Genomic DNA, 57,671 nt, shown 5'->3' on the forward strand with positions numbered 1-57,671 from the left:
TCAACCAAAAATATCTTGTCAAAACGTAATCATTACGATAAGATAATACTCATTGTTTAGATGATAATGATTACGATTAAAAACCATATGAAAAAGAATGAGAGAGGGGCATGACCTTGTTTACGAAAAAGAAGCCTTTGCTGGCGCTAATCTCCTTGGCCCTGAGTGCGGCAGTGTTACTCACCGCTTGTGGAGCATCCACATCTAGTCCGGCAGCGCAAGGCGATACCAATACTCAAGGGAATAAGAACGTTCACTTCCTATATAACTTCTCCACCAGCTCACTTGATCCACATATGGATTCAAGTTATGTGCCGCTGCGTGCGGGCATTACGGAAACGCTCTTGCGTCTGGATGAGGACAATCTGACCGTTGCACCGTGGCTCGCCGAGAGCTGGGAGAGTAAAGATGGTCAGCACTGGACGATTAACTTGCGAGACAATGTGACCTTCCAGAACGGCAAACCGATGACAGGCGAAGCGGTTAAGGCATCCCTGGAGCGGTCGCTGAAAGAGAACGTAGCCATCCAAAATACATTGAAGGTGGATACGATCAAAGCCGAGGGGAACAAACTGGAGATCACAACGACTGAGCCGTTCCCGGAATTCGCATCCGAGCTGGTTAACCCGAACACGGCGATCATTGATGTCAGTGAGCCTGATATTGTGAACAAGCCTGTCGGTACAGGCCCGTTCAAACTGACTTCTTTTACGGCAGGCAGCAAGCTGGAGCTGAGCCGCTACGATGCATATTGGGACGGTGCTTCGCCGCTGGATTCCGTAACATTTTCGTTCAATGAAGATGCCAACGCACGTTCGCTTGCACTGAAGTCCGGTCAAGTAGATGTTGTCTACCGCCCGGAAGTGGAAAGTCTGGAATCTCTCAAAGCCATCGACGGGCTAAAAGTTGAGTCCACATCTACGTTCCGCGTGCATCAGTTAACGATGAATATGCAGCGGGAGAGCATGAAGGATGTGAATGTCCGCCGAGCGCTCGATGCGCTGATTGACCGGAAAGGCATTGTCGATACGATCCTGCTTGGCTACGGTGAGCCTGCCATTGGCCCGTTTCTGCCATCACTGCCTTTTGCGCCTAAATATACACATACAACAACAGAAACCGGCCCGGATGTGGCTGTAAAATATCTTGGTGAAGCTGGCTACACCCAGCAAAACGGTGTGATGGCCAAGGACGGTAAACCATTGAAACTGACGCTGCTCACCTATTCGTCACGCGCCGATCTGCCGCTGATTGCACAGGTATTCCAGTCGGATGCGAAAAAGATCGGAATCGATGTACAGATTCGTCAGATTGATGCACCGGAAGAATACATGGCTTCCAACCGGGACTGGGACATCGCTACATACAGTAATCTGACCGCTCCACGCGGGGATGCGGGTTACTATCTGAATGCGACATATCATCCGAAGGGTGCGCTGAACTTCAGCGGATCGGAAGACCCGGCACTGACCAAGATCATCGACGAACTGAACCTTACCGTTGAACCCCAGAAACGCGCGGAGCTGGCAGAGAAAGCAGCGAATTATGTACATGATAACGTGCTGAACTCCTTTGTACTGCATCCAGCAACGATTGTGGCCTACAACGGCAAGAAGGTGAAGAACTGGGTCACCACGCGCAGTGAATATTACATGATTACAAACAAGCTGGATGTGATGTAATGTTTCGCATTTTGCTTCGCAAGTTTCTAGAGGTATTTGTATTCCTGCTCTTCATTATGTTTGTAAGCTTCCTGTTCATCCGGCTTGCTCCCGGCGATCCGGTGCTGACCATCCTGAATGTTGAGGAATTATCGGTGAGCAAGGAGCAAGTCGAAGCACTGCGCGAGGAGATGGGCTTTAATGACTCGCTTCCCGTGCAATTTGGCCGCTGGCTGCTTGATTTTGTACGGATGGACTTTGGTGTGTCCTATTCAACAGGTCAGCCGGTAATGCAGACACTGATGCGCGCACTTCCGGCAACAGCGGAGCTGACGATCGGTTCACTGCTGGTCATGCTGATCGTGGCCATCCCGCTGGGCTCCCTGTCGGCACTCTACCGGGGGAGGTGGATCGACCAGGGCAGCCGCATCTTGTCGATCCTGGGTGCAGCTGTGCCCAGCTTCTGGCTGGGACTGATCCTAATTGACCTTTTCGGCGTGCGATTTGGCAGTCTGCCCACGATGGGACGAGATGGATTCACCTCACTTATTCTGCCTTCGCTGACGCTGGGACTAGCCATCTCCAGCGTTTATGTACGTCTTTTACGTTCTAGCCTACTGGACTCTTTGAGTCAGGAATTTGTGCGCTCTGCCCGGGCCAGAGGGCTTTCGGAGGGGCGTATTTTCTTCCTACATGCTTTCAGACACAGTCTGCCTCCGGTGATCACCGTATTTGGGGTCAGTCTGGGAAGTCTGATTGGCGGCGTTGTGGTGATTGAAGTGCTGTTTGCTTATCCGGGCATCGGCAAGCTGGTGGTTGATGCCATTCGCCAGCGCGATTATCCATTAATTCAAGGATACATCCTGATCATGGCGGTTGTCGTGTTTCTGGTGAATACCGCAGTTGATCTTTCATATCGTTATCTGAACCCCGAAATGAAACTGAAGGAAAGGGAGGCCCACCGATGAAAACAATGCCCCTGCGCATGCCGTCAACTAAAATAAAAAAGCACAGCTGGCAGGCCATCATCGGCATGCTGTTTGCACTACTCGTTATCGCGACCTCCCTCTATACCTTTCTATATCTGAAACATGATCATACCCTCACCGACCTGCGCAGCAGGTTGCAAGGAATGAGTGCACTTCATCCGCTCGGAACCGACCATCTAGGCCGTGATGTGCTGACACGCCTGCTGCTTGGCGGTGGTCAGACCTTGGGTTACAGCCTGCTTGCGCTCGGCGCAGCACTGCTCATCGGCATTCCTTTTGGCCTGATCGCAGGGTACAAACGCGGCTGGATCGACAAGCTGTTCATGCGTATTGCGGATGCGTTTCTGGCTTTTCCGGACACCATCGTGGCGATTGTGCTGAGTGGTCTGCTTGGTGCGGGCATTGGCAATCTGGTGCTGGCCATTGTCATCGTGAAATGGGTGAGTTATGCACGTTTAGTTCGAAGCACAGTCCTGTCTGAGTCGCAAAAGGATTACATCCGTGTAGCTCGCACGAACGGTCTGTCTGATGCACGAATCATGACCAAACATCTGCTGCCGCATATTGCGGGTCATGTGCTGGTACTGGCGAGTCTGGATCTCGGTAAAATCATCCTGCTGATCTCATCCCTGTCCTACATCGGACTTGGCGCACAGCCGCCGACACCTGAATGGGGAGCGATGCTGAATGACTCACGTCCATACTTCCAATCCAGACCTGAGCTAATGATCTTCCCGGGTCTCGCTATTGTATCGGTTGTGCTGCTGGCGAATATGCTGGGTGACTACCTGAGAGACCGGTTCGATGTGAAAAAGGAGGTGCAGTCATGATTCTCTCCACCCAGGAGCTGAGCATCTTCAGCCAAGAGCGGACGATTGTGGACAGCGTGTCCCTTGCCGTCCGCGAAGGGGAATTCATGGCGCTGGTCGGACAGAGCGGCAGTGGCAAAAGCCTGCTCTCGCAGGCCATCGGGCAGCTACTGCCGTCCAACCTGCGTGCATCTGGACGTATCCTGTTCGAAGGCAGCGACCTGCTCGAACGGAAACCGAAGGAGATGCGTGCACTACGTGGACGCGATATCTCCTATATTTTTCAGGATTACCAGGGAGCGTTCACCCCTTTTCGCAGTATTGGCGGACACTTTGATGAATATCAGAAGGTACACGGAGAGAGGTCTGCTGCGATCCGTAAAAAGCGTGCCGCAGAAGCGCTGGAATCTGTCGGACTCAGCCCCGAGCTGCTTCGCCGCTATCCGTTTCAGCTGAGCGGCGGTCAACTACAGCGAGCATCGATTGCTACATCGCTGATGCTCTCCCCACGTCTGCTCATTGCCGATGAAGCAACGACAGCGCTGGATAGCATGTCCGCGCATCGCGTAATGGAACTGCTCGCACGTAAACAAGCCGAGACGGGCTGTGCAATCCTGTTTATTACGCATGATTGGCGGCATGTGCGCCGATATGCGAATCGTCTGGCTGTTATGAAAGAAGGGCAGATCGTGGAATCGGGTGGTAAACACCGGATTCTGGATCATCCCCAGCATGAATATACACGCCAATTAATAGAAGCCGCTCCTATACTGAGCAGCGAGTTGAAGTCTGGTTTGAAGGAGGTGGGTGCGGAGTGAGAAGCACAGTAAATGACAGGGGTGAGCGATTAAGCCCATCAGATCGCCAAGTTGTGTTACATGTGGAAAAGCTCACCCGCACCTATGCTGGTGCGGAACATCCCGCCATCAACGATATTTCTTTCACGCTGAATCATGGCGAATGCCTGGGTCTTGTCGGAGAGAGTGGCTGTGGCAAAAGCACACTGGCCCGCTGTCTGCTACGCATTGAGGATGCGGATCATGGCTCAATCCAGCTCGGCGGGCAGGACATTGCCCGGCTGGATGGACGCCGTTTGCGACCACACCGTCGCAAGATTCAGATTGTTTTCCAGAATCCTTCAGCTGCACTGAATCCGAAACTTACCATTGGAGCATCCTTGATCGACCCTTATGAGCAACTAGGCCGGGATGCCAAGCTGGCACACTTCACCTATACATCGAAGGAAGCCTACATCCGCCAGCTGCTAGAGGCAGTAGAACTTTCGGGTGAACTGGCGAACCGCTACCCACATGAGTTAAGTGGGGGACAGCGGCAGCGTGTTACTATTGCACGAGCCATCGGCATTGAGCCGGATGTTGTTGTGCTGGATGAGCCGACTGCCAGTCTGGACGTCATTTCACAGGGCGCGATTTTGCAATTGCTCACCGATCTGCGCACATCGCTTGGCCTGTCCTACCTGTTCATCTCACATGATCTGGCCGCGGTTCACCGGATGAGCCAGCGGCTTATCGTGATGCAATCTGGGGAGATCGTAGATCGTTTTGGCGCGGATGCGTTGTTTGCTGAGGAACGCCACCCATATACGAAGGAACTAATTTCGATATTCTGAGGACTCAGCGCGTATGAGCATGTGAACTGACTTCTTACTATAATAAGAGCCGTTATGCGAGGGTTATCATGCATACGGCTCTTTATGCACCCTTTTACACAGATCATCATAGGCTGATGAACGGGTTCTTATGCCAACCATCGCGGAGTTCCTTCTTTGCTTTGAACAAATAAATCTTTCAGGCCTATAACCGGGCTAACGAACCGTGACAAACTAGCGTATACTGAGGGAATAGCTAATATCTTGAAATTGCATATTTAAATTGCTCCATATTATTGATACACTAGTTCAAGGTTATATTCATTCAGACAAGGCGTGAACCCTCGAAGAGTGGGCTTGCAGCCAATGCCAAATCGATAACGCTTACATCCTTTTGGCAAATATAGGGTATAAGGACGGTAAACATGAGCCAGGGACAAACGAGTACAGATGTAATCTTGATCGGTGCCGGAATTATGAGTGCAACTTTGGGAACTTTGCTGAAAGAATTGGCACCAGACTGGAATATTAAGGTTTTTGAGAAGCTTGCCACCGCAGGAGAAGAAAGCTCGAACGAGTGGAACAATGCCGGAACCGGGCATGCCGCGCTGTGCGAACTTAACTATACTGTTGAACGACCAGACAAAACCGTAGATATTAGTAAAGCCATTAAGGTGAATGAGCAATTCCAGGTTTCCAAGCAATTTTGGTCCTATCTGGTGAATAGTCGTCTGATTCGTAATCCGAGGGACTTCATTATGCCGATTCCTCACCTCAGTTATGTGCACGGAGAGAGCAATGTGCAGTTTCTGAAAAGACGATATGATACGTTATCGAGCCACCCTCTGTTCGCAGGCATGGATTTCTCGGACAACCGGGAGGAGCTGGCGAAGTGGATGCCGCTGATGATGAAAGACCGTACAAGCAGTGAGCCGGTTGCAGCGACCAAGATTGACTCCGGTACGGACGTTAACTTTGGTGCTTTAACGCGTATGCTGATCACACATCTGCAAGAACAAAAGGTGGAAGTCCACTATAAACATAGCGTGAAGAATATTAAACGCAAGAGCGATAAATCATGGGAACTGACCGTGAAAAATCTGACGAGTGGAGTCGTTGAACGCCATCGGGCGAAGTTCGTCTTCATTGGTGCGGGCGGCGGAAGTCTACACTTGCTCCAGAAGACTGGTATTCCGGAAGGTAAACATATCGGGGGATTCCCGGTAAGTGGTATCTTCATGGTGTGCCAGAATCCGGAGGTGGTAGAACAGCATCATGCCAAAGTATACGGCAAAGCTTCAGTAGGTGCTCCTCCGATGTCAGTGCCGCATCTGGATACACGTTACATCGACAACCAGAAGTCACTGCTGTTTGGTCCATTTGCCGGTTTCTCACCGAAGTTCCTGAAGACCGGATCGAATGCAGACCTCATCGCATCGGTAAAACTGCATAACCTGTTAACGATGCTTGCGGCTGGCGTGAAGGAACTCTCACTCACTAAGTATCTCATTCAACAGCTCATGTTAACGAAGGAACAACGCATGAAGGAACTGCGTGATTTCGTACCAAGTGCCAAGAGTGAGGATTGGGATATGGTGCTGGCAGGTCAACGTGTGCAGGTGATCAAGGACACCGTTCAGGGTGGCAAAGGCACGTTGCAATTCGGGACCGAGGTTGTGACTGCGGCGGATGGTTCCATTGCGGCACTGCTAGGCGCATCTCCTGGTGCTTCAACGGCGGTTCAAGTCATGCTGGAGATTCTGCAGCGCTGCTTCCCTCAGAACATGGAGGCATGGGAGCCAAAGATCAAAGAAATGATTCCGTCTTATGGCATATCACTCGCGGACAATCTCGATCTGTTGCGTGAGGTGAACCTGTCTACGGCAAAATCGCTGGGGTTATCGGATGAGAAGCAAGCATTGCATGTGTAAGGATAAACGGCTTCAGTTCATTTAAACCAGGAGATGAAGCAAGAAAGCAAAGAAGCAACAAAGTTTAATAGTAAATAAAGCTGAGTCCGGATTAGATCCAGGCTCAGCTTTTTATGATTTATTTACCTCAAATTTAGCTTAAAACGAATCCATGTCCATCTGGTCAGGGATAAAAAAGGAAACCTTCGTCCCCTGCCCCGGAGTGCTGACGATCGTCAAACCTTGCCCATAGAGCTGATTCAAGCGCCGATGGGTGTTGGTTAAACCAATGCCTCCAGGCTCTAGCGGACTTGGTTTAGGCCAGGCCAAAGCTCGTTCAATCTGCTCCGGTCGCATGCCTGAGCCATTATCTTCAATCTCAATCAGCGTGCCCGCGTCTTGAGTGATGATGCGAATCCATACCGTGCCTCCCTCGACTTGGCTGAGAACGCCATGACGGACAGCATTTTCAATCAACGGCTGTATGGTTAGCGGAGGCAGTATCACATCGATGTCTTGCGGCATGTTCCAGACCACGTTAAGCCGATCCTCGAATCGTTCCTTCTCAATGTAGAGGTAGGCTTGGGAAAGCTCTATCTCGTGGGTGATCTCCACCATTTTCTCCGAATTCACAAAATGAAAACTCGTTTGCAGGTACTCGATAAAAGCATCCCCCAGACGCTGCATCCGATCCGTATCGATCTCACTGAGCATCATAATGGAATTAAGTGTGTTAAACAGGAAGTGAGGCTGGATCTGAGCTTGCAAATAAGCGGCTTCCATGCGCAGTCTCTCATCGATGGACTGTTTCAACACAATTAATGAACCGATGCGGTGTCTTAACTCCACGGCATCGACGGGCTTCGTCACATAATCGGTAGCACCCGCCATAAACCCGGCATAGACATCAGCCGGCTCGTTGCGGGCGGTTAACAACAGAATGGGAAGCTCGGATACGGAGTAACGTTTACGTACATTTTCTGTCAGTTCATAACCGGACATATGAGGCATCATCACATCCGCGATTAATAAATCCCATGACTGTGTATTTAATAGTTCAAGCGCTTCTAGCGCTGAAGTTGCAGGTTGTATATCATATGGTTCATTGGACAGCATCGAGATCAACACGCGCAAGTTTACCGGATCATCATCGACAGCGAGAATGCGAGCAGTCGTCTTCCCAGGCATGACGGGATGCACAGGAAACTGCTCTTCACTTGCACTCACAGCAGTTTCCTCATCATATGGGGCACCCCATCGCGATTGCTCCGTCTGATCCGTCAGATCGGCGTGGTCCGTTAATGCTGCTGTATCTCCCCGGGGTAGCAAGACTTGAAAAATAGATCCTTGTCCAACTACCGACTTCACGGTGAGTTCACCACCATGAAGCTCTGTGAGCTGCTTGCTAATACTTAGACCGAGTCCGATCCCTCCACTCAAACGTGCCTGAGCAGTCCCCTGTTCATACGCATCAAATATACGGGCTTGTAACTCCTCGCTGATCCCGGTACCTGTATCCGAAACTTGCATGACCACACTGTGTTCATCGGCTCTAACCGATACCGTAATAGTACCCTCATCTGTGAATTTGAGTGCGTTATGCAGCAAATTGTACAGGATCTGAACAAGTCGTCTCTCATCCGCCTGGATAAGCGGTAATCCTTCAGGAGTATCCACGATGATCTGGACTCGCTTGCCTTCAGCCATGAATCGGAACATACCAATGACGCCGGATATGACCGAGGCGAGGGATAGCGGTTTTTTCTGCAGTAGGATGCGTTTTTCCCTCAGACGAATAACATCCAGGAGGTCATCAATCAATTGCGACATCTGTCTTCCGATGTTCACGAGCAGCTTCATGTCTTCCGTATGCTGTCCCCCGGGTTGACGCTGTTCACGCTGTTCGCGCACCGCAATACTTTCGGCAATGTTGATGATTCCATGCAGGGGAGTCCGCAGTTCATGAGCTGTGTTCACCAGAAATTGGTCTTTCTGTCGGTCCTCCTCTTTGAGTTGTTCATACAGTTGTTCGATCTCCGTGGAGTTACGAAAATATTTCCTGAACCAGTAGGCCGCAAAGCCGAATATAGCTGCAATAACATCAATTGGGTAGTACACATTGGTTATTTCGTTGTGTGAATTCACGATACCCCAGAGAACGCTGGACAAGCTGCTCATTGCTGCAAAGAGCAAAAAGCTTGCATCGCTTTGTTTGGTTGCGGCCATTTTGAAGAACAGGAGTACAGACCAGCCAATGGCAAACAAATACAGGAAATCAGGAATCTGAGTATGAAGTGCTTGGTATACAAGCGTTACGGGAGCAATGAGCAAAAATAATAGATATCCTCCTACAACGCTGGCATAAGCAAGAAAGAGTTTTCGCCCATGAATGGGATTCGCAAAGCTTCTGGCTAGCATGAGAAGGAGAAGCGCAAATGAAGCATATGAAATTGCCTTGGCTTTAACCATCCAAGTGAAGTTTAGCGGGAGCCAGTTTAATAACAGACCGTCATGGTCAGATACAACCGTTAAGGCTGTTGCCAGTATTAACAAAGAGAAGGTGAGCAGCGCTCGCTGCTTCCGGATAAACAGAAACATCACAAAGGCATAAAGGCTATGAAGAAGCAGTATGGCAAATGTTATTTTCTGCAAATCAATCGATAAACCTCGTTCACTCCCGATGGCTGCAGGAGAACCCAAGTACAGAGAACGTGTGATTCCTCCGCTGAACGGGTCATCGAAATTGGCAGCCTGTACAAGTAGAGTGAGTTCACTCGACTCGCTTGGGGCATAGGTAGTTACAAATGCAGTCCTTTCCGGTTGATAATTTTCGGCATCATTAGCGGGTTGACCGAACTTGGCGACGACTGTTCCGTTGATCTCGATGAGAGATGAAGTCTGAATTTTCTGAGCCCAGAGAGAGACTTCCTTCACTGAAGGGTTCAGCAGGATACTAAGCTCATATGTCCCATATCCGAAAGACGATGTGGCTTGTGGCAACGCTTTGCGCCAGTCACCGGGGACTTGAACCCATGTGGACGACGTATCCGTATCTGAATATGTATCCTGATCCTCTCCGCCAGAGATCAGTGCATGAGGTTTGAATCTCCACTCTCCATCAAGAGAAATAGGGGAAGCATCGGCAAGGTTCCAGCCTCGAAGATCCAGCACCCCTTGAACGGGTTTGGGATGATCAGGTATAGCAAAAGTGGTAGACCACACCCAGCGGAACCCAAGTAGAATAGTCAAAAATAGAAGTGACAACACGACATATCTAGGTATTTTCACATTAGTTATTGGTTTCATGGCAGATTCTAATTTTCGACAAAATATGCCTAACTCCTGCACCAAAGTCCAAACAGTTGAATTTATGAACAGAAATAATAGACGGTTACGCTAAATTGATAGCGTTCCCAATCTAAAGTTTATGGTAAAATTATAGATTAAAGGATGATCAAGCGAGTCGGAGGAGCGTGCATATGAGAGTGATTTTGGTAGATGATGAAAATCTCGCTCTGAGCAGGTTGAATAAATTGTTGTTAGAGAGAGAAGATTGCGAGGTCATCGGTACTTTTTTGAAGGCAGAAGAAGCGATAGAGCAAATCAAGCATCAACTGCCTGACCTTGTTTTCACGGACATTGAAATGCCCGGGATGAATGGAATCGAAGCAACCAAACGAATCCATGAGGTTTCCCCCAGAACGGAAGTTATTTTCACAACGGCATATAACGAACACGCACTGACAGCCTATGGGCTTGAAGTGCTGGATTATATTATGAAGCCTGTAACGCGGAACCGTTTGGATAAAACGATGAAGATGTATCAACGCAGAGCCGTACCGGCACACTTGGATGTGATCGAAGCTCCGGAAGAGCGCGGAATGTTAATTCGCTGCATGGGAATGCTTCAGGTGCAGCTGCATCCGTATGATCCGCCTAAACATCTCAAGTTCAGAACGACCAAGATCAGAGAGTTATTCGCATATTTGCTTCATCATCGCAATAAACCAATCAAACGTGACACCCTGCTTGAACTGTTATGGCCGGAATTGGATGAGAGAAGAGGTATAACGAATCTGCACAGTGGCATTCATCGCTTACGCGGCATGCTGAACGATTTCATGGGTGAAGACCGGATCTCGGTACGCTATCAACAATTTGGCTATATATTGGAAACTGGCGATTTCAGGCTTGATGCGGAAGAGTGGGAGGGCCGTCTTAACCGCTTGCCTTCATTATCATTGTCTACACTTGCTGAGCATCGGTACGTCTCGGATCAATATGAAGGCAAGTATTTCGGCGAGGATGACTACGTATGGGCGGAGTTGGAACGTCAGCGGTTGCATGCGCTCTGGCAGAATCATGCGATGAAGCTTGCACAATATTATATTGAATCAGGACACCCTAATGAAGCCCTAATGTTGTATCACCAGATGCAGCAATTTGATCCGATGATGGAGGAAGCCAGTCTCTCTTTGATGAAGCTGTATGATCGATTAGGCAATAAAGATCCGGTGGTTGCTCAGTATAATCAGCTGGCAGCCGCATTACAACAAGAGGCAGGCATACGTCCGGGTCTCGAAGTGGAATCATGGTATCAGGAATGGAAGCTCAAAAACATGTGAATGTCTGCTTATCGGGATAGTGAGAGTAAGAAAAAATGAATATGTCCTATCTTCTGACAGCCTCATGGATGAGGCTGTTTTCTATATAAGTAACATGTGTTACTCCTTGTAGGGGTACTACAAATACCACTGTTTAGCCTCATCATTAAAGAACCGGGTCACTTCCGGATACTGGTTTAGATCAATCTGGTGTTGTCGCATCATCTTCTGAAGGAAGATGGTGTCTGTGAACATTTTGCTGATGATGAAACTGCATTCCTCTGGCGTATCCCGGAAAGCGCTCACGAACACACGGATCTCGTTAAAATCAAAGAACAGGATATATGAAGCGTAATTTTGAAGTAGAACGGTAAAACAGTAGTCGCGGTATGATCTGAAATCGTTTGAAGCGTCTCCCGCACTAACACGAAGTGAATCCGTATTGGTGGTGATATCGCCATTATTATGGGCACCGGCACTTGTTTCAATAGTTACATCCCTGGTCGTACCATGGAGCAAATCTCTAATGATCTGGAAAAATGCCGCAGGATCATCCACATATAGCTTGAGCATTTCATCCACGTCGTTGATGAGTTGAATGGCTGTCTCCGCACTTTTTACAGAAGGTATGATTAACTTGTTGGAACGACCCTCGATGACATGTAACAGCTCCATGGTTAACGTTTTGCACACTTGAATTTCTTCTGCCGAGATCGCCAGTTTTTCTGTGTATTGGTCTCGATGTGTGGTGTAATGATCATGATAAGCAGCGAAGTATTCCCCGAGCGGCATTCCATTTTTTGTATGTATTAAACGTTGTTCGTGAAATGAGCAAGCATATAATGTTTCCTCATTGACCGGATGCGCGTAGAGATAAAAAAAGAAGAAAAAGTCGCGCAGCCTCTGCTTCTGTTCATCCTTTAAACGGGATATGTCACGCAGATGGGACAGCTGGAGGAAGCTATATTTTTTCATCACATCATTCATCGCACTGTAGGTATTGTGCGTGTTGATGGACAGTGTGCTATTAATCGTGAACAGCAGATAGTAGAGAATCATCTCATCATACACATCCAGTTGCTCAAACGTTTCAGCTAAAACGGGCTTCCAATCCGGCTTTGGTCCATAGTAGGGGTCTTTCGGACGTATTTCAGCCATCCAGTCTGAGAAGGTTTCTTCCGGGTAATCAGCAAAGAACAATGCTGCACTGTCATCCTCATATTGACCATATGCCAACATATATCCGTGCGTGAGTTCCAAGGGGAGATGGAATTGAAGACGAATGTAATCGTTATATAACATTTGTAATTTCATTTTCTCAGGTATCCTCATTTCAAAAATACGTTTGGCTTTCCGGCACTTCTGTCTCGATCTTCACCGTGCTCTCTGGTTTGTACCCTCTGATCGTTCCTCATGGACATTTCTCAAGAAAACAACCAAAAATCATGTCGTAATACTTTCGCCCTGCTCATGGATGCCGAAATCTGAGATGATGAGTTCACCAAAGGTTCGGGTGACGAACTTCGGAACTTCGAGCTCTTGGCCTTCAGGCTATGGCGGTCCTTCCTTCTACATCATTGGAGAATACTAGGGTCGCCGCTCTCCTGAAGATTTCAAATCAGAGAGGAGGCGTCCAGGCTATCATATTCCTTCCTTCTCAAGCTAACCACCAAATGTTAATAGGGATATGGCTTTCCTGGACTCTTTGATCATGAACAATAAATATAACGACAATATCAATAATAGTAATAGTAACACTGACAATTGGAAAGTAAATGTCGATAATCATGTAGATTACAGCAATATAAAAATGAACAGTATCTACGTGCGCAGAGCGGGCAAATTGATGATTCAACCAAGCGAACAACGGCAGCACCTATTACCTAAAAAAATTCTGGCGACAGCGCTTAAAAATATAGAACCCCTCGGTTTCACCTTCTCCACTGAGCTGATGCAGGCACTGCGGACGCTGTCCGAGGAGCAGTTCGCAGCATTGGCCGAACAGCTGGTTAGAGACTTGAAAGTGATGGTCGGTGCCCATGTGAAGTACAAACCGATGTATGCGGGATTCCCGGAGCAGGTAATGGAAGCAGACGAAGCGGAGCTTTACTTAAATGCTGTGCTTCATTACCTGACACATCTTACGCTGGGTGATTTTGAGCCTTCGGCTATGACTGCTGGCGTGCGGTCTCCTTCCCTGGAGCAAACGAAGCTGAAAATCATTGATCTGGGGAGTAAGCAAGCGTTCCAGAAGCTGATCTATCAGTTAATAGAGGCGAAGGGTTCCATCTCGGATACGGACAAAAAAGATATCAAACAAGCGCTGAAACACGCTGATCCGAGTGAGGTCGGAACCTTGTTGCCGGTGGAGATACCGTTTAAGGAGAATGTAGGATTTGTCGTTGCGGTACTATTAAAATATGAACTGGCAAGCATGGAACGTATCGGGGCTTATTTTAAAACGGCAAGCGATGTGCTCCGACTGGCAGTATCCTTGTCGGAGGGGGACGTCAGTCTGGCAACCGCCACGCCTTTTCGTAAATTCAAACGTCGTGAGCGCCGCCTGCTCCTCAACTTGCTGGAGCAATGCGGCTCCATCACGGAGGATATGCTGCGCTACAAGGATCGCTGGATTCGGCTAGGCGAAATTTTGCATCCATCCGAATACAAGCTGCGGTATCCGCGTAGCCAGGCTGCCTTTGATATTTTGCGAAATAACAAGCCGTTCTCAACCTTTAATGGTAGCGTGGAGCTCGCGTTCCAGTATCGGAATATCTGGAGCCTGATCGACCTGTTGTCCCAGCGTCCAGGCGAATTCGCGCGGAAGCTTGATCATATGCTGCGCATCACAGACAATGAAGAATATGTGCTGCTTGCTTTTGGAGAGGTCGCTGCACAAGTGTCTACGCCAGTGTTATTGCAGGTGAGACAGCATTTTGTACAGCGGAATGAAGCGTCAACAATGCGGGTATTTTTCCCGAAGGGCAATGTCGCCAAGGCGGTTGGTATTCCGAATGAGCTGCCGGAGCTGAATGAAGCAGTCTGTCAGGAAGTGGTGCAACTATGCGAGCAGGCTCTGATTACGCGGTTCGCTGAATTCCCTTCGCTCGGTAAGACGTATGTGGATGAGCGGTTGCAGCATTATCTGGTTCCTTTTTCACAGCGATCCGCGAGTAAAGCCTTACGAACGATTGTGAGAGGAAGCCGCATCCCGATGGGGGAGGGCGATACGATTCGTTTCTTCAGCTGGTGGAAAGAGGGCGAAGTGGATGGTACGCCTACAGGGCGTGTGGATATTGATCTGTCTACGGTCATGTATGACAAGGACTGGAACTATGTTGAACATATCTCATATACGAATCTGAAGTCTGTGAAATATAAGGCTGTCCACAGCGGGGATATTGTGACTGCACCTTATGGGGCGAGTGAGTTTATTGATCTGCATATCCCTTCGATTGTGAATTATGGCGGAAGGTATGTGGTGACGACACTGCACTCCTTCACCAGCCATCCGTACTGTAATTTGCCGGAATGTTTTGCAGGTTGGATGATGCGTAAGAAGCCCGGTTCAGGCGAAATCTATGAGCCATCCACGGTGGAGAACAAGATCGATATTACGGCTGATACGCAGATTGCCATTCCCGTTATTCTGGATCTGGTGGAGCGTACGATCATCTGGACGGATCTGGCGCTGACAAGGTACCCGGACTATTACAACAATGTGGAAGGCAATCGGGGAGGCATCGTGCTGATGGGGAAAGCAATGACTTCGTTACGCAAACCTCACCTGTATGACTTGTTCATGCTGCATACCAAGGCGAGAGGTGAACTGGTGGATACGAAGGAGCAGGCCGATACCATCTATGCGGTCAATGAAGGTGTGACACCGTATGATATCGAGCAGATTATGGCGGAATATCTGGCCTGATTCGCACAGGGACGGCATGAATTTGGAATGAATTGGTGATGTGTTGTGTTGTGTTGTGTTGGAAGTATATGAGCATGGGAAAAAGCAAAAGCATAGAGCACGTACTGATAAGAAGGAGCAGCCGCAAGGCTGTTTCTTTTTGTCTTGCTTAGAAGATAAAAGCTGAAAAGGAATATAGTCAGAAGATACACAGGATCATATCGAATGAGATTTTCACTTTAACTCGGGTTTCATATGTTGGAGTTCCACTGTTAACTTGACTTCATTTGACGATGAGTTCCATTTTATAGTAACCTTGGCGTGACTATGCGGTTGTTGCTTTCTTTTTCAAAGAAATGCTCAAAGGAGTGATCTAATCTACATGAATAATAATACAAGTCAAAATACAAGCGTGGATTCCATTCTTGAACAATACGCATTTAATGAGCAATCATCAACCACTGAGCTGATCGAGTTCACATTAAAATCATTGCAGGACTTGTTGCCACATACAGGCCTCAAGGTTGTCAAATCCCGCAAAGCCCTTGAGATGAAAACGAAGGAATTGTTGATATCCATCTATATGCAGGCCAATAGACATAATACAGCAGGAACGAGTATAGAAGTTATGCTGCACTGTAAAGTTACGCATATCAAGCATAAGTCATACACGGGTCTACCGGAAAGTTACTATGAGCATTCGGAGATAAAGTGGTATGAATTATTGGGGAAAGAGGCATTTAAGGACAGCCTCCTATCTATGACGGATTATATTACACAGCACGAAATTCCATTAATTGAGCAGCTTATAACTGATCCTCAAGGTGTGATAGGGGCAAATGAGGAAAATGAAGAAAGCGAACATGAGAAATATAAGGAACATGAGGAATATAAGAACCATGTAAAGCGGAAAGACAAGATATTTCTTTAAAGCCCCCTAATCCAATTGGACACTTTAACTCACCTCAGATACACTAAATGAAATGAGGAGAGCGTCCATGAAAAGACGATTTAGATGTCCGGTTGAGGCGAAAAAGGAATATGTCGTAGAAGTGCTGTCCGGCCTTCGAACGGAGGTCGTGGCACGAAAGTACGGCATGTCTCCTAAAACACTAACGACTTGGATTCGTCAATATGAAGATGAGGTGGGGGAACTCGTGGCTAAAAAAGAAAAAGAAACACGACAAATACAGCAAGACGCAGCCAATTATCAAGAACTACAGGAAAAATATGATGAGGCCTTGAAGCTTCTTGGCGCAAAAGAATTAGAAAACCAGATTCTCAAAGATCTGGTTAAAAAAAAGTACCCCGATTACAAACAGCGATAGTTTGGATTGAGCAAGGTTATCCTGTCCGCACCGTGCTTCGGATCTGCGACATCCCTCGCTCAACATACTATTACCATTTGAAACACCCCGAACGGCAGCAACCCATAAGTAGCGGACGGAAAATCCCTGGTCACTCCTACAACCAGCAGGGAAAACGGATTTCGGATAACCGAATTGTCGGGTTTCTTCGTCGTTTGATTCAAGGGCCAGACGCGGCGTTTGGTTACCGAAAACTGACCGTGTTGTTGCGCAGAAAATATAAGCTGGTCATAAACAAAAAGAAGGTATACCGGCTTTGTAAGTCCCTCGGTATCCTTCTTCCTCAGCGCGAACGAACGAATACTGTACCGAGGAGAGTAGCCAATAACCGAGTGGTGGATGGCCCCAACCAACTGTGGCAGATGGATATTAAGTATGGTTATGTTGCTGGGAAACGTCGGCACTTTTTTCTCGCAAGTATTATCGATGTTTTTGATCGCCGAATTGTCGCTCACCATCGCGGTAAAGCCTGCGACACGCAGAGCATCCTGCATACGCTCCAGCAAGCTATGGTAACGCGGCGTATCCCTAAAACCGAGCCAAAGCTCGTGATTCGTACCGATAACGGCCCTCAGTTTATAAGCAAAGCGTTTTATACCTTCTGTGAAGAAACAGGCTTAGAGCATGAGCGGACGCCGTTTCGAACACCGAATAAAAATGCCTTTATTGAATCGTTTCATAGTGTTTTGGAACGTGAATGTTACCAGCGGCATTGTTTTGAGAGCTACGAAGCAGCCTTTTCCGAGGTCGATCGATATATCCGTTACTACAATAAAGACCGCATTCACGGCAGTCTACACGACTGGTCACCCACAGACTACTTGCGTCTGGTGAACAAAGGGATGATTGAGCCCAAGCCAATAAAGTTATGATACGTCACGCTGAGTATGAGCTAGCTAGTGTCCAATATTAAGGGGTTGAACCGACAGGGGACGCTATTTGCCTGTTTTTCGGCACTTTTGAATTCTAACGATCCGTACGGAGCTTATTTCTTGAAAATGCAGTCTTTTTTCTCTATTTTACTCGGTTTGTGCGAAAATAAGCCTTCTGGTGATCGTTAGAATATGAAACGTCTAGCAATCGCCCAAATAAGGTTTCTGGTGATCGTTAGCCGTAAAGTACCCGCAGAGCGTAAAGTTATACAGCTACAGAACCGTGTTCTGGTCAATATCATGTCCTTTATAGCATCAACCTGCTTGTCCTTCGTGTCGTTAGCCTGCTTGTCCCCTATGTTATTACTTTTCTCTTTACCGATTACTTCCCTCGTAACATAACTTCTACTCATAACCCGCTCATAACCCGCTCATAACCGACTCATAACCAACTCATAACTCACTCATACCCGTTACTTGATTATCGTTAATAATGATTTATTCTAGTTACTTATCCTCATCCATATTGCCCATCTCTGTTAGCACCGTGGGCTGGTATCCATTACGCCGGTTCCACAGCCACATGATGGCGAAACCCGCCGCGCCGATGAGTGAGAAGAACACACCGATGCTATACATCACCTCTGCACCGAAGCTTTGGAACAGCCACCCGCCAAACAGACCGGCAATGACGCCCGAAAGGCCGCCCCAAGCCATCGTATACACCGCTTGCCCGGAGGAGCGATATGGTCGTGGGATAAACAGCATCGTGAGCTGCGTGCCCACGTAGAAATAACCACCAAAGGTGACAGAGTGCATGAGCTGAATAAAGATAACCTCCATCGGGTTGTTAGCCAGAGCCATGAGCTGCCAGCGAAGAGCAAACAAAAGGCTGATCAGAATCAGAGAGCCCAGCAGCATACTCATTTTGCGTTTCAGCAGCCGATCGAGCAGCAGGAACACACCCACTTCAAGAATAGAAGATGTGAAGATAGCCCAGCCGACCATCTGTTTGTCGCCGCCCATCTCTACAATATAGAGCGACATAAATGTACTGTTCATGGCATTAGGCACCGAAACGAGCACACCGAGCCCGATAAAAATCATAAAATACGGGTTAAACATCACTTTGCCGAACCGCCGGAACGTCACAATCGGGGTATCGGAGGCAATGGGCTGCCTTGGCAGGAATACGGATAATATAAATGCCGTGGCAATCATACATGCAAATATAATGGACACACTGCTCACGCCAAAACGGTCAATAACCGGCCCGGCAGCGACTGCCGTTAGCGCCCACCCAAGTGAACCCCATAACCGAAAGGTGCCGAACTTTTGCCCCGTACCATCAATGTAACCGAGAATCAGACTGTTGGTCTGAGCGAATAATGGACTTTGAAAAAAGTAAAAGAAAATCATGGCTACGTATATCCATGTATAAGTGGGTGCGTAAAAAACACCCTGTGCAAGCACAAAGGTGCCTCCCATCATCATCATTAGCACAATGCGAATATTGCGCGACTTATCACTCCAGAACCCCCAGAACGGGTTGGCAAATAGCGAAACGAAAGGGCCAATGGCCATCAGGCTGCCAATCTCCAGCTTGGTCATACCAATCTCTTGAAGATAGAGCTGCAGGAATCCGGCGAAGATTGAAATGGCTCCGTAGATAAAAAAGTTATATAGTTTCAGAGAGGTCAGCGGGGATGTGCCTCTCACAGGTGCAGATCTGTCCAATTGAGCCATTCCTTTCCGAATCAAATCCTATTGTTCAATGTATCATTTGTTGAAAGGGGATTCAACGTATAGAATATATGAATTAACGGTATGTATCACCCATAACAGGTGTAGCAAACATATATGATGGATACGTGCTTATTATGTGGCTAGCTCGTGAAGACGATTATAAAACTCAGTTTTTTATGGTAAGAGGAGGTTTGGATATTACATATGCACGATGAAAAATGGACAGGCCTTATATTGGCAGGAGGACAATCCAGCCGAATGGGCACGAACAAGGCCTTGCTTGAACTGAACGGTGCAACCGTATTGACTCATATTGCGGAAGCAATAAGACCCTCCGTATCCCGAATGGTTATTGCAGCAGGATTGAACGAAGCGATCTATAGTGCAATTCGAGATGAAGATTTTAATAGCGAATGCGTAGAAGATGTGTATCCCGGAAAGGGGCCGCTTGCCGGACTTCATGCAGCACTGCTTGCCTCTCATACAGATTGGAATCTGGTGAGTGCATGTGATATGCCACTTCTGCAAACTTCTTTTTTCGCTGGCATGAAGAGGCTCGCAGAGCAATACCCGACATATAGTGCCATCGTTCCACGTGCCCAGGGGCGCATTCATCCGCTTGCAGGAGCATATCACAGACGTATCCTTCCCGGACTGGAGCAGTGTCTGCTTCATGACAGGCTGCGTGTCATTCGCTGGCTGGATGAGATCGGCTGCCGCTATGTCGAAACAGATGAACTGGAGCAAGCGGGTGTTGAGCAGGCCGCGCTGCAATTGAGCAATATAAATACTCCGGAGGAATTCGAAAATATGCGCATCCGTCTTCAGCGTTTCGGCCTGTCTCCGGAGCGTTGAGAAACGGGATCATGGGCTGTCCTCTGTATGGTGATTCCGATAGAGAAGTGGGCTTTGGCCTGTCCAGCGTTTGAATTGTCTGCTGAAATGAGACAAATGGGTGTAACCCAGCTTTAGAGCAATCTCCCCGAGCGACAGATCAGGCTGTTCGATTAGCATTTTGGCTTCTTGCAGTTTCAGATTGGACAGGTAGGCACGCGGAGAATAACCAAATACCTTGCGAAAGACCTGCAAACCGTAACCTGGACTGATGCCAAATGACGCAATAATCTGCTCCACTCTGACCGAAGAAACATTGCCGTCCCTTGATCGAAGCTGGGCATGAAAGGCTTGTTTGATCGCCTCGGCTATCGCTCCTGCGTAATGCATGGCTGTTGGGGCAGGGGCCTGGGCGGCGGCAACAGAAATTATAGATTTTGGTGCATCGTCGGCCGCTTGGGACAACAGGGCAAACAGTTCAAACATACGGGCTTGCATGAGCAGTTTGTCTGTGGAAGTATAAACCTCGGTTGTTTTGATCATACCCATCCAGCTTTCCAGAACAGCCCTTATTCTCATATTATCCCCCGTACCTGCGGCATAGATTCTGCTGCGCTGGGATATCAGCTTTAAGATGAACACCGGATCATCTACATTAAAATGAGCGCTAAAATACGTCATGCCATCCGCAGAGACACAGTGATTTGTATGTCTGAAGCCGGGCGGAATAAGCAGGATGGAACCTTCGTTCACCGTATAAGTATATCCATGTATAATGCTCTCCTGTGTACCCTGAATGATCAGAATGATCTCAAAACCGGGATGTGTCTCCTCAGGCATTGCCCACCCATGGGGAACTTGTTGGCTATGAGCACCATAAAATTTGATGTTACAATCAATAATCGGAAGCCAGTGTGCCAGCGTATGGTACGGCATCTTTCGAAGCTGCGAACGGATATCCATGATATTCACCTCGGAAAAGGGTAAAAAATACTCGCTTTGTGCCATCGGCACTCTGCATGTACTTCATTATAATCAGTTTAACACCGACATCCTAATATCAAGGGATATCCAGGTGAAATCAACAGATACTGTACAAGGATATCTTCTATAAAAGTTTTAATGTAAACGCTACCATTAAGGGCTTAAACATGTCAACTAACCAAATGCCAACAACGTTATATAAGTTAAACAACTTAAATAAACCCCACTCAAAGGAGAATTTATCATGGACAAATTATTATACGGCGTAGCCTATTACGATGAATATATGCCCTACGAAAGACTGGACAAGGATATTCAGATGATGAAAGACGCCGGAATCAATGTGGTGCGCATAGCTGAATCCACGTGGAGCACCCATGAACCGCAAAACGGTGTCTTTGATTTCACTTCCGTAGATCGAGTGCTGGATGCCATGCATGCGGCGGGAATTCATGTCATTGTAGGAACCCCAACGTATGCTGTTCCAACGTGGATGGTGAAGGAACACCCGGATGTTCTGGCAACCACCGCACAGGGACCTGGAAAATATGGAGCAAGACAGATTATGGATATTACTCATCCCACGTATCTGTTTTATGCAGAGCGCATCATTCGCAAGCTGATCTCACGGGTGAGCAAACATCCGGCAGTCATCGGTTATCAGACAGACAATGAAACAAAACATTACAACACGGCTGGAAACAACGTGCAGTTACAGTTTGTTAAATATATGCGCAACAAGTTCAGCTCTCTGGATGAGTTGAACAAAGAATTTGGACTGGATTACTGGAGTAACCGGATCAACAGCTGGGAAGACTTCCCTTCCGTCGTCGGTACGATTAACGGTAGTCTTGGAGCTGAGTTTGCCAAGTTCCAGCGGCAGTTAGTCACGGATTTCCTGGCGTGGCAGGTCGGGATTGTGAATGAGTACAAACAGGAAGGTCAGTTTGTTACCCAGAACTTTGACTTTGAATGGCGCGGATATTCGTACGGCATTCAGGGGGATGTGGATCATTTTGCGGCATCCCAACCTTTTGACATCACCAGTGTAGATATCTATCATCCTTCCCAAGACGAGTTGACGGGAATTGAAATTTCGTTCGGGGGAGACGTGGCGCGTTCCACCAAACAATCTAATTACCTTGTTCTGGAGACCGAGGCGCAGGCATTCTGGCACTGGGTTCCTTATCCGGGACAACTGCGATTACAGGCATTCAGTCATCTGGCTTCAGGTGCGAACATGGTTGCGTACTGGCATTGGCACTCGTTGCACAATTCGTTTGAGACCTATTGGAAAGGTCTGTTAAGCCATGATTTCGAACCGAATCCAGTGTATAACGAGGCGAAGACGATTGGCCGGGATTTCGCCCGCCTGAGTCCAAAACTGGTGAATCTGAAGAAAACAAATCGGGTGGCTGTACTATTTAGCAACGAGGCGTTGACCTCTATCAAGTGGTTCGGTTTTAACTTTACCAGCGATAAGAACTATAACGATGTGGTGCGCTGGATGTATGATGAACTGTATAAAATGAACATTGGCTGCGATCTGATCGATCCTTCCGTGGAGAGTTACGCAGGTTATGATGTGCTCGTGGTGCCTGCCCTGTATGCTGCGTCAGATGCGTTACTCGAAAAACTGAATCAATTTGTACAGGATGGCGGACATATCGTTTATTCATTCAAAAGCGGTTTTGCCAATGAGCACATTAAAGTACGCTCTACGCGTCAGCCGGGACTGATTAGTGAGGCATGTGGAATCAGCTATAACCTGTTTGTAGAGCCGAAGCATGTCGCTCTGCGCGATGATCCTTTTGCCGTAGGTGAGGAGCATAATCAGGTGCATACCTGGATGGAGCTGATTACACCGACTACCGCTGAGGTGCTTGCCTGGTATGATCATCCACACTGGGGGGAATATGCAGCCATCACTCAGAACAACTACGGCAAAGGCAAAGCGACATATGTTGGCTGTTATACGAGCGCTGCCGTCATTCGCAATGTGCTGGAGCGTGTCATGAAGGATGCAGGTGTGTGGGGAGTCGATCAAGAACTTGCTTTTCCGCTGATTGTGAAGAGCGGGGTAAACGATCAGGGGCAGACCATTCGCTATTACTTCAACTATTCGGATGAGTCGGTTTCCTTCCACAATCCATATGGCGAAGGGGTGGAGCTATTATCGGGAGATGCGATTGCTGCAGGCCAGAAGATCGAGCTGGAGCGTTGGGGGATCCGCATTATCGAACAAAACTAGGGAATAATAGGGCAAATTCATACGTACCAAGGAAAATAGAAGATTTTGAATTGTTCTTTTACACTTTAACGGAGAGGAAAAAACCTGAAAAAGCGAAGCGGTCAACTTATCACCGGATTTCCCTTTTGGAAAAAGGAATCAAAAAATCTGGGGATAACAGTGATTGGAAGGTTATTCTGTCATCGGAGTGGCATGTGTAAAATCTTTAGTTCAATATTTACTTCATTTTTCCGAAAAAAATAACAAGACCATGGCGCCTTCAGCTCTGATGCTGGGGCGTTTGTCTTATTTTAGCTTAGGAGTGGATGCGCTCTGTTTAACGAACTGTACCGCAGGCTGATCGACCCTTTCAAGCGTAGTATTCGCAATAAATTGATACTGACGATGACCTTGGTCGCTGTATTGCCGGTCGTTGTGATGACTGCCGTAGCCGCTGAGAATGCACGCTCCTCCATGGAAGCCGAGATCATGGACACGAACCAGGTCAATATGAATTGGGCCTCTATCTATCTGGGAGAGCAGTTTACCCGCATGAATAATATTATTTATTCCATTCAGATTAGTGATGAGTTGCATCAGTATTTGGCATTGAATCGGGAAGCACCCGCTTCTACTCGCTTTGACGAACAAAAGGCAGTGTTTAATATGCTCAACAGTGTCTACTATTCCGCTGGAAATTATGTGTTCGGCGTGGAGTTGTACTTGAAAGAGCAGGATACCTTGTTCACCTTCAATTCCATGGGATCCCGAATTAAGGCCGTTGCAGATATTCCTCAAGGGTACCATGAGCTTTTTACAGATCGTAAAGACTTTACCATTATGAACGATCCGAAAGATCCGCAAAAGTTCCATATGACGCGCAGTATGAACCGCTTTGAGGATCAGGCTCAGATTGGGGCGATCAGTCTGGAGATCAAATGGGCTGAGTTCAACCAGACGCTGGAACTGCTTGATAGCAGAGGAGATTACAGCGTGTATATCGGGGATAGTTCAGGTCATCCAGTCTATCAGCAGAATGCTTCTATTCAGCCATCGGATGAAGCCTTGAAACAGCTGTCAGAGACGAAGGACAACGCTGGTTTTATTCGTACAGCGAAGGAATATATTTTCTATCATGATATCGAGCCATCCGGGCTGCGGGTGATCAAAATTGTGCCAGACCATGTGATTAACGAGAGTGCACTGGAAACGATGAAGTACGGACTTGTCGTGGGCGGAGTGGCAACGGTGGTGTCTATTGCTTTGGCAGCTTTGGTTGCTTGGCGAACCTCTAAACCTATCGTCAAATTGGCGAATTCGATGAAAGGCATCCAGTTGATCAAGGATCGTAAAGTGGAGCGCAGCGGACGGGTGGATGAGATCGGCCTGCTGGAGAAAAATCTGCACGGTATGGCCAGCCGGATCCGGGAACATATTCGCGATAACTATTTGATGAATCTGGAGAAGCAGACAGCAGAGCTGAAAGCACTTCAATCCCAGATCCATCCTCATTTTCTGCAAAACACACTGCAGATGATCGGCGGCATGGTCTATTCGCAAAAGCCAGCAGATAGTTACAGGGTAATTCGAGCTCTAAGTGAGATGTTCCGTTATATCGTGCGAGCACCGGACGGTCTTGTGCCCCTGCAGTCCGAACTGGATCAACTGGAGCATTATATGCTGATTCAGAAACAGCGTTTTGCAAGCAGACTTGAATATAGGCTGGAAGTTAAGGGAGAACTCAGGGATTGTTATATTCCGAAGTTATCGCTGCAGCCTATTGTGGAGAATGCATTTTTGCATGGGCTCGAGAAAAAACCTGGGGAGTGGAGACTGGGCATCGAGGTCGCCTCCGATCCGCAGCAAGGCTTGGTGACTATTCAGATATGTGATAATGGCATGGGCATGGAGCAGGGTCAACTGGCAGAGATACAATCCAGACTGGAACGTATAACACGGCATTCGGATCGGGTATGGAACTCAGGCACCAGCATCGGGCTGCTTAATGCAGCCTCACGGATCGCGATGCATTTTGGGCCCGATTACGGTATGCGTATGGAGAGTGAATATGGACAGGGGACAAAAGTTATTATCCGTATCCCCTGCACGACAGGAGGCGAATTTTTGTGAGCGAGGCGTTATATAAAGTACTGCTAGTGGACGATGAACCCTGGAATCGGGACATTATACGCAACCTTGGGGATTGGGATGAACTAGGTATCATCGTTTGCGGTGAAGCGGAGGATGGAGAACAGGCGATACAGATGGTAAAGGAGCTTCAGCCTCATCTGATCATAACCGATATGCGTATGCCCGGATTGGACGGCGTAGCGCTGTTACAGACATTGAGCAGCCAGTACCCGGAGATTAAAGTTGTTGTGGTGAGTGGGTATGATGATTTTAATTATGCAAAACATGCCCTGCGGTATCGTGCGGCAGATTACCTGCTCAAGCCAGTGAACCCGGATGAGTTAAATGTTACGTTGGCGAAATGCACACGCGAACTGGCAAAAGCCGTCTCGGCATCAGAGGTCTGGGAAGCCTATCCAGCTTCCTTTGCGGGTGAGTTCTCTCTGTTCCAGCAGCAGGCACGCCTGCGGTTTAACGATCTAAACCTGCCAAGTTTGCGGGAATGGTTTCAGCAATTAGAGCAGAAGCTTGAACGGAGCGAGGTTCGCAGACCTCGTCAGCTTGCGCGGGTTGCTTATGAGTTGCAGAGTCTGCTGGACGAGCTGTGCATTTCCAATGGGATACCCCATCGCTCGGAAGAAGCGGGTTTACCACCTGCGGCGGTGCTCGAATCCATCTCGACTGTCGTGGAATGGACATCAGATTCCTACAGTCTGGCGTTGGAGCAGCTCATTGCGCAGCGTAAATATAAGAACAGGCTGAATCTGGAAGACGTGAAGCAATATATGCAGCAACACTGCATGGAGATGATTACACTGGAACAGCTTGCCCAGATCTTTTTTGTCAGCAAGGAATATCTGAGCAAAGCATTCAAGAAAGAGTATGACGTGAACGTGACGGATTACGTGGTGCAGCTTCGAATGACCAAAGCGAAAGAATGGGTGATGGATGATCGGATTCCATTCAAACATATTGCTGAGATGACCGGATATGAGGATGTGTCCTATTTCTATCGGGTGTTCAAAAAGCACTTTGGCGTGTCGCCCGGCGAGATGCGCAAAGGGCAGCATAGCTTGTCCGCTCTCCCCCCCCGAATGATTCATTCGGGGAATTGTACTTGGATTAAGGTTTAAAATAATCCAATGGAAGAGTCTAATTTTGTCCAATGAAGCGCTTACATTTTAGAATATATAATGATCCTATGAAAGACAAACCAGTCACACCGGGAGGTCATAAGAGATGAAAGTATGGAAAAGCGTTGTAAGTGCGGCACTGGTTAGCGTTCTGCTCGCAGGTTGCGGCTCCAATGCAGGTACGGATAATAAACAGAACGAAGTCAAAGCTGGCAGCACAGTAAACCTCAAAGTATTCATTGCCCAGCCAAGGCTGAAAGAACATTACGATAAATATATAGAACAGTTCAAAGCCAAAGAAAAAGCAGACAAAAATATCGAGGTGAACGTACAACTGGAGATGCCGCCAGCAGACAACGCCCCTCAGATTTTGAAAACAAGACTAGCCTCCAATGATGCACCGGACGTATTCGCGCTGCACGCGGTGAATGAGATTCCACCTTTCAGCAAAGCCGGATATCTGGAAGATTTATCTAACCAACCTTTTGTAAATAAATTGCTGGATTCGGTCAAGCCTTCGGTAACGGATGCAAGCGGCAAAGTCGTAGCGGTTCCGCTGGAAACCTTGTCATGGGGCTATCTGTACAACAAAGATATTTTCAAGGAACAAGGACTTGAGGTTCCAACGACGTTGACAGAAATGAAAGCGGTTGTAGAGAAGCTGAAAGCAGCTGGCATCACACCGTTTGAGCTTTCTTACAAAGAAGCTTGGGTTCCGCAATTGTTCCTGCCGCTGACTGTAGGTGCACTGACACAGACGGAGCACAAAGACTTCGTGGAGAAAATGAACAAGGATGAAGCTTCCTTCTCGGATATGAAAGCATTGTTTGACGTATTCGATCTCGTGAATGCCAACGGAACGGATAAAGCGCTTGAAGTCGGAGCCGATGACGGCGCAGCGTCTTATGCTACAGGCAAAGCGGCAATGTGGATTCAAGGGCCGTGGTATGCGGAAACGATTCTGAAATCCAATCCAAACGTTAATTTTGGTGTAGCTCCAATGCCGCTGAACGACAATCCCGATGATACCAAAATCAATCTGAGCACATCCACTTCACTGGCGGTATCGTCTACAAGTAAAAATAAAGAAGTCGCTCTGGATTTCATCAACTACATTCTCGATGACAAAGATTCAAGCGCATTCTACGAAGCACTCAAGTTTAATCCGGTTGCCAAAGTGCATACGTTTAAGAGCTTCCCGTGGGTAGATGACGCTCTGAAATATGTTAACGAAGGCAAAGCTTATCAAGATCCGAAGATCCCTCAGGCTGTTAAGGATGAGTCTGGTAAAGCGCTGCAAGGATACTACTCTGGACAGCTGAACCAACAGCAGGTGATTGATGCACTCGACAAGGCGTGGAAGTCCTACAATAAAGTCAACAAATAAGAGCCGGACGTTTAACAAGTAAGCGCATGAACGATCAACAAGTGTGAGCTGTAAGAAAGTAGTACCCGCGTTTGTTGATAAAATCTCGTTCGTATCCGTATTAATCTCGGGGTTTTGTCAACAAACGAGCGGTACTTTATTTCGTCACAGTCTCGAAGCAGATGAAACGGCTGGCTGAACGATCTTCGTTCCCCCGTTAACCTTCATCCGCTGTGCAAAAAGGGGGAGAAGTTATGGCTACGAATGTGTTCAAAAAGTATCTTTCACTGCTCGCGTTCACCGCGCCAGCCTTTGTAATCTATGCGATTTTTCTGCTGTATCCAACGTTCAGCGGAATGTTCTACAGCTTAACCGATTGGAATGGATTAAACCGCGACTACAGCTTTATCGGCCTGGGCAACTTCGTGGAATTGTTCAAAGAAGATCCTGACTTCCTCAACTCGCTGTGGTTTACGATGAAATATGTTATTTTTATGCTCATTCTGCAAAACGGAATTGCTTTGCTGCTTGCGGTGTTGATTGAATCACGTACTCGTAGTAAAGGTTTATTCCGAACGTTATTCTTCATGCCAAACATGATCAGTACAATCATCAGTGCATTCATGTGGACGTTCATCTTTTCCCAGGTGCTGCCGCAGCTGGCTGAGAAACTGGCGGTTTCTTTTCTCGACCAACAATGGCTCGGTGATCCGAAATTCTCCTTCTACTCGATTCTGATTGTATCGCTCTGGAACGGTGTGGGTTATATGATGATCATCTACCTGGCTGCATTGCAAGGTGTACCGAAGAGCCTTAAAGAAGCAGCGGTCATCGATGGAGCCAATGCTTTTCAAGTGCTGCGTAACGTCATACTGCCGATGATTACACACGCTGTTACGATCTGTTTCTTCCTGACACTGAATGGTGCATTCAAAGTGTTTGAGGTGGTCTATGGATTGACAGGCGGCGGCCCGGGCCGTGCTACACAGGTCATTACCATGAATATTTATGAAGAAGCGTTCTCCAACAACTTCAGATACGGCTATGCCAGTGCCAAATCAGTTGTACTGTTCGTCATTGTGCTGATCTTTACACTCATTCAGATCACCGTCATGAAGAGAAAAGAGGTGGAGGCATGAGGATGCAGCGACTGAATAACTACCTGATTCGGCTGTTATTGATTCTCGGCTCCCTGGTGGCGATGCTGCCGATCTACATGGCTGTGGTGAACTCGTTCAAAACACAGGGTGAGATGTTCCAATCGTTTATCGCGCTGCCAACCACGCTGCATTGGGAGAACTACACGGATGCATTCAACAAAATCAATCTGCTCGGCAGCTCGCTGAACTCCGCTATCGTGTCTATATTTGGCATCGGGGGCATTGTGTTCTGTGCTTCGCTTGCGGGTTACAAGCTGTCACGGACTTCCGGTCGTCTCAGCAATCTGATCTTCTTCATGTTTGTTGCTTCCATGCTGGTGCCGTTCCATTCGATCATGATTCCATTGACTCGCGTAGCAAAGGGCATGGGGGTACAAGGAAGTACTTACGGACTGGCTCTGATCTATATCGGACTTGGCGTAAACATGGCGATCTTCCTCTATCACGGGTTTGTGAAGTCCATCCCGCGTGAACTGGAAGAGTCAGCTCAGATGGATGGATGTAACGAGTTCCAGACGTTCTTCCAGATTATTTTCCCGCTGCTGTTGCCAATCACAGTGACCATTGCCATTCTGGACTTCCTGTGGATCTGGAATGACTTCCTGTTGCCACTACTGATGTTGACGGATGTGAACAAATATACGCTCATTCTGTCCACGAATATGCTATTTGGTGAGTACAATAAGGAATGGCCGTTAATTCTCTCTTCTCTGGTTCTGACAGCAATCCCGGTTATCTTGATCTATGCGTTCTTCCAAAAGTTTATTATGGAGGGCATTGCGGAGGGTGCGGTAAAAGGATAAAAGTTTATAAAAATGGTATAAGAGCTTATAGCCTTGAACTATGGATAATTCCATTAGTTCAAGGCTATTTTCAGTTGACCAACAGGTATTAGAGGTGATGCAACCAGCTATAATCGTTATGCACGAAGCGAAATCTGCAACGCTCCTCAAACGGTTAAATTCATTTTCGTGTGATGGTGAAAAACTACTTTTCTATCTGTATCACCATAACAAACTTAATTAAGAGCTGGAATATTGCTGTGAATGTGCTGTCGTTGTTTATATAACATACAAATTCCGACAAGTCTTTTAGCTATATAGTCATTTAATCTAAAACAAAGGAAAGGTAAAATTATACATGTATTAAATTACTTTTTTAGTTATTAAATGTTTTTTTGTGCCATAAAGGGGGGGAGTATATTGTTTTGATGGTTTAAAAGATTTTTGTCACATCTACTTTAGATTGTAAAGAGGTAGCATTTATTCTAAAAGGAGTTGGTGAATATGAAAAAACTTGCTAGTTTATTGATAGTTTCTCTACTGTTATTGTGTGGTCAAGCGGCATATGCGCAAAATGAGGTATCAGAAGCGGCTTTTGATAGTGTTGCCAAGAAGAAAGCACTAGCACTTGAGCATGCTGACAAATGGGTAAACCTTAGCGAAGCAGAAGTGACAAAGCGTACTTTGGAAGTTGAACAGATATTAAATGAGTTAGCTGCTGATGTGGCCTATGGTAAAATAACAGAAGAAGAAGCTAAACATAATTTGGAAAAAAATAATATCTACATGTTGGACGTTCCAAATTTAGAAAAGGAAAATGAGAATATTGGGTTATTATCTGTAGGATCCACGGATATTACTATGAATAAGGTGTGGATTACTCAGGATGCAGTTACTCGAAATTGGAATTTAACGGGAGGAGGATATTGGAAAAATACTGCTTGGTTCGATGATATGGGTTGGCAAGTATGGAGCAACAATCAAATAAGAAACTTAGGCGGGGTTGATTCTGTTGGAATTACACTATACAATACAAGTGGTTCTTATACGGGTGTCCAGGTAGTAAGTTCTTCGGGTTATGTAACCGATCACAACGGCTGGACCGAGACGCTTAATAACCCAAGTCATGGTAACGGTAAATATGGTGTTGCATTTGATTTTCAAGATAAAGTAAAGTACACGGGGGGATGTGCGAATTTTAATTGTTCCTCAGACTACTTCACTTATCTGGGCAAGGGTTTTGCAGCATCTATAACCTATAACTCAACCTTTGTAAATTACAATGGATCTGCAAGATCAATGTATGCTCATACTTGGGATAATACTACTATTAATAGTATCGGGCTTACTGGAGGCGCTGGTAATTGGGGAATCAATATGAGCTGGTCTCATTCCGCAAATAGATGGATGATTGTTAATGATTCAGATACTTCGTTCTGAATTATTAAGGGAGGTAGTAAATGACGATAACAACTTTGATTATCCTCGCAGTTATTGTTTTTGTCTTGTTTTTTTTGGTAACTATTAGATTAGTAACAAGCCTAAATCCACTTTATGTATGTCTACTAGGTATACAATTAACGTTACTAGGGATACTTCTTATAATGATCCGAGAAAACATTAATGAGGAATCCACGTTATTGTTATTATCTTCATTGTTTTTAGGTGTTGTTGGAACAGCTATACTTACAGCAGCCGTAATAAAATTCAAATCATAGTACTAGGTTGGTTTTGTGTTATTTGAAGTTAACTTTAACAAATGTACGGTTATTTCAATATAGAAGGCTAGGCTTGGGGGCTAAACACACCCCAAAGCGCTGGCCTTCTTTTATTAAGGTGGGATATGAAAACACACTCTAAGTTATCAAGCTTCGGGCGACTTCGACAAGAACTATAAGTCCGCGCTCCATCTCATCTTGCGAAGCATAGGCATAAGAGAGCCGGATATGACTCGCATCCAGCCGATCATACAGATAACCTGGGTGGATTAGAACATCAACTTCCAGACAGGCAGAGAACAGCTTACGGATAGACAAGGGTTCCGCTGTGAAACGTAGCCAGATATAGAACCCACCTTCTGGCGTTGCCCATTCTGCAATGTCATGGAAATAACGATGTAGTAGCTCCAGCATGAAGTCTCTGCGTCTCCGCAACTCGGGCCGCAGCCGTTCCATATGGCTTGTATGATGTCCATCCGCGAACCATAGAGCAGCAGCATCCTGAGCGAGTGAACTGGTGCCGTAATCCGTTTGCATTTTAATATCGGCAAGGCGGCGAATCACGGGCACAGGGCCGACAAGCCAGCCGAGACGAAGTCCCGGGCTGACCGCCTTGGAGAGTGTGCCCATATGCAGCACCCGGCCCTCCTGATCATTTGCCTTAAGTGAAGGCGGAGGAGCATGATCCAGCCACAGCTCTTGATAAGCGGCGTCCTCCAGGATGGATATGCCGGAACGGCGAGCAAGGGACATCAATTCTTGCCGGCGCTTGTAGCTCATGACGCTACCTGTAGGGTTATGGAAGCTTGGAATGGTATACAGCAGCGGTAAGGATTCGCTGCTCTGTTCACTTTTCACCATTTTTGCGGATTGGATTGCGCGTTCCAAAAGCCCCGGTTGTAGGCCCTCTTCATCCATTGCAATACCGCTCAGCTTCAATCCTGCCGATTGAAACGCATGAATGGAATAGAGATATGACGGTTTCTCCAGCAGCACAGCCGAACCACGAGGTAGCAGCCCCACGGAGATCAGATGCAGTGCCTGAAGAGAGCCGGACACGATCAGGATCGAATCAGGCGAGGCCTGAATGCCGCTGGATTGTAAGTGAACGGACAACGCTTCCCGAAGCTCCAGACTGCCTTGAGGTTCAATGTAATTGAGGGTTCGCGTACGGCTGGACATGGTCTGGAGAATTTCATTGAATGCTTCATTTGGCATCAGCTCTGGCGCAAGTTCACCTGTGCCCAGCCGAATAATGCCAGGGCGGAACTCAGCTTGATTAATCTGCTGAATCTCGGGCAGATTGGGGTAGTACCAACCTTCCTCGGCAGCTTCACTCCAGTTGGGCATGGCAGCATGAGCCATGCTGTGCCACCCGGAACCGCAGACGTAGGTTCCACCACCATGACGTCCTTCAATCATGCCAGCTGCGGTCAGGTTGTCCAGTGCAGTGACCAGTGTACTGCGGTTTACACCCATAGATGCTGCCAGCGTTCGCTGAGAAGGAAGGCGGGTTCCGGCAGACCACTCACCCGTTGTGATTTTTTGCCGGATATAGGCTTCGATCTGACGAAACAATGGCATATCAAGCGCAGGGTTGGGTTGCCAGCTGTGACTGGAAGAAACATTGGAATGTGGACGTCCCATCAGATAAGTTCACCTCTCATCAAGTTATGTACCGTTCACTATATCATTTGGTTGGGTTCGTTGCCATCCAAGTGGCTGGTTACGTCTGTCTTGATTTCATTTACGCTGAAGACAGAGATGAGGGGATGAAGAATGGATGTTTTTATTCATGCTGTGGTGCTGGCGTTTGGCCTCATATTGCCGCTGGGCGTTCAGAATGTATTTGTTTTCAATCAAGGGTTAACGCAAAAGAAAGTTCAACATGCACTTCCAGCTGTCATTACAGCCGGAATCAGTGATACATTACTGATCGGAGTCGCCGTTGGCGGCATGTCTCTCATTTTGGTGCAATGGCCATTATTGACGAATATTCTATACGGAGCAGGCAGCCTGTTTTTGCTCTATATGGCCTGGGGGCTATGGAAATCATCTGGTTCTCCGGATGAGATTCCAGTGGCGATGTCTGCGGGGCGGCAGATTGCTTTTGCCGCCTCGGTGTCCCTGCTCAATCCGCACGCCTTGCTGGATACTGTAGCAGTAATTGGCACCAGCTCACTTCAGTATGAAGGGGTGGAACGTTTATATTTTGCAACGACAACGATAACTGTATCCTGGGTGTGGTTTTTGGGGCTTGCTGGAGCAGGCAGGGTGGTCGGCAGTCATGATCGCACAGGACATCTACGGTTTGTACTCAATCGCTTATCCGCTCTGATCATGGTTGGACTTGCACTGATGATGTGTTGGAAACTCTTTTACGCTTAGACCAGGGAACACATGATCAGGGATAATGCATGAGAAGTGGCAGGATCGCGAGAGGGGGATGGGAGGGGAACGGAACGGATCAAGAAAGGGTTAATAGAAATAAGGAGGAAGTGCCCAAGCGTGGTACCCCAAAAAAACTCCCCGCATTGTAATTACGGGAAGCTCTGATGAATTCATTTATTCTGCTTTGAGAAGCATCGATTCAATGAACAATTTAAGATCCTGGCTTGTTGCGTTCAACTGATCAATAATCTCACTGAAATCGGTCACCAGCTCGGATTGTTCATTGCTGGACTGGGCAATCGAGGTGATCTCCTGCTCCATCTGCTGAATAGAGGATTGCACATCTTTGAGAGAGCGTTCGATATTCACTGTGGCTTCCTTGGTTCCGGTAGACAGTTTACGTACCTCGGATGCAACGATGCCGAACCCGGCACCTGCCTCGCCTGCACGTGCGGCTTCAATGGCTGCATTGAGGCCGAGCAGATTGGTCTGTTCCGAGATTTCACGAATAAATACGGCAACTTTGTTGACCTCACCGGAGTTTATCACTGCCAGGCGAGTATTGTCTAGAATTTGTGTAGACGAAGCAGTTAGTTGCTCGGACTGGGCAGCAACCGTCTGCACCATATCCGACAACCTGCCGCTGATACCCGTAATCAGGTCAGTAAAGTACTCCAGTTTTTCCTCGTTGCGGAGTGAAAAACCTATCGCAAGCGTACCTGCGATCTTTCCTTCATCATCGTAAAGCGGAGTGGCAGCCGAAATAATGGCCGTGCCGTAAAATTTGGCGTCAATACGATTGGCTGAAGTTTCCCCATGCACAAGTGCACGGCGCAATGTAGGGTCTTCGAGAGAGACGGGGTCTCCAGCCTTGATGCCAAGATCAAGTTCATTGCTGGGAACGTAATACCAGAACTTCTCGGTATCGGTTATGGCGATCATGATATCGTGTTCTTTCAGCATGAGTTTAAAATATGGACTTGCTGCAACGAGTGCTTCTACGATGTTCAATAAGGTCAGCTCCTATAATATGTGTGTATATAATCTTGGTGTATGTTATACATCGTCAGATGCATTGAAGAATTGTAGCCTTAATAGGGGCATGATGTCTACTTACATTTTTTCGAAGCTTTTGAATCAGTAAAGGTTTGTTAATGAGCAGTTACGATTAAAATACAACGCAAAAACAGACGGGAACATGATGTTCTCGTCTGTTTTGATATACATAATAGTACGGATCGCAACGGTCGTTTGAGATAACGGATCGGTCAGCATCCCTTCAGTCGGGATGGATTCATGTCTTCCATAATTGGAGTTAGCACGAGTTCATCCCTTTATCCACCAATCTGCGACATACGGCGCACCGTCGGAGTATGGGATTGCATCTTTTGCTCCAGTGCCATCGCCATTTCATGATTCTTCGGTTTGGTGCCGAGTGCTTTCAGGAAAAGTGCGGCCATTGCATCCGGATCATTCACATAGTGGCGAACATTGTACTCATCTGACCAATACAGGCAAGCCTTAATATGTCCATCTGCTGTAAGCCGCAGTCGGTTACAGTTGTCACAGAAGTGCTCGCTTACGGGATGGATCAGACCAAATGTGCCTTGGGAGCCAGCCACTCTCATATTGCGAGATGGGCCATTCCCGGCAGGGCCTTCGGTGTTCTCAACCGTCCAGCCAGCCTCAGCACATACGTCTGTCACTGCCTCCAGCGGCAAGTAGGATTTGCGCCAGGAGTCGGAAGCATGCCCGATCGGCATGTATTCAATAAATCGCACATGTAATGGCTGATCGATGGTCATGGCAATGAAATCCTTGATTTCATCATCATTAATGCCTTTCATCAGCACCACATTCAGCTTAATCGGTGCAAGGCCGACGGCAGTTGCCGTCTCGATGCCTTTCAGTACCTTCTTCACATCTCCACCGCGTGTAATCATGGAGAATCGGTCAGCATGCAGGGAGTCCAGGCTAATATTGATGCGGCTCAGTCCCGCATCCTTCAACGCCTGAGCCTGTTTGTCCAGCAGCAGCGCATTCGTGGTCAGCGCAATATCATCAATGCCATCGATGGCAGAGATCATGGCAACAAGCTTGTGCAGATCCTTGCGTACCAGCGGTTCTCCCCCGGTGAGCCTAACCTTGCGCATACCCATCGGGGCGAGCACTTTCAGCACTTTGGTTATTTCTTCATAACTCATAATTTCATCATGCGGAGCAAATTCCATGCCTTCCGCGGGCATACAGTACACGCAGCGCAGATTGCAGCGGTCCGTAACGGAAATACGGATGTAGTCATGTACGCGGCCAAATGAATCCTGAAGCAATTCCATGCAGACCACCCTTTCAACGGTTCAGATTGGAAATCTTCTATAGAAAATGATACGACATTTGTAAAAGTAGCAGTTGCATCAAATTTTAGCTATTTCTCCAATCCACGTCAATGATGACGTCCCGTGATAGCAATTTAGGCAGGCTGATTCCATTGAAATTGGCTGACGACTTGTTGCAGGAACAGGGTAATGGCCTCCACATCATGGGAGGATTGCCGAATCTTTAATAAAATAAAAAATGCCCCTGATCAGCCACGGGAATCATTACGGATTCCAGAACCTGGTCAGGGGCAAATCTTTGCTCGCGATCACATTTGAATCGTGGTGATTACGATAAACTGAATTAATCTACGATTTTTTTCCTTTTGAATTTCATCAGGAACTCATACACAATCGGCACGATGACAAGCGTGAGCAGTGTGGAACTGATCAGGCCGCCGATCACGGTAATTCCGAGACCTTTCGAGATGATGCCCGCGCTTTCTTCGAGTCCTGTTACCAGTGGCAGCAGGGCACCAATCGTTGCCAGAGCGGTCATCAGGATTGGACGCAGACGTGTAGCTCCTGCTTCGAGCAGCGCTTCGCGTGTTGTGAGTCCTTCATTTTCCTTATGAATAACGCGGTCGATCAATACAATGGCGTTGGTAACGACGATACCGATCAGCATCAGTGCACCCATCATAGCCGATACGTCGAGTGTACCGCCTGCGATGAACAAACCAACCATGATGCCGATCACGGTAAACGGCAGGGAGAACAGGATTGCGAATGGTGCAAGTCCGCCGCCAAACGTCACGACAAGCACAAAGTATACAATCGCAATGGCTGCCAGCATCGCCAGTCCGAGTTGCGTGAATGTATCATTAATCTGTTCGGTTGTACCGCCAAATTTCACTTCAACCCCATCCGGCAAGTCTAGCTTGTCGATGTTGGCTTTCAGGTTCTGCGAAGCTTTGGTCACATCGGAAGCCAGAATGTTAGCTGTCACCTGTACAACGACTTTACCATCAATACGCATGATGGAGTTCGGTGAAGTACCTTCTTCGACTTTGGCTACATCCTTGATCGGAACCTGGATGCCCAGTGGAGAAGTTACCGTTTCATTTTCAATATCCTTAATACTGCTGAACGTTTTATTGTCCGTTTCTACATAGACTTTGTAAGTTTTGTTGTCGATGTCCACTTCCGTGAGAACCGGACGTTCCCGTACGGGACTCAGTGCCATCGCCAGTTGACCTGCGGTAAGACCGAGCTTGCTCAGCTTTTCTTGATCGGCGACCAGAGTAGATTGACCGTAAGTGTCGGAGATGGTGGTACCTGCTTTTTCAAAAGAGTCCTTTTCCGCCTGAACCAGTTTCAGGACTTCTTCGGCTACAGGTTTCAACTGCTCCACATTGTCGCCATAGATGGACAAGCTCAATTTGCTGCCACCGAATCCGCCGGACATGTCCAATTCATTCCACTTACCTTTGGTCACTTCTTTTTGCAAACCTTCAACCAGCTGTTTTTTCACATCGGTGAAGTCTTTCGTATCCTTGTTATATTGAATGTAGAAGAGTGCAGAGTTTCCACCGCCTCCACCCATGCTGGCGAGCGGGTTACTGCCGCCGATGGAATATTGCATTTTCTCCAAACCTGGCTGTTTCAATAACCATTTCTCGGCAACCAGTGCTTCTTTTTCTACATCTTCACGAAGTGAGCCGGTTTCAGGGCTGTAGGTGATCGTTACGAATTTATCCTTTTGTTCTGGCAGGAAGCTCGTACCGACGAATGGATACAGGAACAAGCTGCCGACTAACATGAGAACTGCAATGACAACGGTAATGATTTTGTGAGAGAGCGTCCAGTTTAACAGGCGTTTGTAGCTTTCAGCCAGTTTGCCTGGTTTCTCTTCATGATTTTGTTTATTCTTGATCCCTGTGCGGAACAGGCTGTGTGCCAGCATCGGAACGATAGTGATCGCAACCAGCAGGGATGCCAGCAAGGCGAATACCATCGTTAAGGCAAATGGCATGAACAGCTCTCCGACCATACCGCTAACGAGTGCCAGCGGCAAGAACACTGCAATCGTCACAATGGTGGACGAGAGAATTGGAATAAACATCTCGCGAGTAGCTTCGCGAACCAGTTCACGGCCTTTCAGCTTCTCGTTTTTGAGTGTTAGTCTGCGATAGATATTCTCGATAACAACGATAGAGTCATCGACAACCCGCCCGATGGCAACGGTCATTGCTCCGAGTGTCATCATGTTTAAGGTAATGTCCATCAGGTTGAGCGCCGTCAGTGCCATGAGCAAGGAGAGCGGAATCGAGATGATGGAGATGATTGTTGAACGGATGTTACGCAGGAAGAGCAAGATAATCAGAATTGCGAACAGGGCGCCAAATAAGGCTTTGCCCAGCATCGTGTTCACGGAATCCTGAATAGGCTGGCCTTGGTCAAGCAGGATCGTCAGTTCTGCATTTTTAAATTGCTTTTGCAGTTCTTCGGCTTTGCTTTTGACCTGCTTAACCACGTCCACCGTATTGGCATCATTGGATTTCACGATGGAAATACCGATGGATTCCTTGCCGTTCGTACGGGAGATGGACTCGGCTTGACCGATGACCTCAATCTTGGCAATGTCGCTCAGTTTCACGGTCGGGATTCCAGCTGCATTAGCAGCACCTGCGGCGCCAGATGGGTTTGCTGCAGCGTTGCCGCTACCCGCTTGCCCGGCAGCAGGATTGGACCCTTGCGCTTGGGCAGCACCGGCTGCTCCTTGCCCGGCTTGAGCCGAAGGATCAGCAGTTTGACCTGTGGCTTGACCGGCTTGAGTACCGCCACCTGGGCTTGCAGCAGCGCCAGCGCTTTGGCCGGCGGAATTATCCGTGCCTTGATTTGCACCAGCGCCAGCTCCGCTTGGGACAACGGGAATCGCCAGATTTTTCAGATCATCCAGACCGACGATATTGCCGTCAACAACAACGGCTTTCTGAGATTTATCCAGTTGGAAGAGGCCGAGAGGTACACGAATGGATGAACCTTTCACGATCCCGTTCACGGTATCTTCGCTTAGACCGAGTTCAGCCATTTTGGCTTGATCGAACTTTAATTGTACTTCTTTGACATATTGACCGGACACTTGGACTTGAGCTACACCGTCGATATCTTCAAGTGCAGGACGGATATCTGATTCCACAAGTCTTGTCAGTTCTTCGAGATCTCCGCCGTCCTTGTCGGACAGACTCAGAGATACAACGGGGAATGAGTTAATGCTGAATTTGGAGATGGTTGGTTTCTGCACGCTGTCAGGCAATTGTACCTCGTTCAGCGCTTCACGAACCGTAGCGGTTGCGTTGGTCAGATCGGTTCCATAGTTGAATTCAAGCGTGATGGACGCTGCATTCTCCATGGAGGTAGAGGTGACGGTCTTCACGCCATCGAGGTTGCGCAGCTTTTGTTCCAGCGGCTTCGTAACATCCTCCACAATACCTTCCGGAGCAGCGCCCGGATCAATCGCTGTGACATTCAGAAACGGTACATTGATGTTCGGGATAGTCTCCTGTTTCATCGTCATTCCGCTGTACAAACCCGTGAATGAGATGATGATGGTCAGAATCCAGATCGCAAACTTGTTGTTCAGTGAAAAGTTAATAATCCCTTTCATACGTTGGTTTCTTCTCCTCTCGGTTTCTCCTGTTTATGTGTGTGACGAGTCAGCCTGGATAAACCGGTTATACATGGTATCCATAATATGCTGAAGCTCGGAGTGCAATGGTTCAAGGATGGTTACACCTTCCAGGTTACGCATCATGCCAAGGATGATGGCGCGTCTTGGGGTGAACTCCATGATCTCCTGTCTTAGTATGGCGATGGTCTCAAGTACATCATTCCGTGATTGACCGGCAGGCTGCTCGCTTGAAGCGATATCCTGCATTTCTTTCAGAATATGGACGGGATGCCGCAGCATAGCTGCATCTGGTTGGGGCTCGGCAATCCAGGCAGGCCACTGGTCCAGAGGAATAAGCGGTTCTGGCCGATGCTGGAGGCAGCCTTGGGCTGCATAATCCATCATCTGCAAGAGATGGGTTGCCATCTTATTGACCGTAAGGGAAGGCATTTCGGTAAACCAGATTTTGACGTACGACAGGAAAAGCCCATGCGTCAGCAAGATAAGATCAATCGTATAGGGTTCGATCTCGGAGCCGTATAGATCCTCCAGTTTGCTTTTGAACCAATGCAGTGTACGAATCTCAATATCTCTTTGCTGAGGTGTGCAGTGCTCCTTGCGCTGCTGTTCATCATCCATCATCATGCTGCGTAGCTGGATACGTAAAAATTCTTTCAATTCGGCGACATGGGTCAGCAGCACCTCAATTTGTTTATGTAGCCGCTCTCTGAAGGTCAGGCTGGATTCATTCTCAATCTGGGACATCTCGTCCAAAAGAATGTACAAGCAATACTCCAAGGTACTGGCTTCCAGTTCTTCTTTGGATTTGAACATCAGATATAAGCTGCCTTTGGACATGCCGCATAACTCGGCAATCTCCTGCATGGAGGTAGCGGCACTGCCCTTGGCAGAAAACAGCTTGAGCGCTGTGGTGATGATCAGTTTCCTTTTTTCGTTCATCCCATGGATCGGGTTCATTAAGTTTACGTTCACCTCACTGGGAACTCTTGAGTTCTTGAATTGACTTTATGGTCAAACTAAGTATAAACGATGTGAATGAGGGATTACAAATGTGCAGGTGTAGGAGGCAAAGAGAGCTGCAACATGAGTTGGGAGATGAACTGAAAAATGAATTGAAAAATGAATTGAGAAAAGAACAGCAAAAAGAAGTGAGAAATGAACTCTGAATGAATTGAGAAAAGAACTGAGAAAAGAAAGTACCTTATACCAGCCGTAAAGCTGTACGTTGTACTTTTGGAGAGTGGGTGGAAGAATGCATAAAAGACGCATCAAAAACGCATCAATACTTCAAGAACGCTTCAAGGACCACTCAAGAACATATCGAAAATTTATTCTAACGATCACAGCGGAGCTTATTTGGACAATACACATCCTTTTGAAATTCTAACGATCACCAGAAGCCTTATTTTGCAGAAAACACAGTCTAAACGTCCATTTTCGCATCAAAATCCTTAAATAAGCTCTCCTGTGATCGTTAGAAATATAAAGCCTGTAATTTGGCCCAAATAGCGTTACTGGTGATCGTTAGAAATAAAATGCATGAACCGCGCTACTTCGAAAAGGTAAAGAGAGAAAAAAACGAAGGAATATCGAATGAAGGAAAGTAAGCCAAGCCAAGCAAAACAATAGAAGGTAAGTGAAGTGGTAGAGTGGAAGTGAAGTGAAGTGAAGTGAAGTGAAGTGGAAGTAAAGTAAAGTAAAGTAAAGTAAAGTAAAGAGGGAAATGCGGCGAAAGCGAAGGAGAGTGCGAACAGGAAGAAATGAAAGTAAACTAATGTAAATTAAAATAGATTAGATATCAAATCAAAACTAAAGAAGGTAGTACAGTTCGATAAAAGAAATTAAAAGTAAAAAAGGAATAAATGAAAATCCAAGCAAAGCATTGCGAGTCTAAACAAAAAGAGCAAGTAAAGGGAAGAGAAGATGAAAGAAAAGAGAAGAGAAGGAAATAAAGGGCATAAAGTGAAGTGGAATGAAGTTAAGTTTAAGTAAAGAAATAGAAAAGGAAAAGACAGGCAAGCAGATTATGTACTTATGTTCCTCCCTGGAAATCGTATATAGCGAGCATGATGATCACTGCAAGGAAGAAGAGATAGAAGAGTGCCAGCGTTATTAAAAACGAGTATCCGGTAAATGCACTGATACGTGCCAACCATTTCTTCATCAAGAAGTGCCCTCCTTCATTCCAATGAGCTAGTGACAAGGTTTGCTTGCCTATTACATTATACCCCAAATCGCCTGTTGCACTTAAAAAATTCACCTGAAATTTGTAACTACACAAACGTAACTACACAAACGTATCTACACAAACGTAACTACACAAACGTAACTACACAAACGTATCTACACGAATCTACATATACAAACTTACTTAAACAATCATACCTACAAAAAAGACGACTCCCCGAGTGAAGTCGCCTTTTTGCCTGAATTCAACAATTTCCATTATATTGCATGGTGTTCATTACGTTACGTAACGATTTTTAATCCTACAGCTGCTACCAAAATCATCGCAATGAACAACAGCCGCTTCGCTTCTTTTCGTTCACCAAACAGAAGCATGCCTGTCACCGTACTTCCTACTGTACCAATTCCTGTCCATACCGCATAGGCCGTACCCATAGGAATAGATATCATGGCGTAAGACAACAGCGAGAAGCTGAATACAAACGATACCAGCATCAGGAAAATATAAGGCCAGCCCTTCCGTGTGGAAGCCCCGTTAATGCCGATGACCCCAAAAATTTCACAAATCCCTGCACCTACAATCGCAAGCCATGCCATTAGACGATACCTCCTTTAACCTGTGGCTTCTGGTTTTCCTGCTGATCCGTAACGAGCTTCAGCCCAATGACACCGCAGAGCAGCAGTCCGATCAGCAGCATTTTAACCAAACGGAACGGCTCACCAAACAGCAGCATTTCGGTCAAAACCGTACCGGCTGTACCGATCCCCGTAAACACGGCATAGACCGTACCGACAGGCAACCGTTTGGCAGCAGCAATAATCAAGCCGAAGCTAATAATAATGGCGAGTCCTGTGAGTGACCATTGCCAAGCGTTCGAAGCGTGTTTTAGTCCGCTAACCCAGACAATCTCAATAATGCCTCCTACAAAAACGTATAACCAGTTGCGGTTCATGATGTTCAATCTCCTTCTGGCACATTAGAGCGTGCCTTTTCATTCAAGCTGTGTATGCCATTCCAAAAGACAGGCCAGGAAGCATCGAGCCGTCTCCTATACCTGCGTGAGCTTCCGTAAATAATCTCAACCGTGATGCCATCGAGAAAGGTCATAAATGCAATAGCGGCCTGCTCGGCAGGAATAGGGGGAAGATGCCCTTCGCGAATCGCTCGCTGCAATTGCCTGGACAATGCACGTTCCATACCGTCCAGAAATGGATACACCAGATCCATCACTTGGCTGTACAGATCAGGCGGTGGGTAATAACAGTTGCGCAGCATCAGCCTCGCAGAGGCATGATCCTGATACTCCTGCTCAAACCACGTCATCATCCCCCGCAAACGTGCTTCCAGCGGCATATGGGCGTGATCGCGGAAATATTCCAAGGTATGTCGCCGTACTTCATCAAATGCATGATCCAGCGTGTGCATAAACAAGTCTTCTTTGCAGCTAAAATGCGCGTATATCGAGGGTTTCTTAATCCCGACTTCATCAGCTATCGCTCTCAAGGAAGCCCCTTCATAGCCGTCTCTGGCAAAATGAAACAGGGCCGCGTCCCGGATGGTATAAGCAGTCATTATATTCACCTTCCTAACGGTCGTTAGGTAATATCTTTTCACACATTACATCCTCTGTCAAGACAGTACAGAAAACAGAAAATACACCCGCTGCACATAAGAAGTGCAGACGAGTGTATTAGATAAAGGATATGTTGTGACCTGAACTCGCTACATGGGTTGCGATTGCTCGCTATATGGGTTGGTGATTGAAAGATTATTCTGTCATTGGATTATTTGTGTAAATAAGCCTTAGTTCAGCGAATTCAAGGCACCGATCAGAAGGTAGTAAAGCCGAGAATGAGCTGCAGTTTATACAAAATGCCTTTCAGGAAGGTTGTTTTCTCCTGGAACTCTTCCAGATTCAAGGTGAATTCGGCATCCTTGTTCGTCCATATACGCTCGAAATAATTCGCCACGTCTATCGTAAACGAATGGTCTGCAGGGGCTGCAACCCACACATTATTTTCCAAATTGTAATCATTTAGATTCCGTGGAGTGAAGTTGGTCGAACCGCCGAGCACGATATGATCGCCTGCAGCCTTCGCAATATAAATCATCTTGGTGTGATATTGCTCCTTGGTCGTGTTATACCAGCGAACCTGGATTTTACCGTTTGATTTGTGGTGCAATTCGGCTGCCACAGGCCGATTAGGGATACCGATCTTCTCCTGGCCAAAGGCGTTTTCGTTAGGGTCAAGCACAAGCCGGATGTCGGTTCCTCGCTCTGAGGCATCGAGTAATGCTTCCAGCACTTTCGGCGAGGCGATGTAGAACATGCCCATCCAGATCGTATCCCCCTGGCCTGTCTGGCGAAGCTCATCAAGCAAGGCATCATTGACTTTGCCTTCGGTCACATATCGCAGTCGTATAGGCCCGTCATTTTTAGTGGATCCCTCGGAAGAGGAAGTCTCGGAAGGTTCAGTGTAGGCAGGCAGCTGACCTCCCCCAGACATATTCACAACAGCTTGCTCCGATTGAATAACATCCCCAATGATTGGGCCGGTAACCTCAAAGCCAATGTTGGAGTGATATGCACTAGGGTCATGAATGTTACCTGACGAGACAATGGCAGTTTTTTCACTGACGACGACCTTGCGATGATTGGCCTTTACGTTAAGCAATTTCAGATAGGAGCGCACGGTAACATCCGGGCCATCTGTTGCCATCAGGTTAGGGATCCAGCCTTTACCGGACTGACCAAACCACTGGAAGAATGTACGCCAGACTGCAGAATACACAGGTGTAGAGTCACGCAGCGGATCAACATTGGTGACGACGACATGAATATCGGCCTGCTTCAACTGCTCCAGCAGTGGATTGGGAGCCGAATTATAGTTGGTGTTCACTTCATCGGTAATGAACCAGATGTCCATTTCGGGCTGTTTCATTTTTTTAGCAATGAGCGTATCGGTAAACTCCTGACTGACAGGTGGAAAGTTCTGTCCTTTGTGCTGATAGTTGTTGAACAGAAACATATCCACCACCACAAACTGCTCGGCATCTTCAACCACCTGAAGCATGCGCTGGAAAATTTGCTGTTCATGTTGCATCTGTCCATCGGCAGAAGGGTACGTAAGATCATGCAGGAACTCCACGTTCTGCACCCGGTATTCCGGGCTTGCATAAGAGATTCCTGATGGTAGCGGTTTATAGGTCTGATAGAGCATCACGGCAATGAGCCACAGGATAAGTAGTGCAATTGCTGTGCGTATGTATGGGAATTTGCCGCGAGCAGATTTGCGGTCAGAGGTATGGCGGCGCAATGAGAACAACGTTGAACTCCCCCTTTCTGTACTTGCTGACGTTTATTACCACAGGTGTAGCGATGTTGACGCAGGAGACCTGAACGGATGCTTGTTACAGGCAGGTACCATAATTTAGAGTGTGTTCATCGACAGTTGTAAAACCGTTGTGTATAATGAACGTATTATTTTTGTAGAACGTTTATGGAGAGAAAGTAGGTAATCATGTGTATTCCATCAAACAAGTCGCTGCCATGCTGGGCATTCAGGCGGTCACGCTCCGGGCTTGGGAGAATCGATATGATGCAGTCACCCCTGAGCGTACAGAATCGGGTTATCGCATGTACACAGAAGAGAATGTGGCAGACTTGCGCTGGCTGAAGGAGCAGATCGATCAGCATCAGACCAATATTTCCGAGGCTGTACGCATGTTAAAGGTTCGGAAGAAGAATAGTCCTGACCCTGCTTCGCCTATACCGATGGTTCCTCCGGTACCTGTGATGGAAGAGGCTTTTGCGCAGATGGCCGATCAGATCTATGAATCGCTCTATCATTTTCAAGGTGAGCGTGCCAACGGTTTGATTGATTTTGGTTTCACGATGTACGGATATGACAGCATGTTCTATCATGTGCTCGTACCGATCCTGGTGCGGGTTGGAGACGCATGGGAGGCCGGACGTGCAACGGTCGCACAGGAGCACTTCATGACACAACTAATCTCACAACGATTTTATCAGTTTTTCCATCTGTTCCCGATCTATCCGCATTTGCCTAAAGTGCTGGCTCTTTGTCCGGAAGGGGAGCATCATCAGGTTGGTTTATTGTTATTCTCTTTATTTATGCGCAAAAATGGAGCGGAAGTCCTGTATCTCGGAGCCAATACACCGGAAGAAGGGATATTTCCAATCCTGCGTGAACAGAAGATCAAGCTGGTCTGTCTATCGATTACGAGCCCTGGGCTTGTAGAAGCCTGCGATGAGTTGATTGGCCGGATTCAGGACGAGTTTCCCCATGTTCGTTTTGTGCTGGGCGGCAAAGGTTTTGAACGTGCGAAGCAAGCCCGACACCCGGAATGGATTATGCCTGAAGATTCGGCAGACTGGCAGTCCTGGATTGAACGGGAGTATTTTACGAATGTGCCTCCAAGTGCCGAACAAGCGAGAGGGTAATAATTGAACATAAGGCGAATGTTAATGTAATAGATTCATATAGGACATCCTTTGATCCAATGATCAAGGGATGTTTTTTGTTGTTGATGGTTCAGGTCTTAACGTATAAATAAACATTAATTTGACCCGCGGGTCATTTTATGTTTTACTTGTCGTATAATATTTGTACATCATTTGTATAATGTTTTTGGGTTTACCCGCTTGAAGTGTTTCGTTACGGTTTAATAATAGGTTAGGGGCTTGAGAACTAGAGATGTTCCTACATAGGAAGGTGAGTGGCATGATACCGAATCAACAACGCAAACGTGCAGCTGTCATTGGCGCAGGTCCGGGTGGACTTGCAGCAGCCATGTTACTGTCCGGTCAGGGATATGAGGTTGATGTGTACGAGAAACAACCAGCTATTGGCGGACGTTCTTCCCGTCTGGAGCTTGGTGAATACAAGTTTGACCGCGGGGCTACCTTTTTGATGATGCCTCAGTTGATTGAAGAGATGTTTGATATGGTTGGACGCAAGATGTCTGATTATGTAGATATGAAAGAACTGACCCCGCTGTACGCTTTGAACTTTGGAGATAAGGTATTCACGCCTTCACGCAATCGGGAAGATACAGCAGCGCAGATCAAAGAGCTGTTCCCCGGCAATGAAGAGAATTACCTGCGGTACATGCGAGACGAGGAAGTGAAGTTTGGCAAAGTGATGCCCCTGCTCCGTCGTCCGTTTGGCAAGCTCACCGATTATTTACGCAAAGATGCGATTACCGCACTGCCCAAGCTTGATATAAATAACACCGTTTACGGCATTCTTTCCCGTTATTTTACCGATGAACGTCTGCGCTGGGCATTTACATTCCAGTCCAAATATCTGGGCATGTCCGCATGGGATTGTCCGGGAACCTTTACGATTCTGTCGTTTATCGAACACCAATATGGGCTTTTCCATCCAATTGGCGGTGTGAATCGTGTATTCCAGGCGATGGCCGATGTCGTTGAGGAAAATGGTGGGCGCATTCACACCAGTACACCGGTGAAACAGGTTCTTGTTCACAATGGTCACGCCGAGGGTGTATTGCTTGAAAACGGCGAACGGATCGAAGCCGACCATGTGGTACTCAATGCCGATTTTGCCCATGCAGTGAACCATCTGTTCGAACCTGGCGTACTTAAAAAATATACACCGGAAAAAATGAAACAAAAAAAATATTCCTGTTCTACAGCGATGTTGTATCTCGGTGTAGATGGCGAGATCGACCTGCCGCATCACTCGATCTATTTTCCGGAAGATTACCGGGTGAATGTAGACGAAATTACCAAGCACAAAATTTTATCGGCAGACCCGTCTCTATATGTTCATAACCCATCCAGACTTGATCCGACACTCGCTCCAGCAGGAAAATCTGCACTTTATGTGCTGATGCCAACACCAAACCTTACAGGAGACATCGATTGGGAGGCGGAACGAGCGAACGTACAGGAAGACATGTTGAAGCGGCTCGAAGCGATTCCTGAGCTGGCAGACATTCGTGGCCGGATTGAAGAATGCATGCTGTTCACCCCGCTGGATTGGCAGAATGAGCTGGATGTATACCAGGGCGCAACGTTTAATATGGCACATAATCTGGGCCAGATGATGTATCTCAGACCACATAATCAGTTTGAGGAATTGGAACGCGTTTGGCTGGTGGGTGGAGGTACGCACCCGGGCAGTGGCTTGCCAACCATTTTCGAATCGGCCCGAATCAGTGTCAGATTGATTCAGGAAGAGGATGCGCGAAGACGTACCAAGCCATCCTCCTACGTGAAGACAGTGGAAGCCGGAGGACACTCATGAAGCGGGCTGCTGTTGTAGGTGCAGGAATCGGAGGACTTACCTCAGCTTTGCTGCTAAACCGTCAGGGATGGGACGTTACCGTGTACGAGCGAGGTTCCCGCGTGGGTGGTCGGATTGCTTTTGAACACGAAGGTGATTACCGGATTGATCAAGGTCCGACCATTGTATTACTGCCGGAGATGCTGCTCGGCATTCTGGAAGAGGCCGGTGTGGATCGCTCCAAGGTCGAGCTGCTGCGCTGTGACCCGTTATACCGGGTGCATTATCACAGCGGACGCGTTATGACCAAGATGACAGACCGGAAGGAGCAGACCGCGGAGATTGAACGCTTGTTCCCGGGAGAAGGCCGGGGGTTCAATAGGTTTATGAAGGATATGGACACGTTGTTCCCCGCAGGCCGGGCAGCGTTTCTGGAACAGATGTTTCCGCGCAAACGTGATTTCTTCACCCCTTCGCTTATGTCGCTTATGGGCAAGCTGCGTGCACACAAGAGTGTGCGGAAGGCTGTGGGGGATTACTTTGAACATGAAGAATTACTGGACGCTTATTCGCTGCAAAGCTTGTATATCGGTGGATCGCCCTTTGGCACGCCGGGGATTTATTCGTTGCTGCCTTATGCCGAGCATGAATATGGTATCTGGATGGTGAAGGGTGGTTATGCGGCTCTGCCCGCTATCCTAGAGCAAGAACTGCTCAACCGAGGCGGGAAGATTAAGTTGCATACCGAAGTGACTGGACTGAAGATTAGCAACGGAGTATGCGAAGGGATTGAAACAGCTGACGGTGCTGAACATGTGGATGCTGTGATCTATAACGGAGACTTTCCGAACTTGAGCGGGTTGCTGAAACAAGTGCCGGAAGCACCCGTTAAACGAAAGCCCTATCGCCCTTCATCAGGATGTGTGCTGATCTACGCCGGAGTAGATAAAAGGTGGGAGGATGCCACAACGCATCAGTTTTTCCTTCCACCAAGCCTGGAGGGTAGCTTACGCCAAGTGTTCAACGAGCGCCGTATTCCAGATAAACCTTCCTTTTACGTATTCAATCCGGCTGCGGTGGACGAAACGGCTGCACCCCCTGGACAGGGCGTATTGTATTTCCTCATTCCGGTACCGGATGCTGAAGGCGTGAACTGGGAACGCGAGAGTGAGGCGCTGGCAGAACGTGTGCTGGAAGAGGCAGAGCGGCGGGGATTCCCGGGTTTACGTGCAGCGTTGCAATGGAAAAAGGTGCGTACACCTTCTGACGCCGCGCGTGATGGCTTATACGGTGGAGGAAGCTTTGGCATTGCACCTGTCCTGTTTCAGTCGGGTGTGTATCGACCGCAGCCGAAGCCGTTTCCGAAGATACAAGGCTTATACGCCGCTGGAGCGTCGGTGCATCCGGGGGGCGGAGTGCCCATCGTCATGCAAGGTGCAAGGATGGCTGTCAATCAACTCATGAAGGAGATGGGGAAATGAATGAAGCAATATTGAGCAGATGCGAAGAGTTGATGCAAAAGGGATCCTCGTCTTTTTATCAAGCGTTCAAAGGGCTGCCAAGTCCGCGCCGCGAGGCGGTATATGTCATCTATGCGTTTTGCCGCATGATTGATGACAGTGTGGATGAGCCGGAGCAATCAACATATACAATCCATGAGATTCATGATTTGTTTGAACGCCTTGAAGAAGCGGAGGGACATTTTATCTGGCCGGCACTGAGATGGCTGTTCAGCAGCTTCCCTCATCTGGATAAAGGCCCGTTTTTTCGTCAGATGGAAGGCCAATTAACGGATCTGGAAGTGACCCACTATACAACGCTGGAACAACTGGAGCATTACTGTTATCTCGTTGCTGGAACCGTAGGTGAGATGCTGCTGCCTGTGCTCCGCAATGATAACGGTGCGGAAGTGGCGGTGAACGGTATCGCACTGGGTAAAGGCATGCAGATTGTGAACATTATTCGGGATGTGGGCGAAGACCGGGCAAGAATGCGGCGTTATGTGCCGCTGGAGATCATGGAGAAACACGGATACGCCGAACAAGACTGGGAAGACGGCATTGTGGATGAGCGATTTATTGCGATTATTCAGGATCTGAAAGCAGCAGCGCTGGATTGGTTCCGGATCGGCATGGATCGTTTGGACACCTATCCGGCAGAGAGTGCGTTTTCCATCGAGCTGGCTGCTGCATTTTATTCAACTATTCTGCACGCTGTGGAGCGTAACGACTACGATGTATATACGAAGCGAGCCTATGTCAGTGATGAATTGAAACTGGATATGTTAGGTGCGATTGTGAAACGTTATCCGATGCTGGGGTATCAAGCTTCCCGAATGGCGGTATCCTGATGATCCAGTGGGTATACTGGGTATGGTACGCCATTGGTGCCATCCTGATGCTTACCATTGGTGTGCCTGAGGCGTTATCCTTTTCCAATGGACTATTTCTTGTGTTCTATGCACTCTACGTGCTTGACCTTATATATCAGCAGCAGCATCACCGATCTGACCTGTCCGACCAGTCAGTCAAATGGCTGCGTCCAAGCCTCTGGATATCTTCCTTTATCATCTGGCTGGGCGGGATGGGTGTGGAGTGGATCGGTGTACATACACACTGGCCTTTTGGCGAGTACGACTATTCCGACTTCTTCGGCATCCATCTGTTCAGTGTTCCGGTGACACTTGGGTTCGCATGGATTGCGGTTGTGGGTAATTCGGCGCTGATCAGTGGCGGCGGATCGACGTGGGGAGGTAAGCTGGTGCGGGCGCTCAAAACCGGATTTTGGGCAATTGTGCTGGATTTCGTGCTTGACCCGGTCGCTCATGCAAGGGGATTTTGGGAATGGCAGGCTCCGGGCGGGTTCTATGGTGTCCCATGGACAAACTACATCAGTTGGTTCATCATGGGTGCATTTCTGTCTCTCTTTTTACCTGCCATGCCGAAGGATCGACGTTCCTTACTCCGGGCAAAGTGGCTGTACCAGCTGTTTATCCTTCTGTTCGGCCTGCTCGCGTTGAAAGAAGGTATAACAGGCAGCTTCATCATTGCCATCGCAGGTGTGTTGCTTGCCGAGGGGAGCTGGTTGTATGATCCGCGCCGTAAAGTCCAGCGCGTTTGACCGAGTCTTCTCGCTGTACAATCATTATTACCTGCTACGCAGACGTTTTCGCTCATTCACGCTCTCGGGTTCGCTCGACCCGCAGATCATGGATGGTAACGGCGGGGGCGGGACGCTACCTATGGCACCGAATCAGTCGGTTGTTTATTTCATGAATCACAGCTCGTGGTGGGATGGTCTGTTGCTGTACCATGCGGCGAAGCAAACTTCACGCGGGGATCATTATGTGATGATGGAGGAGCAGCAGCTTCGGCGGTATGCTTTTTTTCGCAAACTCGGAGCGTATTCGATCAACAAGGATAGTGCATCTGGTGTGCGAGCGTCTCTGCAATATACGAGTGAGTTGCTGGCTGCTGGCAAAAGGGTCTGGATTTTCCCGCAGGGTGAAATTCTGCATCAGGAGGCTCGGCCGATTCAGTTTCGTCCGGGTATCGGACTGGTGCTTCGCCGTTTCCCGCAGGCCATTGCCGTGCCGGTCACATTATGTCATGGCATGGTTCAGCACGACCTGCCGGAAATCTCCATGCAGGCTGGCCCGCCGATTGAGGAAGATTGGAAAGCATGGAAGAGCGAAGAAATCGCAGAACGGCTAGGGCGTGTGCTCGAACAGCAGCTGGATCATCACAGGGCGGAGCTAATTCGGCTTGGACAAGGAAGTTTGACGGATGCACGACCTCTGATTCGGGGTGCGCGCTCCACTAGCGAAAAATACGATGAAGCACGAAAGCGGGTGAACCGATAACATGAACGGGAGTATGAATACAACGGATATCCTGTGGATGTGTCTGGTCGGATGGCTGCTTGTGCAATGGTTATTCGCCATATGGAACGCTTCTTGCCTGCCTAGAGTTCGTTCATTCCGCGCAGCAAGCATACAGCCGCCCGATCAGCTTGTGTCGGTATTGATTCCCGCCCGTAATGAACGAATACATATTGAAGCATGTTTGGAAAGTGTGCTTGCCAGCGATACGAAGGGGTTTCGTATGGAAGTGCTGGTGCTGGACGACCGCTCGGAAGACGAAACTGCCGTTTTGGTTCAGGCCATCGCTGATCGAGATTCACGCGTACGTTTGATTCGTGGTACAGAACTGCCTGCGGGCTGGATGGGTAAATCCCACGCCTGTCACCGATTGGTTCAGGAAGCGCAGGGGGACTGGTTTATGTTCGTGGATGCTGATGTTCGGGTCAAGCCCGATGCCATCCGGCAAACCCTTGCTGCCGGATGCGCGCAGGGCGGCGGTCTGGTTACCGGATTTCCGTATCAGGTCGCGAAGACGTGGATGGAAAAGCTTGTCGTGCCGATAATGATGTTTACGATCATCAGTCATTTGCCTATTTTTATGATACGCAGGTCAACCAGTCCGATGTTTGTCGCCGCTACGGGGGCTTTTTTGCTTATTCATCGAACCAGTTATGAAGCTTCTGGCGGTCATGCAGCGATTCAAGGGCATCTGGTGGACGACATGAGTCTTGCCAAAGCGGTGAAACGTGCCGGTCATCCCGTGATGCTGGCGGATGTACATGATGTCACGAGTACGCGAATGTATCAGAACGGTGCAGAGGTATGGAACGGATATAAGAAAAATATGTATGAAGGCATGGGGCGCAAGGACGTGCTGTTGCTTGGGACGATGCTGATGTACTTTGTGATGTATATTGTGCCGCCGCTGGGGCTCGTTGTAGGCCTAGCTACGGGAAATGACACCTCGATTCAGTATGGGTTCATAGGCACATTGCTCGGCATGGCGGTAAAAAGAGTATCCGATCATGTAGGAGGTCAGCCGTGGTGGCTGGCTCTTTTTCAACCGTTCAGCATGGCGTGTGTCATTGCGATCGGTCTGGCTTCATGGCAGGCGGGGCGGTCCGGTAAAGGGTATGTATGGAAAGGCAGGCGGTATAGCTGATGCGGAGTGTACAGGAGAATGGACATGGTGACGGTTCAGAAGCTACAGAGAAAAGCAAAGGTGCAGGAGAAGGTAGTAAGGGGGCAGGAATGTTTCTGGGAAAAGGGATGAAAAGGGATAAGGGGCACCAAGCGGAGGCTTCAAGCGAGAACTCGAAGCAGGATGTCATTATAATCGGGGCAGGTTTCGGTGGTCTGTCCTGTGCGATCCGCCTTGCTACGGCAGGTTTGCGGGTGACTATTCTGGAGCGGCAGTCGCATGTGGGCGGCAAGCTGCAGCAGATCGAGCAGGACGGGTATCATTTTGATCGTGGACCAAGCACGATTACGATGCCGGATGCGTTCCGCTCGGTATTTGATCAGGCAGGTGTGGCGATGGAAGACTATGTACAGCTGTACGAACTGGAGCCTCGGACGCGTAATATTTTTGCAGATGGTACTGTGGTCGATCTTTCGAGGAATCGCGGCTGGATGAAGGAGCAGATTGCTGCGTACAGTCCGCAGGATGCGTCCCGTTATGATGCCTTTATGGATGAATCTGCTGCATTATATGCGGAGGCGAATCGTCATTTTCTCGGCAAACTGCTGCTGAATCCGTCCGACAAATACAATCTCAAAATGCTGCGCAGTTTGCTTCGGGTACGGCCTACGGTCAATCTGGATGAGCTGCTACGCAGGTATTTCAGTCATCCACATACACTCGCCATGTTCGGACGATACGCCACATATGTGGGATCATCGCCGTATCTGTCGCCTTCCATTTTTGCCATGATGGGACATGTGGAAGCGGAGGTGGGCATCTACGGGGTCAAAGGCGGAACGTATCAGCTGATTGAAGGCATGACCCGGCTTGCGCGCGAAAAAGGAGTGCAGATTCTGACGGGGGTAGAGGTGCATCAGATCGCGGTTCGGCATGGCAAGGTGATGGGTGTGGATGCGGATCGGGGCTTTATGGAGGCTGAGCAGGTCGTGGCTAACGGAGATGTACTGAGTGTAAACCGGCTGCTGCTGGCGCCAGAGCATCGAAAACGAATGAGTGATGCGCGGATTGAAAAATATGAACCGTCCATCTCAGGTTTCGTCACCCTGGCCGGGGTGCGCAGACAATACGATCAGTTGCTGCACCATACGGTCTTTTTCCCTGAGCAGTACAAGCCGGAGTTTGATGATATATTCCGTGACCGCAGGATGCCTTCCGATCCAACGATATACATCTGTTACTCCGGTTACTCCGAAGCAGGCATGGCTCCAGCAGGAGCCAGCAATTTGTTCATTTTGGTGAACGCGCCCTATTTGTCCGAAGCGTGGAGCTGGGAAGAGCAGAAATATCGTTATGGTGAGTTTGTGTTGGAACAATTGGAGAAGCGTGGTATTGCCGGATTGAAACAATCGGATGTTTTAATTTGTTATACACCAGAACACATTGAACGGGATACACTTGCTCATCAAGGATCTATCTATGGAATCTCCTCCAATTCAGTGAAGCAAACCTTCATGCGCCCAGGTAACCAAAGCAAAGATGTACAGGGACTCTGGTACGTCGGCGGCACAACCCACCCTGGCGGCGGAACCCCGATTGTTACGCTGTCCGGTCAGCTTGTGGGTGAGCAACTTGCAGCGGAGATGGGGAGGTAGGGCAGGTACGGGAAGGACCAGGTGTGCTGAAACTTGATGAAGTTAATGAGGTGGACCTAGGCGCTCCAAGACTCTAATGAGATAAATAAGTACCCTGATATATGACTGAGTCAGAACAAGTGCTATGAAGTCCAATAACGCAGATTAGTTGCTTCGAGACTGCAATGAGGCAGATAGTCACTCTGAACCTCTAATAAGGTCATGTTTGAGAACATGGGGTTTTGGAGTGTCCTTTCAATAGGTTGAGAGGAACGGTATACTGGATAGAGTTGTTCATTAATGGACATCACACTATATGGTTTGGCCAAGAACCGAATGAATAAGCCGAGTAGTTAACGACACGGATGACTTAACGAATAGGTGTGAGTGGATGGAACGGTGAGTGATTTCTCCCCGTCCATTGCACCGCATTTACATAGAAACAAGAGGTACAGAGCAACTCAGCATAGGGTAGGGAGCAGGAAGCAAAACCAAGCAGACGAGCCTACCCTGCACATCATTCTCACATAGGAGGTCTCATCATGAACGAACAAGAGCGAGCCGGCAAACGGCTGCTACCCGACGTGGCAACGGGAGAACGGAAGCTGGAGCACGTGCGCCTCTGTCTGGAGGAGAATGTGGCAGGAGAAGGCATCACGAGCGGACTGGAGAAGTATGCGTTTCGTCATCATCCGCTACCGGAGCTGGACTTTGAAGAGGTGCGTCTGGCCACTTCGTTCCTTGGCAAAAAAATGCGTACACCCTTGCTCATCAGTTCGATGACGGGTGGAAGCAAGACCACAGGCGCTATCAATGAGCGCCTTGCAAGGGTAGCGAACGCCAGAGGCTGGGCGCTCGGGGTAGGCTCGATCCGGGCTGCGGTGGAGCAGCCGGAACTCGCAAGCACGTTTGATGTCCGCCGCTGGGCACCGGACATTCCGGTCATCGCGAACCTGGGCGCGGTTCAGCTGAACTATGGCTTCAGCACGGCTGATTTCCAACGTGCCGTGGATATCGCCGGCGCGGATCTGCTCGTGCTGCACCTGAACACGCTGCAGGAAGTATTTCAGCCCGAAGGCAATACGAACTTCAGCGGTCTGTACCAACGAATCGAGAAATTGTGTCGTGAGCTGGACGTGCCTGTTGGTGTGAAGGAAGTTGGTTTTGGCATCGATGGCGTGACGGCACAGCGACTGTACGAAGCAGGCGTAGCCTTCATCGACGTGGCTGGCGCGGGCGGGACAAGCTGGGTGCAGGTGGAGAAGTACCGTAACAATAACCCGGTACGCCGGGCGGCTGCGGAGGCTTTTGCCGATTGGGGCATTCCGACAGCCGAATGCATCCAAGACGTGCGCGCGCTGAACCCCGATGGGGCGTTGATCGGTAGCGGCGGACTATACACTGGCGTGGACGCCGCCAAAGCGCTCGCACTCGGTGCCGACCTCGCAGGCTTCGGCCGCTCGCTGCTCGAATCTGCCGTTACCTCCGACGAAGCGCTGTCCGAGCGGCTGGAGCAGGTCGAATTCGAGCTACGCACCGTCATGTTTGGCATTAGCGCAGGTAGCGTTGCAGATGTGAAGAGGACTGAACGTCTGGTTGAGCGGCGGTAATGTTGTTGGGGTTGGGTGACGGACTGGTGGTAGTGCCGCTGAGGCGTAATTAATGCTAAAAAAGCAATCGAGGCGTGGCTGACCACTTTGTAGTGGAGCAGGGCACCGCGTGCTGGGAGCTGTACGCTATCCAGTGGGTGATGATTTTAGGGCGTCACCCAGTCGGCTGAATGCTGGGACGGTGGTGACAGTGCTACAGGAGATGCCGAGGCGCAATGGAAGAGAAAAGGGCGTTGGGGGACGTGGACGTAGTCGTAGTCGTGGTCGTCGAGGAGTCAGAGTGCAGAATCGAAGTTTGGGTAGTGGAGTAGTGGAGTGGCATTATCGGTTCAAAAGCTCTAACGATCTCACAGAACCTTATTTTGCACTTTTCACGCTGTTTACAAATCTAACGATCACCAGAAGCGCTATTTAGGCGAAAACCTCCAAAATCCGGCGAAAATCGCAGTCTTTCAAGTAAATAAGCTCCCTGGTGATCGTTAGAATTTCAAGGTGACCAAAAAGGGGCAAATAGCGTCGCTGGTGATCGTTAGAAGCTGGTGATCGCTCGAATTCGTGAGTGTAAGCCCGTTTATACTGTCGCCTTGGATATTTGGTTGAAATCGTACTGATTGTAATTGTAATTTTCCCAAAAAGATCCGCTCATTAAAATGGAGCGGTTTTTTTGCATATAAAAGTAAAATATTTACAAGTTAAATATTGATGCTAATCACTAAAATATTGTATGATTTCATTAATTAAGCTTCATTT

Annotated in this window: 44 protein-coding genes; 30 read left to right on the plus strand and 14 right to left on the minus strand. The window is 48.1% G+C overall.

Translation table 11 applies throughout. The features are described 5' to 3' along the window. Nucleotides 1-116: 116 nt before the first annotated feature. The 6 genes from nikA to ACUTVW_RS14450 all read left to right on the plus strand — a co-directional run bounded on the left by nikA (nt 117) and on the right by ACUTVW_RS14450 (nt 6,999). Nucleotides 117-1,682, plus strand: a complete 1,566-nt coding sequence (nikA, locus tag ACUTVW_RS14425; RefSeq protein WP_445646461.1) for a nickel ABC transporter substrate-binding protein — start codon at nt 117-119, stop codon at nt 1,680-1,682. Continuing rightward, nucleotides 1,682-2,629 carry a nickel ABC transporter permease gene (gene nikB / locus ACUTVW_RS14430; protein ID WP_445646462.1) on the plus strand — a complete coding sequence of 316 codons (948 nt, stop codon included), beginning with the start codon at nt 1,682-1,684 and terminating at the stop codon, nt 2,627-2,629. Before nikA ends, nikB begins: the two co-directional genes overlap by 1 nt. Then, nucleotides 2,626-3,480 (plus strand): nickel transporter permease, encoded by an 855-nt coding sequence (gene nikC, locus ACUTVW_RS14435; RefSeq protein WP_445646463.1) that lies wholly within the window; start codon nt 2,626-2,628, stop codon nt 3,478-3,480. Before nikB ends, nikC begins: the two co-directional genes overlap by 4 nt. Then, nucleotides 3,477-4,277, plus strand: coding sequence for an ABC transporter ATP-binding protein (locus ACUTVW_RS14440; protein ID WP_445646464.1), 801 nt, complete (start codon nt 3,477-3,479; stop codon nt 4,275-4,277). The genes nikC and ACUTVW_RS14440 overlap by 4 nt, the downstream gene beginning before the upstream one ends. Beyond that, the gene (locus ACUTVW_RS14445) at nt 4,274-5,089 is read left to right on the plus strand and encodes an ABC transporter ATP-binding protein (RefSeq protein ID WP_445646465.1); all 816 of its coding nucleotides are present in this window, start codon (nt 4,274-4,276) and stop codon (nt 5,087-5,089) included. Before ACUTVW_RS14440 ends, ACUTVW_RS14445 begins: the two co-directional genes overlap by 4 nt. A gap of 404 nt (nt 5,090-5,493) precedes the next feature. After that, entirely contained in the window at nt 5,494-6,999 is a 1,506-nt protein-coding gene (locus ACUTVW_RS14450; protein WP_445646466.1) for a malate:quinone oxidoreductase, read from the plus strand. Between the two features lie 138 nt (nt 7,000-7,137). On the opposite strand, the gene ACUTVW_RS14455 is transcribed toward ACUTVW_RS14450, so the two are convergent. Beyond that, nucleotides 7,138-10,266, minus strand: a complete 3,129-nt coding sequence (locus tag ACUTVW_RS14455; protein ID WP_445646467.1) for a hybrid sensor histidine kinase/response regulator — start codon at nt 10,264-10,266, stop codon at nt 7,138-7,140. Nucleotides 10,267-10,457: 191 nt separating this feature from the next. Here ACUTVW_RS14455 and ACUTVW_RS14460 point away from each other — a divergent pair, with 191 nt between their 5' ends. Then, nucleotides 10,458-11,603, plus strand: coding sequence for a response regulator (locus ACUTVW_RS14460; RefSeq protein ID WP_445646468.1), 1,146 nt, complete (start codon nt 10,458-10,460; stop codon nt 11,601-11,603). Between the two features lie 117 nt (nt 11,604-11,720). Here ACUTVW_RS14460 and ACUTVW_RS14465 read toward each other — a convergent pair whose 3' ends face one another. Beyond that, complete coding sequence (locus tag ACUTVW_RS14465) at nt 11,721-12,896, minus strand: hypothetical protein (RefSeq protein ID WP_445646469.1); 1,176 nt, start codon at nt 12,894-12,896, stop codon at nt 11,721-11,723. A gap of 532 nt (nt 12,897-13,428) precedes the next feature. Here ACUTVW_RS14465 and ACUTVW_RS14470 point away from each other — a divergent pair. From ACUTVW_RS14470 to ACUTVW_RS14485, 4 genes are all read left to right on the plus strand, one after another. Next, nucleotides 13,429-15,510 (plus strand): TerD family protein, encoded by a 2,082-nt coding sequence (locus tag ACUTVW_RS14470; RefSeq protein ID WP_445646470.1) that lies wholly within the window; start codon nt 13,429-13,431, stop codon nt 15,508-15,510. 361 nt (nt 15,511-15,871) lie between these two features. Beyond that, nucleotides 15,872-16,420: a hypothetical protein gene (locus ACUTVW_RS14475; RefSeq protein WP_445646471.1), complete on the plus strand. Its 549-nt coding sequence runs from the start codon at nt 15,872-15,874 to the stop codon at nt 16,418-16,420. A gap of 67 nt (nt 16,421-16,487) precedes the next feature. Continuing rightward, nucleotides 16,488-16,817 (plus strand): transposase, encoded by a 330-nt coding sequence (locus ACUTVW_RS14480; RefSeq protein ID WP_445646472.1) that lies wholly within the window; start codon nt 16,488-16,490, stop codon nt 16,815-16,817. A gap of 5 nt (nt 16,818-16,822) precedes the next feature. Beyond that, a complete protein-coding gene (locus ACUTVW_RS14485; protein WP_445646607.1) occupies nt 16,823-17,728 on the plus strand; it encodes an IS3 family transposase in 906 nt (301 codons plus the stop codon). Between the two features lie 507 nt (nt 17,729-18,235). Here the strand turns inward: ACUTVW_RS14485 and ACUTVW_RS14490 are convergent. Continuing rightward, entirely contained in the window at nt 18,236-19,474 is a 1,239-nt protein-coding gene (locus ACUTVW_RS14490) for an MFS transporter (RefSeq protein WP_445646473.1), read from the minus strand. 204 nt (nt 19,475-19,678) lie between these two features. On the opposite strand from ACUTVW_RS14490, the gene ACUTVW_RS14495 reads away from it, so the two are divergent. Further along, entirely contained in the window at nt 19,679-20,329 is a 651-nt protein-coding gene (locus ACUTVW_RS14495) for a molybdenum cofactor guanylyltransferase (RefSeq protein WP_445646474.1), read from the plus strand. A gap of 9 nt (nt 20,330-20,338) precedes the next feature. On the opposite strand, the gene ACUTVW_RS14500 is transcribed toward ACUTVW_RS14495, so the two are convergent. Next, nucleotides 20,339-21,271: an AraC family transcriptional regulator gene (locus tag ACUTVW_RS14500; RefSeq protein WP_445646475.1), complete on the minus strand. Its 933-nt coding sequence runs from the start codon at nt 21,269-21,271 to the stop codon at nt 20,339-20,341. Between the two features lie 265 nt (nt 21,272-21,536). On the opposite strand from ACUTVW_RS14500, the gene ACUTVW_RS14505 reads away from it, so the two are divergent. From ACUTVW_RS14505 to ACUTVW_RS14535, 7 genes are all read left to right on the plus strand, one after another. Next, nucleotides 21,537-23,543, plus strand: coding sequence for a beta-galactosidase (locus ACUTVW_RS14505; protein WP_445646476.1), 2,007 nt, complete (start codon nt 21,537-21,539; stop codon nt 23,541-23,543). A 384-nt stretch (nt 23,544-23,927) separates the two neighbouring features. Beyond that, on the plus strand, nt 23,928-25,652 hold the full coding sequence (locus tag ACUTVW_RS14510; protein WP_445646477.1) for a sensor histidine kinase: 1,725 nt from the start codon (nt 23,928-23,930) through the stop codon (nt 25,650-25,652). Continuing rightward, a complete protein-coding gene (locus ACUTVW_RS14515) occupies nt 25,649-26,785 on the plus strand; it encodes a response regulator transcription factor (protein ID WP_445646478.1) in 1,137 nt (378 codons plus the stop codon). The genes ACUTVW_RS14510 and ACUTVW_RS14515 overlap by 4 nt, the downstream gene beginning before the upstream one ends. Before the next feature lie 106 nt (nt 26,786-26,891). Then, nucleotides 26,892-28,172: an ABC transporter substrate-binding protein gene (locus ACUTVW_RS14520; RefSeq protein WP_445646479.1), complete on the plus strand. Its 1,281-nt coding sequence runs from the start codon at nt 26,892-26,894 to the stop codon at nt 28,170-28,172. Between the two features lie 233 nt (nt 28,173-28,405). Further along, nucleotides 28,406-29,290 carry a carbohydrate ABC transporter permease gene (locus ACUTVW_RS14525; protein WP_445646480.1) on the plus strand — a complete coding sequence of 295 codons (885 nt, stop codon included), beginning with the start codon at nt 28,406-28,408 and terminating at the stop codon, nt 29,288-29,290. Next, on the plus strand, nt 29,287-30,114 hold the full coding sequence (locus ACUTVW_RS14530) for a carbohydrate ABC transporter permease (protein ID WP_445646481.1): 828 nt from the start codon (nt 29,287-29,289) through the stop codon (nt 30,112-30,114). Before ACUTVW_RS14525 ends, ACUTVW_RS14530 begins: the two co-directional genes overlap by 4 nt. A gap of 483 nt (nt 30,115-30,597) precedes the next feature. After that, complete coding sequence (locus tag ACUTVW_RS14535; protein WP_445646482.1) at nt 30,598-31,533, plus strand: hypothetical protein; 936 nt, start codon at nt 30,598-30,600, stop codon at nt 31,531-31,533. Nucleotides 31,534-31,949: 416 nt separating this feature from the next. On the opposite strand, the gene ACUTVW_RS14540 is transcribed toward ACUTVW_RS14535, so the two are convergent. Beyond that, nucleotides 31,950-33,458, minus strand: a complete 1,509-nt coding sequence (locus tag ACUTVW_RS14540) for an aminotransferase-like domain-containing protein (RefSeq protein WP_445646483.1) — start codon at nt 33,456-33,458, stop codon at nt 31,950-31,952. Between the two features lie 132 nt (nt 33,459-33,590). Here ACUTVW_RS14540 and ACUTVW_RS14545 point away from each other — a divergent pair, with 132 nt between their 5' ends. After that, entirely contained in the window at nt 33,591-34,199 is a 609-nt protein-coding gene (locus ACUTVW_RS14545; protein WP_445646484.1) for a LysE/ArgO family amino acid transporter, read from the plus strand. A 177-nt stretch (nt 34,200-34,376) separates the two neighbouring features. Here ACUTVW_RS14545 and ACUTVW_RS14550 read toward each other — a convergent pair whose 3' ends face one another. From ACUTVW_RS14550 to ACUTVW_RS14590, 9 genes are all read right to left on the minus strand, one after another. Beyond that, complete coding sequence (locus ACUTVW_RS14550; protein WP_445646485.1) at nt 34,377-35,213, minus strand: methyl-accepting chemotaxis protein; 837 nt, start codon at nt 35,211-35,213, stop codon at nt 34,377-34,379. 323 nt (nt 35,214-35,536) lie between these two features. Further along, nucleotides 35,537-36,538 carry a GTP 3',8-cyclase MoaA gene (moaA, locus tag ACUTVW_RS14555; RefSeq protein ID WP_445646486.1) on the minus strand — a complete coding sequence of 334 codons (1,002 nt, stop codon included), beginning with the start codon at nt 36,536-36,538 and terminating at the stop codon, nt 35,537-35,539. Between the two features lie 343 nt (nt 36,539-36,881). Further along, complete coding sequence (locus ACUTVW_RS14560; protein ID WP_445646487.1) at nt 36,882-40,187, minus strand: efflux RND transporter permease subunit; 3,306 nt, start codon at nt 40,185-40,187, stop codon at nt 36,882-36,884. Nucleotides 40,188-40,220: 33 nt separating this feature from the next. Beyond that, nucleotides 40,221-41,183: a TetR/AcrR family transcriptional regulator gene (locus ACUTVW_RS14565; RefSeq protein ID WP_445646488.1), complete on the minus strand. Its 963-nt coding sequence runs from the start codon at nt 41,181-41,183 to the stop codon at nt 40,221-40,223. 1,060 nt (nt 41,184-42,243) lie between these two features. Next, entirely contained in the window at nt 42,244-42,375 is a 132-nt protein-coding gene (locus ACUTVW_RS14570) for a hypothetical protein (RefSeq protein WP_445646489.1), read from the minus strand. A 305-nt stretch (nt 42,376-42,680) separates the two neighbouring features. Next, nucleotides 42,681-42,995, minus strand: coding sequence for a DMT family transporter (locus ACUTVW_RS14575; RefSeq protein ID WP_445646490.1), 315 nt, complete (start codon nt 42,993-42,995; stop codon nt 42,681-42,683). Continuing rightward, entirely contained in the window at nt 42,995-43,351 is a 357-nt protein-coding gene (locus ACUTVW_RS14580; RefSeq protein ID WP_445646491.1) for a DMT family transporter, read from the minus strand. The genes ACUTVW_RS14575 and ACUTVW_RS14580 overlap by 1 nt, the downstream gene beginning before the upstream one ends. A 5-nt stretch (nt 43,352-43,356) precedes the next feature. Then, nucleotides 43,357-43,971, minus strand: a complete 615-nt coding sequence (locus tag ACUTVW_RS14585) for a TetR/AcrR family transcriptional regulator (protein WP_445646492.1) — start codon at nt 43,969-43,971, stop codon at nt 43,357-43,359. Between the two features lie 257 nt (nt 43,972-44,228). Continuing rightward, nucleotides 44,229-45,725, minus strand: a complete 1,497-nt coding sequence (locus tag ACUTVW_RS14590; protein ID WP_445646493.1) for a phospholipase D family protein — start codon at nt 45,723-45,725, stop codon at nt 44,229-44,231. Nucleotides 45,726-45,922: 197 nt separating this feature from the next. Here ACUTVW_RS14590 and ACUTVW_RS14595 point away from each other — a divergent pair, with 197 nt between their 5' ends. The 10 genes from ACUTVW_RS14595 to ACUTVW_RS14640 all read left to right on the plus strand — a co-directional run bounded on the left by ACUTVW_RS14595 (nt 45,923) and on the right by ACUTVW_RS14640 (nt 57,336). Next, the gene (locus ACUTVW_RS14595) at nt 45,923-46,864 is read left to right on the plus strand and encodes a MerR family transcriptional regulator (protein WP_445646494.1); all 942 of its coding nucleotides are present in this window, start codon (nt 45,923-45,925) and stop codon (nt 46,862-46,864) included. 280 nt (nt 46,865-47,144) lie between these two features. Beyond that, nucleotides 47,145-48,695, plus strand: coding sequence for a phytoene desaturase family protein (locus tag ACUTVW_RS14600; RefSeq protein ID WP_445646495.1), 1,551 nt, complete (start codon nt 47,145-47,147; stop codon nt 48,693-48,695). Beyond that, entirely contained in the window at nt 48,692-50,155 is a 1,464-nt protein-coding gene (locus tag ACUTVW_RS14605) for a phytoene desaturase family protein (RefSeq protein WP_445646496.1), read from the plus strand. Before ACUTVW_RS14600 ends, ACUTVW_RS14605 begins: the two co-directional genes overlap by 4 nt. Next, nucleotides 50,152-51,024, plus strand: coding sequence for a phytoene/squalene synthase family protein (locus ACUTVW_RS14610; protein ID WP_445646497.1), 873 nt, complete (start codon nt 50,152-50,154; stop codon nt 51,022-51,024). The genes ACUTVW_RS14605 and ACUTVW_RS14610 overlap by 4 nt, the downstream gene beginning before the upstream one ends. Next, nucleotides 51,024-51,794: a carotenoid biosynthesis protein gene (locus ACUTVW_RS14615; RefSeq protein WP_445646498.1), complete on the plus strand. Its 771-nt coding sequence runs from the start codon at nt 51,024-51,026 to the stop codon at nt 51,792-51,794. The genes ACUTVW_RS14610 and ACUTVW_RS14615 overlap by 1 nt, the downstream gene beginning before the upstream one ends. Continuing rightward, nucleotides 51,763-52,536, plus strand: coding sequence for a lysophospholipid acyltransferase family protein (locus ACUTVW_RS14620; RefSeq protein WP_445646499.1), 774 nt, complete (start codon nt 51,763-51,765; stop codon nt 52,534-52,536). The genes ACUTVW_RS14615 and ACUTVW_RS14620 overlap by 32 nt, the downstream gene beginning before the upstream one ends. A gap of 1 nt (nt 52,537) precedes the next feature. After that, nucleotides 52,538-53,698 (plus strand): glycosyltransferase, encoded by a 1,161-nt coding sequence (locus tag ACUTVW_RS14625; RefSeq protein WP_445646500.1) that lies wholly within the window; start codon nt 52,538-52,540, stop codon nt 53,696-53,698. A gap of 107 nt (nt 53,699-53,805) precedes the next feature. Then, nucleotides 53,806-55,332: a phytoene desaturase family protein gene (locus ACUTVW_RS14630; RefSeq protein ID WP_445646608.1), complete on the plus strand. Its 1,527-nt coding sequence runs from the start codon at nt 53,806-53,808 to the stop codon at nt 55,330-55,332. Nucleotides 55,333-55,853: 521 nt separating this feature from the next. Continuing rightward, nucleotides 55,854-56,921, plus strand: a complete 1,068-nt coding sequence (gene fni, locus ACUTVW_RS14635; protein ID WP_445646501.1) for a type 2 isopentenyl-diphosphate Delta-isomerase — start codon at nt 55,854-55,856, stop codon at nt 56,919-56,921. Between the two features lie 109 nt (nt 56,922-57,030). Beyond that, on the plus strand, nt 57,031-57,336 hold the full coding sequence (locus ACUTVW_RS14640; RefSeq protein WP_445646502.1) for a hypothetical protein: 306 nt from the start codon (nt 57,031-57,033) through the stop codon (nt 57,334-57,336). Nucleotides 57,337-57,671 lie beyond the last annotated feature (335 nt).

This window comes from Paenibacillus sp. TSA_86.1 (genome assembly GCF_052691815.1).

What these genes read in the sequence shown, in the direction of transcription:
- nikB (WP_445646462.1), top strand. Translation starts at nt 1,682, where the DNA reads ATGTTTCGCATTTTGCTTCGCAAGTTTCTAGAGGTATTTGTATTCCTG.
- nikC (WP_445646463.1), top strand. Translation starts at nt 2,626, where the DNA reads ATGAAAACAATGCCCCTGCGCATGCCGTCAACTAAAATAAAAAAGCAC.
- ACUTVW_RS14440 (WP_445646464.1), top strand. Translation starts at nt 3,477, where the DNA reads ATGATTCTCTCCACCCAGGAGCTGAGCATCTTCAGCCAAGAGCGGACG.
- ACUTVW_RS14450 (WP_445646466.1), top strand. Translation starts at nt 5,494, where the DNA reads ATGAGCCAGGGACAAACGAGTACAGATGTAATCTTGATCGGTGCCGGA.
- ACUTVW_RS14460 (WP_445646468.1), top strand. Translation starts at nt 10,458, where the DNA reads ATGAGAGTGATTTTGGTAGATGATGAAAATCTCGCTCTGAGCAGGTTG.
- ACUTVW_RS14465 (WP_445646469.1), bottom strand. Translation starts at nt 12,896, where the DNA reads ATGAAATTACAAATGTTATATAACGATTACATTCGTCTTCAATTCCAT.
- ACUTVW_RS14470 (WP_445646470.1), top strand. Translation starts at nt 13,429, where the DNA reads ATGATTCAACCAAGCGAACAACGGCAGCACCTATTACCTAAAAAAATT.
- ACUTVW_RS14475 (WP_445646471.1), top strand. Translation starts at nt 15,872, where the DNA reads ATGAATAATAATACAAGTCAAAATACAAGCGTGGATTCCATTCTTGAA.
- ACUTVW_RS14480 (WP_445646472.1), top strand. Translation starts at nt 16,488, where the DNA reads ATGAAAAGACGATTTAGATGTCCGGTTGAGGCGAAAAAGGAATATGTC.
- ACUTVW_RS14490 (WP_445646473.1), bottom strand. Translation starts at nt 19,474, where the DNA reads ATGGCTCAATTGGACAGATCTGCACCTGTGAGAGGCACATCCCCGCTG.
- ACUTVW_RS14495 (WP_445646474.1), top strand. Translation starts at nt 19,679, where the DNA reads ATGCACGATGAAAAATGGACAGGCCTTATATTGGCAGGAGGACAATCC.
- ACUTVW_RS14500 (WP_445646475.1), bottom strand. Translation starts at nt 21,271, where the DNA reads ATGGATATCCGTTCGCAGCTTCGAAAGATGCCGTACCATACGCTGGCA.
- ACUTVW_RS14505 (WP_445646476.1), top strand. Translation starts at nt 21,537, where the DNA reads ATGGACAAATTATTATACGGCGTAGCCTATTACGATGAATATATGCCC.
- ACUTVW_RS14510 (WP_445646477.1), top strand. Translation starts at nt 23,928, where the DNA reads ATGACCTTGGTCGCTGTATTGCCGGTCGTTGTGATGACTGCCGTAGCC.
- ACUTVW_RS14520 (WP_445646479.1), top strand. Translation starts at nt 26,892, where the DNA reads ATGAAAGTATGGAAAAGCGTTGTAAGTGCGGCACTGGTTAGCGTTCTG.
- ACUTVW_RS14525 (WP_445646480.1), top strand. Translation starts at nt 28,406, where the DNA reads ATGGCTACGAATGTGTTCAAAAAGTATCTTTCACTGCTCGCGTTCACC.
- ACUTVW_RS14530 (WP_445646481.1), top strand. Translation starts at nt 29,287, where the DNA reads ATGAGGATGCAGCGACTGAATAACTACCTGATTCGGCTGTTATTGATT.
- ACUTVW_RS14535 (WP_445646482.1), top strand. Translation starts at nt 30,598, where the DNA reads ATGAAAAAACTTGCTAGTTTATTGATAGTTTCTCTACTGTTATTGTGT.
- ACUTVW_RS14540 (WP_445646483.1), bottom strand. Translation starts at nt 33,458, where the DNA reads ATGGGACGTCCACATTCCAATGTTTCTTCCAGTCACAGCTGGCAACCC.
- ACUTVW_RS14545 (WP_445646484.1), top strand. Translation starts at nt 33,591, where the DNA reads ATGGATGTTTTTATTCATGCTGTGGTGCTGGCGTTTGGCCTCATATTG.
- moaA (WP_445646486.1), bottom strand. Translation starts at nt 36,538, where the DNA reads ATGGAATTGCTTCAGGATTCATTTGGCCGCGTACATGACTACATCCGT.
- ACUTVW_RS14560 (WP_445646487.1), bottom strand. Translation starts at nt 40,187, where the DNA reads ATGAAAGGGATTATTAACTTTTCACTGAACAACAAGTTTGCGATCTGG.
- ACUTVW_RS14570 (WP_445646489.1), bottom strand. Translation starts at nt 42,375, where the DNA reads ATGAAGAAATGGTTGGCACGTATCAGTGCATTTACCGGATACTCGTTT.
- ACUTVW_RS14575 (WP_445646490.1), bottom strand. Translation starts at nt 42,995, where the DNA reads ATGGCATGGCTTGCGATTGTAGGTGCAGGGATTTGTGAAATTTTTGGG.
- ACUTVW_RS14580 (WP_445646491.1), bottom strand. Translation starts at nt 43,351, where the DNA reads ATGAACCGCAACTGGTTATACGTTTTTGTAGGAGGCATTATTGAGATT.
- ACUTVW_RS14585 (WP_445646492.1), bottom strand. Translation starts at nt 43,971, where the DNA reads ATGACTGCTTATACCATCCGGGACGCGGCCCTGTTTCATTTTGCCAGA.
- ACUTVW_RS14600 (WP_445646495.1), top strand. Translation starts at nt 47,145, where the DNA reads ATGATACCGAATCAACAACGCAAACGTGCAGCTGTCATTGGCGCAGGT.
- ACUTVW_RS14605 (WP_445646496.1), top strand. Translation starts at nt 48,692, where the DNA reads ATGAAGCGGGCTGCTGTTGTAGGTGCAGGAATCGGAGGACTTACCTCA.
- ACUTVW_RS14610 (WP_445646497.1), top strand. Translation starts at nt 50,152, where the DNA reads ATGAATGAAGCAATATTGAGCAGATGCGAAGAGTTGATGCAAAAGGGA.
- ACUTVW_RS14615 (WP_445646498.1), top strand. Translation starts at nt 51,024, where the DNA reads ATGATCCAGTGGGTATACTGGGTATGGTACGCCATTGGTGCCATCCTG.
- ACUTVW_RS14620 (WP_445646499.1), top strand. Translation starts at nt 51,763, where the DNA reads ATGATCCGCGCCGTAAAGTCCAGCGCGTTTGACCGAGTCTTCTCGCTG.
- ACUTVW_RS14625 (WP_445646500.1), top strand. Translation starts at nt 52,538, where the DNA reads ATGAACGGGAGTATGAATACAACGGATATCCTGTGGATGTGTCTGGTC.
- ACUTVW_RS14630 (WP_445646608.1), top strand. Translation starts at nt 53,806, where the DNA reads ATGAAAAGGGATAAGGGGCACCAAGCGGAGGCTTCAAGCGAGAACTCG.
- fni (WP_445646501.1), top strand. Translation starts at nt 55,854, where the DNA reads ATGAACGAACAAGAGCGAGCCGGCAAACGGCTGCTACCCGACGTGGCA.